The sequence below is a fragment of the Arthrobacter sp. efr-133-TYG-118 genome (assembly GCF_030209755.1).
In the GTDB taxonomy this organism is placed as follows: Bacteria; Actinomycetota; Actinomycetes; order Actinomycetales; family Micrococcaceae; genus Arthrobacter.
Genome location: NZ_JARVRH010000005.1, coordinates 1 through 56,771, shown reverse-complemented (window position 1 = coordinate 56,771; position 56,771 = coordinate 1). Strand labels below are relative to the sequence as shown.

The following is a 56,771-nucleotide window of genomic DNA, read 5'->3' as shown; positions in this document are numbered from 1 at the left end:
GCGTGAGCCGCGAAGGCGAGCGCCCCGGCGTCACAGGGAAGCCGTCGCGGTCGCTCCTCCGCCTGGTGGGCTTGATGAAGCCCGCCCGCGGAATCATGACCGCGGCGATCCTGTGCATCTGCGGCTTTGTCACGCTCAATGTCGCCGCCCCCAAAGTACTCGGCGACGCCACCGACGTCATCGCGGCCGCCGTGTTCGGAGCGCAGTTCGACGCTGGGCGCTTCGTCTTCCTGTTGCTCGTGGCTGCAGGCATGTATTGCGTCACCTCGCTGCTCAGCTGGGCGCAGGGCCGTCTCAACGCCCTCGCCGTGCAGCGGCTCGCATACGACCTCCGGAAAGCCGTGGAAGCCAAACTGCACCGGCTTCCCCTGGCGTACTACGACGGCCGCTCCCGGGGCGACGTCCTGAGCCGGGCCACGAACGACCTCGACAACGTGTCGCAGACGCTCAACCAGCTCCTTTCCCAGCTCCTGACCTCAACGCTGATGGTCATCGGGTCCCTCGCGATGATGTTGCTGCTCTCGCCGCTCCTCGCCGTCGTGTCCCTACTGGCGGTTCCCGTATCGGCCCTGGCGTCGATAGTCGTGACCCGACGCTCGCAGAAGTACTTCGTCAGGCAGTGGGAAGCCACGGGGGACGTGAACTCCCTCGTGGAAGAGACGGCTACCGGTCATGAGACGATCAAGCTTTTCAACGCCCAGTCGTCGATGGCGGTCCGCTTCGCTGACCACAACGACGGCCTGTACGCCGCCAGTTCCAAGGCACAGTTCGCTTCAGGGTTGCTGGTACCCCTCATGGCTTTCGTGTCGAACGCCAGCTACGTGGGGGTTGCGATTGTTGGTGCACTCCAGTTCCTCGCCGGGGCGATGAGCATCGGCGGCATTCAAGCGTTCATTCAATTCAACCGGCTCTTCAGCCAGCCGCTGGGCCAGATCGGCGGAATGGCCCAGGTTCTGCAGTCCTGCGCAGTTTCCGCCAGCCGGGTCTTCGAGCTGTTGGACGCAGCCGAATTGACAGGCGAACCGTCGGAACAGGGCTCCGGTGCCCGCGCCGACGGTTCAAGCTTTGATGCACGGTTTGATCTCCCTTCGGGGAGGGTTGCCTTCGAACGCATCTCCTTCAGCTACCGGCCGGATGCCCCCCTCATCCAGGACCTGTCCTTCCATGTGGAACCGGGACAGACAGTAGCCATTGTCGGGCACACCGGAGCGGGGAAGACCACCTTGATCAGCCTCCTTATGCGTTTTCACGAACTCGGCTCAGGAAGGATCACGATCGACGGCGTGGACATCGCCGGAATGGGACGTGATGCACTCCGCCGGAATTTCGGCGTCGTTCTCCAGGATCCGTGGATTTTCACGGGCACCATCCGGGAGAACATCGAGTATGGACTTCCGGGCGCCAGCGAGGCAGACGTCGTAGCCGCAGCCGAGGCGAGCCATGTTGACCACTTTGTCCGCTCGCTGCCCAACGGGTACTCAACCATGCTCAGCAACGGAGGGGAACCCCTCAGCCAGGGCCAGAGGCAATTGCTGAGCATCGCGCGCGCACGGCTCTCGGGCCGCCCCATTCTGATCCTGGACGAGGCGACAAGTTCAGTGGACACCCGCACGGAAGTCCTTATCCGCCAAGCAATGCACAGGCTGCGGAGCAACAAGACGTCATTCGTCATTGCGCACCGCTTGTCCACTATCCGCGACGCTGATCTAATTCTCGTCATGGACCACGGACGGATCGTTGAACACGGCACCCATCATTCGCTGTTGGAGCTTGGCGGGCACTACGCCCACTTGCACGAAGCGCAGTTCGCCGCCGGAGGTGGCGAGCTCGCCGCGATGCCGGTGAGGTCCGCGAAGCATCGCGCCGAGCAGGGGGAGAGGGAAGCATCATGAGCCCGCTTGAGTTTCCCGGTTCGTGGCGTCCCAATCAGTCCAGCACCGTCGCCCTGTACGAACAGCTTCGGCTCCGCGTCATCGAGTTGGCCGACGGCGGCACACTGGCTGTCGGGACCAAGCTTCCCGCGGTGCGCAGCTTGGCCGACCAGTTGGATGTCGCCCCCCACACGGTGGCCCGGGCCTACAAGGAACTTGAAGCTGCCGGGGTGGTCGCCACTCGTGGCCGCAACGGAACAGTTGTGTGCGCCCGGGATGACCGCTGGAGCGCATTGGCAGCCGTGGCTGCGAGCTACTCGGCCGCGGCCAAAGCGCAGGGTGCCAGTTTCGCGGAGGCTGTGCAGCTTCTGGCAGCGGCTTACGACGCCGATTGATACCCGTCGGTAGGCTGCGGGAAGCCACATGGAAATTCGAAGAAGTTTTCGATTAGCATTAGTGGGTGCCTAAAGCCGTAGCTGAAGTCCCCGCCGTCGAATCCTTCGCAAGCGTTTCCGCGCAGCAACCTGCCATGCCGGTAAGACATGACCTGTCCCGGCTCGTGGTCAAGGGAGCGCGTGAACACAACCTGCGCAACGTCGATCTCGACCTTCCCCGTGACGCCATGATCGTTTTCACGGGCTTGTCAGGATCAGGTAAGTCGTCCTTGGCCTTCGACACCATCTTCGCCGAGGGCCAGCGCCGGTACGTGGAGTCATTGTCGGCCTATGCCCGCCAGTTCCTGGGCCAAGTAGACAAACCGGATGTGGATTTCATCGAGGGCCTTTCACCGGCGGTGTCCATCGACCAGAAGTCGACGAGCAAGAACCCGCGTTCCACCGTGGGCACCATCACCGAGATCTACGACTACATGCGCCTTCTCTGGGCACGAGTCGGCCGGCCGCATTGCCCGGTATGCCACGAGCCGATCACGCGCCAGACTCCGCAGCAGATCGTCGACCAGTTGCTGGAACTCGAATCCGGCACCCGATTCCAGATCCTTGCCCCGGTGGTCCGCGGGCGCAAGGGCGAATTCGTCGAGCTCTTCAAAGAGCTCACCGCCAAGGGATACTCACGCGCCCGGGTGGACGGAGAGCTCGTCCAGCTAAGCGATCCCCCCAAGCTCGGCAAGCAATTCAAGCACTCCATTGAAGTCGTGGTGGACCGGCTGGTGGTCAAGGAAGGGATCAGCCAACGGCTGACGGACTCGATCGAAACCGCGCTCGGACTTGCGGAAGGCCGTGTACTGGTCGAGTTCGTGGATCTCGACGCCGAAGACCCTGCTCGGATCCGGGCGTTTTCCGAAAACCTTGCGTGCCCCAATGAGCACCCGCTGGCCATCGACGAAATCGAGCCGCGCTCCTTCTCGTTCAACAACCCCTTCGGCGCATGTTCGGCCTGCAGCGGTATCGGCACCAAGCTCGAAGTCGATGAAGAATTGGTCGTCCCCAACCCGGAACTTTCCTTGAACCAGGGGGCCATCGCGCCTTGGTCGTTGGGCACTGCCACCACGGAGTATTGGAACCGGCTCCTGGAAGGCCTTGCCTTGGAGCTCGATTTCTCCATGGACACCGCATGGGAGAAGCTGCCGCAGGAAGTGCGGCAAACCGTGCTGTACGGCAAGGACCACAAGGTCGTAGTGCAGTACCGCAACAGGTTCGGCCGGGAGCGCAAGTACAGCACGGGCTTCGAAGGCGCCATCCAGTACGTCCACCGCAAGCACGGTGAAACGGACTCCGATTGGGCCCGCGACCGCTACGAAGAGTACATGCGGCAGATTCCTTGCCCTGAATGCAACGGTGCCCGGCTTAACCCGGCCTCGCTTTCGGTGCTGATCAACGGCAAGTCCATCGCTGAGGTAGCAGCCCTTCCGATGCGGGACTGCGCCGACTTCCTCGGGAGCCTCACACTCACTGACCGCGAGGCCCAGATCGCCCACCAGGTTCTCAAGGAGATCCAGGCGCGCCTGACATTCCTCCTGGACGTCGGGCTCGAATACCTGAATCTCGAACGGCCGTCCGGGACCTTGTCCGGAGGTGAAGCCCAGCGCATCCGGCTTGCCACGCAGATCGGCTCCGGCTTGGTGGGCGTCCTGTATGTCCTGGACGAGCCGTCCATCGGGCTGCACCAAAAAGACAACCGGCGCCTCATCGAAACGCTGACCAGGCTTCGGGACCTGGGCAATACGCTGATCGTGGTCGAGCACGATGAAGACACCATCCATGAGGCCGACTGGGTGGTGGATATTGGACCCGGCGCCGGTGAGCACGGTGGTCAGGTGGTGCACTCCGGTTCCTACAAGGAACTCTTGGAAAACACGAACTCGCTGACCGGCGACTACTTGTCCGGGCGACGCAAGATCGATATCCCGGCCAAGCGGCGCAAGTATGACAGGAAGCGCGAGCTCAAGGTCATCGGCGCGCGCGAAAACAACCTGAACAACGTTGACGCCACCTTCCCGCTGGGCCTCTTCACGGCCGTCACGGGCGTCAGCGGTTCAGGGAAGTCCACCCTGGTGAACGAGATCCTTTACAAGGTTCTTGCCAACAAGCTCAACGGTGCGAAGCAGGTTGCCGGCCGCCATCGTTCCGTGGCTGGCCTTGAGCATCTCGACAAGGTGGTCCACGTGGACCAGAGCCCTATCGGGCGGACCCCGCGTTCCAACCCCGCCACATACACCGGCGTCTTCGACAACATCCGGAAGCTTTTCGCGGAAACTACCGAAGCCAAGGTCCGCGGATACCAGCCTGGACGCTTCTCCTTCAACGTCAAGGGCGGCCGCTGCGAGGCATGCTCCGGCGACGGCACCCTGAAGATCGAGATGAACTTCCTGCCGGACGTCTATGTACCGTGCGAGGTGTGCCATGGCGCCCGGTACAACCGGGAGACCCTGGAGGTCCATTACAAGGGCAAGACCATCGCTGACGTCCTCAACATGCCCATCGAGGAGGGTGCCGAGTTCTTTGCCGCTTTCACCCCCATCGCCCGGCATTTGAACACCCTCGTCGACGTCGGTCTCGGCTATGTCCGTCTCGGGCAGCCCGCCACCACGCTTTCCGGTGGCGAGGCTCAGCGCGTGAAGCTGGCCTCGGAACTGCAAAAGCGTTCGAATGGCCGGAGCGTATATGTCTTGGACGAGCCCACCACGGGCCTCCACTTCGAGGACATCCGCAAGTTGCTCATGGTGCTGCAGGGTTTGGTGGACAAGGGCAACACTGTCATCACCATTGAACACAACCTTGACGTCATCAAGTCGGCCGACTGGATTGTGGACCTTGGCCCCAATGGCGGTTCAGGCGGTGGGCGCATTGTGGCAACGGGCACGCCCGAACAGGTTGCCAAGTCCACGGAAAGCCATACCGCGACCTTCCTGGCGGAGATTCTCAGCTAGTCCTGTGTGAACAGCCGGGGAATATTTCGGTGGCGATTGAAGTATTCCCTGGCCGGCATGTGAGTTTCAGGCATGCCTCAACTCGTGAGAAACTAACCCGGTGACTCAAACAATGGTGCCCGTAATCTTTGATCTGGACGGCACCCTTGTCGATCCTGCAGGTGGCATAACCGGCGGCATTGCCGCGGCCCTGGGCGAAATGGGCCTCCGTGTCCCGGAACAAGCCGTGCTGGACTCCATGGTTGGACCTAAGCTCAGCGATTCCTTGGAACACATTGCCGGGGTTCCCACGGGAAAAGTCGACGAGGTCATTGGGCTTTACCGCAGCTACTACCGTTCCGTCGGAATCGGTCAAAGCCGCCTCTATCCCGGTATCCGTGAACTCCTGCAGTTCTTCGCGGAGTCGCGGCGGCCGGTTGCCGTGGCCACCCAGAAACCTCAAGGCTTGGCGCACATCGTGTTGGAGCACCACGCCATCGCCGGTTTCTTTACCTCCATCTGCGGTGCCCCCGACGACGAGTCAATGGCCGCCAATACAGCTCCGGGCAAGGTGGCAATCGTTGGTGCTGCGCTGGCCACGTTGCGTTCCCAGCCCGCGGTGATGGTCGGGGACCGCCACCAAGATGTTGCCGGTGCCATGGCTAACGGACTCGACTGCATCGGGGTCAGTTGGGGATTTGCGCCCGACGGCGAACTTCAAGAGGCAGGCGCCGTCGCCGTCGTGGACAACGCGACGCAGCTGCTGAAGAAGATCGAAGAACTTGACGCTGTCCGCGCGGCGGCCCTGAGCGAGGTGCAGAACGATGGAAGCCTTTGATGTCATCCGCTGGACCACGCGCGGACTGATTTCCAGCACCTGCCGGCCCACGGTCATCGGGCTGGAAAACGTGCCGAAGGAAGGGCCATTCATTGTGGCCCCGAACCATTTGTCTTTTCTGGACAGCGTCATTGTCCAGGCCTTGATGCCGCGACCGGTGGGCTTCTTTGCCAAGGCCGAGTACTTCACGACCAAAGGCTTCAAAGGCCGGGCGATGAAGGCGTTCTTCCAGGCAGTCGGATCCATTCCGGTGGAACGTGGAGAGCAAGCAGCCAGTGTGCAGGCCCTCAAGACCCTCCTGGACATCCTGGAGAACGGCAGGGGCATCGGTATCTATCCGGAGGGAACCCGCTCCCGCGACGGCTTGCTCTACCGCGGGCGTACCGGGGTCGGCTGGCTTGCCCTGACCACGGGGGCGCCCGTGGTGCCGGTTGGCCTTATCGGCACCGACCAGCTGCAGCCTGTGGACCGCAACACCGTCCGTCCGCAGCATTTCACCATGAAGGTCGGCGAGCCGCTGTACTTCGAGAAGACCGGTCCGGACCATTCCCTGCCGGCCAGGCGCGAAGTCACTGACAAGATCATGGATGCCATTGCGGTATTGAGCGGCCAGGAACGTTCCACCAGCTACAACCAGAGCAAGTCCGCGGAGTAGCTTCGGTGGGCTGGCCGGCCCGTACGGGGGAGTGCGATTCCCTTACTAGACTGGATCTGTGGCAGATCCAGCGAGTTATCGACCCCAGACGGGAGAAATCCCCACCACCCCCGGCGTCTATCGGTTCCGGGATCCGCACGGCCGCGTCATCTACGTGGGCAAGGCGAAGAACCTCCGCTCCCGGCTGAACTCGTACTTCGCCAACCCCGCGGGCTTGCTGCCGAAGACGCATGCGATGGTGCACGCGGCCAGCAGCGTCGAATGGACCATGGTGGGCAGCGAGCTTGAGTCGCTTCAGCTCGAATACACCTGGATCAAGGAATTCAAGCCCCGCTTCAACGTCGTCTTCCGAGATGACAAGACCTATCCGTACCTTGCGGTGAGCATGGGGGAGAAGCTCCCGCGGGTCCAGGTCATGCGCGGGGAGCGCCGCAAGGGCACCCGCTACTTCGGGCCGTACACCGCCGGGGCCATCCGCGAAACCATGGACACCTTGCTGCGGGTCTTTCCGGTCCGCAGCTGCAGTCCCGGCGTGCTGAAGCGTGCCCAGGCCAGCGGTCGGCCGTGCTTGCTCGGCTATATCGACAAATGCTCGGCCCCGTGTGTCGGCCGTGTCACCGCCGAGGAGCACCGGGCCATTGCTGAAGACTTCTGCTCGTTCATGGGTGGCGAAGCGAAACGCTTCATCACCCGCCTCGAAAAGGACATGGGCGCCGCCGTCGCCGAGCTGGATTACGAACGGGCAGCGCGGCTGCGGGACGACATCATCGCCCTCCGCAAAGTGTTCGAGCGCAACGCCGTCGTGCTTTCAGAAGACACCGATGCGGATGTCTTCGCCCTGCACGATGACGACCTCGAGGCTTCCGTGCAGGTATTCCACGTCAGGGGCGGCCGGGTGCGCGGCCAGCGGGGCTGGGTCGTGGAAAAAGTCGAAGACGCCACCACTCCGGAACTCATCGAGCACCTGCTGCAGCAGGTCTACGGCGAGGACAGCGACAACCAGGGCCGTATTCCGCGCGAAGTCCTCGTGCCGGAGATTCCGAGCAACCATGACGAACTGCTCGAATGGCTCGGTGGCCTCCGGGGCGCCAAGGTGGATATCCGGGTGCCGCAGCGCGGTGACAAGGCCGCGCTTATGTCCACCGTCCGCGAAAACGCCGAGCAGGCGCTGAAGCTTCACAAAGTCCGGCGGGCCGGCGATATCACCGTCCGCTCCCAGGCGCTCCAGGAACTCCAGGAAGCACTCGAGCTTCCCGTGCCGCTGCTCCGGATCGAGTGCTACGACATTTCCCATGTGCAGGGAACCAACGTGGTTGCGTCCATGGTGGTGGTCGAGGACGGCCTCCCCAAGAAAGCCGACTACAGGAAGTTCTCCATCACGGGCGCGGCGGCAAGCGACGACACCGCTGCGATGCACGACGTCCTTACCAGGCGCTTCAGGCACTACCTGCAGGATAAATCCGCCCAGCTTCCCAAGAGCGGAGAGGTTCCGAACTCCGGCGCCGGGGAGCCGTCGTCGGATGACGCCGCCCTCACGGGAGCCAAGGCGAGATTCGCCTATCCGCCGAACCTCGTCGTCGTCGACGGCGGGCAGCCTCAGGTGAATGCCGCGGCGAGGGCACTCGCGGAACTGGGGATCGATGACGTCTACGTCGTGGGCCTGGCCAAGCGGCTCGAAGAAGTCTGGCTGCCGGACAGCGACTTCCCGGTGATTCTGCCCCGCACTTCGCAGGGGCTCTACTTGCTCCAGCGCATCCGCGACGAAGCCCACCGCTTCGCCATCACCTTCCATCGGCAGAAGCGTGGAAAGGCCATGACGGTGTCCGCCCTCGACGGCGTTCCGGGCCTCGGCGAAGCTAAACGGAAGGCGCTCGTGGCGCATTTCGGTTCCCTCAAGAAGATCAAAGCCGCAACGGCCCTTGAGCTCACGGCCGCGAAGGGGATCGGCCCGGCATTGGCGGAAGCCGTCGTCAGCCATCTGGCGGCAGCCGGTGCCTCCGGAGAGGCCGCTCCCGCCGTGAACATGACCACCGGCGAAATCCTTGAAATTTAGCTAGGGTAATAAGCGGACCCCTCCAGGAGGTGGTCCGCCTTGGACCATCCCAGAAACTTTGGACCATCTCAGAAACGGGGACATTTGATGTCAGAGTCAACAGCAGGATCCGGCGCGGAGCAGGACGGTCTCATCCCCGTCAAGCCTGTCGAAGCGGAACTGCTGGTGGTAACTGGCATGTCCGGAGCAGGCCGCAGCACCGCCTCGGACGCCCTGGAAGACCACGGCTGGTACGTCGTCGAAAACCTCCCGCCGCAGATGCTGGGGACGCTTGCCGAAATCGTCTCGCACGCGCCCCAGTCCATCCCTAAGCTCGCCGTCGTCGTCGACGTGCGCAGCAAAGGACTCTTCACCGATATCAGGACGGCGCTCGGCGCCCTCAGCGCCAGCGGAATCACCTTCCGCGTCCTCTTCCTCGATGCCAGCGACAACGTCCTGGTGCGGCGCTTTGAGCAGGGCCGCCGCCCGCATCCGCTCCAAGGTGGTGGACGGATCCTGGACGGCATCGCGGCGGAACGCGACGTCCTGAAGGAACTCCGGGAATCGGCGGACGTGGTCCTGGACACGAGTACGTACAACGTCCACGGCCTGGCAACGGCCATCACCGAACTTTTCACCGACACGGGCCCTGTCGCGTTGCGCTTGAACGTCATGAGCTTCGGCTTCAAATACGGACTGCCCGTGGACGCCAACTTCGTTGCGGATGCACGTTTCATCCCCAACCCGCATTGGGTTCCGAAATTGCGTCCGCACACGGGGCTCGACGCCGATGTCAGCGATTACGTGCTGGGTGCCGCGGGCGTGAAGGACTTCGTTGACCGCTACGTCCTTGCCTTGGAACCCGTCCTGGACGGCTATCGGACCGAAAACAAGCACTACGCCACCATTGCTGTCGGTTGCACGGGCGGGAAGCACCGTTCGGTCGCGGTCGCCGTCGAACTTTCCAAGCGGCTTGCGCAATATCCTCGCGTCACCGTCACCACAAGCCACCGCGATCTGGGTCGCGAGTAATGGGGGTCCTGACCGGACCCCTGCCGCTGGTTCCACCGAAGGGCACCCCGGGTAGCCAGCCCGCCAAGGGCCCCTCGGTTGTGGCGCTCGGCGGCGGACACGGGCTTTCCGCGTCGTTGTCGGCGTTGCGGCTCCTGACGTCCGAGCTCACTGCGATTGTCACGGTGGCCGACGACGGCGGATCCTCCGGGCGGCTGCGCGAAGAGTACGGCGTCCTTCCCCCGGGCGATCTTCGAATGGCTCTGAGCGCCCTTTGTGACGACACCGATTGGGGACGCACCTGGCGGGACGTCATGCAGCATCGCTTCAGGACTCCGAACGGTAGCCGGGGCTCCTTGGACGATCACGCCATGGGAAACCTGCTCATTGTCACCCTCTGGGAGCTTCTGGGCGACGCCGTGGCTGGACTGAAATGGGCAGGCGCCCTATTGGGTGCCCGTGGCCAGGTCCTCCCGATGTCCACGCAACCGCTGAACATCGAGGGCGACGTCAGGGTGCCCCTGCCAGGGGGCGGTTACGAGTTTCAGGCCGTCAAAGGCCAGGCCAAGTGCGCCGTCGCCGGATCCCTCGAAAACGTCAGGCTCCTTCCGGAAGACGCGCGCGCCTGCATCGAAGCGCTGACTGCCATCGAACTTGCGGACTGGATCATTCTGGGTCCCGGTTCCTGGTACACGTCCGTGCTGCCGCATTTGCTGCTGCCCGAAATGCGCCAGGCCCTGTGCGACACTCCGGCCAAACGCTGCCTCACCATGAACCTCGCCATGGACACCAAGGAAACCTCCGGGATGTCCGCTGCGGACCACCTGGATGCCCTGCGCCACTACGCGCCGGAGTTCGGTGTGGACGTTGTCCTGGCCGATCCCTCCTCGATATCGGACCTCAAGGAATTCGAACGCGCTGCCGGGATGATCGGTGCAGAGGTGGTCTTGGGTAAAGTGGGGGCGTCGAGCCGCCGTCCAGTCCACGACCCGCTGCGTCTGGCATCGGCGTATCACGATATCTTCGGGAATAGTTAGGAACATGCGATGGCACTGACCGCATCGGTCAAGGAAGAACTTTCCCGGCTGGACATCAAGAAGTCGTCCGTCCGCAAGGCCGAAGTCTCGGCCATGCTGCGTTTTGCCGGCGGACTGCACATCATTTCGGGCCGGATCGTGATCGAGGCAGAGGTTGACCTCGCCTCGACGGCGCGGAGGCTGCGCGCCGCGATCGCCGAAGTCTACGGGCACCAGAGCGAGATCATTGTCGTCTCGGGCGGGGGACTCCGTCGCGGTAGCCGCTATGTTGTCCGTGTAGTTCGCGACGGCGAAGCCCTGGCCCGCCAGACCGGCCTCCTGGACGGCCGCGGACGGCCTGTGCGTGGCTTGCCGTCCGCCGTCGTCAACGGTTCGGCGTCGGACGCAGAAGCTGTGTGGCGCGGCGCGTTCCTGGCTCACGGATCCCTCACCGAACCCGGCCGGTCCTCTTCGCTCGAGGTCACGTGTCCCGGGCCGGAATCGGCGCTTGCCCTGGTGGGGGCCGCCCGTCGCCTCGGCATCCAGGCCAAGGCCCGGGAAGTGCGCGGCGTGGATCGCGTGGTCATCCGTGACGGTGACACGATCGCCGCGCTGCTCACCCGGATGGGCGCCCATGACGCCCTCATGGTGTGGGAGGAGCGCCGCATGCGCAAGGAAGTCCGGGCCACGGCCAACCGCCTCGCGAACTTCGACGACGCCAACCTGCGCCGCTCGGCCCAGGCCGCCGTCGCGGCCGGCGCCCGCGTGGACAGGGCCCTGGAAATCCTGGGCGACGACGTTCCCGACCACCTCAAATACGCCGGTGAACTCCGCGTGGCCCACAAGCAGGCCAGCCTGGATGAATTGGGCCGGCTTGCCGATCCGCCCATGACCAAGGACGCCATCGCGGGGAGGATCCGCCGGCTCCTGGCCATGGCGGACAAGCGGGCCGGCGACCTGGGGATCCCGGGTACCGAGGCAAATGTGACCCCCGAAATGATGGACGAATAAAGCTCCCGCCCTAGAATCGTCAGGGTGTGGATTTCCGGCCGGTTCGCCGGTCGGATGAATAGAACGAGAGTTACCAACCGGACCCCGGTCCACTACATTGGAGGATTTCGTGACAGAGTACGTACTGCCCGAGCTGGGCTACGACTACGCAGCACTTGAGCCGCACATTTCGGCGAAGATCATGGAGCTGCACCACAGCAAGCACCACGCTGCCTATGTAGCAGGCGCCAACAACGCTTTGGCCCAGTTGGCCGAGGCTCGCGACAAGGGCGACTTCGCCAACATCAACCGCCTCTCCAAGGACCTCGCGTTCCACACCGGCGGCCACATCAACCACTCCGTGTTCTGGAACAACATCTCCCCGGACGGCGGCGACAAGCCCGAGGGCGAGCTGGCTGCAGCCATCGACGACGCCTTCGGCTCGTTCGATGCGTTCCGTGCCCAGTTCTCGGCAGCCGCGCTCGGCCTGCAGGGATCCGGCTGGGGCTTCCTCGCCTACGAGCCCATCGGCGGCAACCTCCTCATCGAGCAGCTCTACGACCAGCAGGGCAACGTCGCAGTCGGCACCACGCCTCTGCTCATGCTGGACATGTGGGAGCACGCCTTCTACCTGGACTATGTCAACGTCAAGGCTGACTACGTCAAGGCGTTCTGGAACATCGTCAACTGGGCCGACGTCGCGAAGCGCTTCGAAGCGGCCCGCGCGAACGCCACCGGGCTGATCGTTCTCTAGGGAACTCCGTCCCGAATCGGTGAGTGACGCGGAATACACAGGGATGTAACAAACTTCACATTCAGGTGAATTTCGCCCAAATACCGGATTGTCTGCCCCCGCAGTTGCGGGGGCAGACGTAGTTAAACGTAAGATGGGTCACGGAAGGCGGTTAGCCTTCAGCAATGTGGCTGGTCGCCCTCCGATCTGATAATCACTTCTGCCCAATGATGTGCGGGAATTGTTAGTTGGAATCAAGATCCGACTCACTAGGTGTGCTTGCAAGAGCACCAAGGAGACTGAAATAGTGACCACCCGTATTGGTATCAACGGCTTTGGCCGCATCGGCCGCAACTACTTCCGCGCAGCACTCGCCCAGGGTGCAGACCTCGAAATTGTTGCGGTCAACGACCTCACGAGTCCCGAGGCACTTGCCCACCTTTTGAAGTACGACTCCGTCGGCGGTCGCCTGACTCAGTCCGTTGAAGTCAAAGAGGGCAACCTCATTGTTGACGGCAACATCATCAAGGTCCTTGCAGAGCGCGATCCTGCGAACCTCCCCTGGGGCGAGCTGGGCGTCGACATCGTCATCGAGTCCACAGGCTTCTTCACCAAGGCTGCCGCCGCGCAGAAGCACATCGATGCAGGAGCCAAGAAGGTCCTGATCTCCGCTCCTGCCTCGGACGAAGACATCACCATCGTCATGGGCGTCAACCACGAGCTCTACGACCCCGCAGCGCACCACATCATTTCCAACGCTTCCTGCACCACCAACTGCCTCGGCCCGCTGGCCAAGGTCGTCAACGACGCCTTCGGCATCGAGCGCGGCCTCATGACCACGGTGCACGCCTACACGGCAGACCAGAACCTGCAGGACGGCCCCCACAGCGACCTTCGCCGTGCCCGTGCCGCAGCGATCAACATGGTTCCCACCTCCACGGGTGCTGCCAAGGCGATCGGCCTCGTCCTTCCGGAGCTGAAGGGCAAGCTCGACGGCTACGCCATCCGCGTCCCGGTCCCGACTGGTTCCGCCACGGACCTGACCGTCACGGTTTCCCGCGAAGTGACCGTCGAGGAAGTCAACGCAGCACTCAAGGCTGCCTCCGAGACCGAGCAGTTCAAGGGCATCCTCAGCTACACGGCAGATCCCATCGTCTCCTCGGACATCGTCGGCGATCCCTCTTCTTCGATCTTCGACTCCGGCCTCACCAAGGTCATCGGCAACCAGGTCAAGGTTGTTTCCTGGTATGACAACGAATGGGGCTACTCCAACCGCCTCGTTGACCTCACGGAGCTCGTCGCATCCAAGCTGGGCTAGGGTAGACACATGACTTCTCACACCCTCAACGAACTGATCGCTGAAGGTGTCCGCGGGCGGTACATTCTTGTCAGAAGTGACCTGAATGTGCCGCTCGACGGCTCTACAGTGACCGACGACGGCCGCATCAAGGCCTCCCTCCCGGTCATCGAAAAGCTCTCGGACGCCGGTGCCCGCGTGCTCGTCACGGCCCACCTGGGACGCCCCAAGGGCTCTCCCGAGGCCAAGTATTCGCTCAAGCCCGCGGTAGCGCGGCTGGCGGAGCTCGCGCCATTCAAGGTCCAGCTTGCGGACGACACCGTTGGCGGGTCCGCCAAGGAGTTGGCCGCGTCGCTGGGCGATGGAGACGTCCTCGTCCTGGAGAACGTCCGCTTCGATGCCCGCGAAACCAGCAAGGACGACGCCGAGCGCGGCGCCTTCGCCGATGAACTCGTGGCGCTGACCGGCGACAACGGAGCCTTCGTGGATGACGCCTTCGGTGCCGTCCACCGCAAGCACGCCAGCGTTTACGACATCGCCACGAAGCTTCCTTCCTACCAGGGGGACCTCGTCCACACCGAGGTGGAGGTCCTGCGCAAACTCACCACGGATACCCAGCGCCCATACGTCGTGGTTCTGGGCGGCTCCAAGGTCTCGGACAAGCTCGCCGTGATCGACAACCTCCTGGGCAAGGCTGACACCATCCTCGTCGGTGGCGGAATGCTGTTTACGTTCCTCGCAGCGGTTGGTCACAAGGTCGCGGGCAGCTTGCTCGAAGCTGACCAGATCCCCGTGGTCCAGGACTACCTCAAGCGCGCCTCCGACGCCGGCACCGCCTTCGTCATCCCCACCGACGTCGTGGTCGCCAGCCGCTTCGCCGCTGACGCCGAACACGAAGTGGTCGCCGCGGACGCGATCGAGGACAGCTCGTTCGGGGCCTCAGGCATTGGCCTGGACATCGGACCGGTATCAGCAGCGGCTTTCGCCGAGCAGATCAAGGCCGCCAAGACCGTGTTCTGGAACGGGCCCATGGGCGTCTTTGAATTCGAAGCCTTCTCGGGCGGCACCCGTGCCATCGCCCAGGCTTTGACCGAGACGCCGGCATTCACCGTGGTGGGCGGCGGCGACTCCGCCGCAGCCGTCCGGACCCTCGGCTTCGCGGACTCCCAGTTCGGACACATTTCCACCGGCGGCGGCGCCAGCCTGGAATACCTTGAAGGCAAGGATCTTCCCGGCCTGAGCGTTCTGGACCGCTAAGGCTACACAGCCGGCGGGGCGCCCTTCCTGGAAGGCAAGCGCCCCGCCGGCTTCCCTATCTCAACGCATCTTTGGAGCACACGTGACAACTTCTGCCAACGGAAACTTCATCCGCAAGCCCTTCATTGCCGGCAACTGGAAGATGAACATGGACCACGTCCAGGGCATCACCCTGCTGCAGAAGCTGGCATGGACTCTCTCCGACGCCAAGCACGACTACGGCCGGGTGGAGGTTTCGGTCTTCCCGCCCTTTACCGACCTCCGCGGTGTGCAGACCCTCGTCCAGGGCGACGAACTGGACGTCGTCTACGGCGGACAAGACCTTTCACAGTTCGACTCCGGAGCCTACACCGGCGATATCTCCGGCCAGTTCCTCAACAAGCTCGGTTGCGCCTACGTCCTGGTGGGCCACAGCGAACGCCGCACCATCCACAACGAGGACGACCAGGTACTCAACGCGAAGGTCAAAGCAGCCTTCCGCCACGACGTCACGCCGGTCCTGTGTGTCGGCGAGGGCCTTGAGGTCCGCCAGGCCGGCACCCACGTTGAGCACACGCTGGCCCAGTTGCGCGCCGGCGTCGACGGCCTCTCCGCAGATCAGGCAAGCGATCTGGTTGTCGCGTACGAGCCTGTCTGGGCCATCGGGACGGGCGAAGTCGCGGGTCCCGAAGACGCACAGGAGATGTGCGCCGCGATCCGTTCAGAGCTCGCATCCTTGTTCGACGATGCCGTGGCTGCCAAGACCCGGCTCCTCTACGGCGGTTCGGTCAAGGCCAACAATGCGGCAGCGATCATGGCTGAGAGCGACGTCGACGGGCTGCTGGTGGGTGGCGCGAGCCTCGACCCCGCCGAGTTTGCTAACATTGTCAGGTTCGAGAGCCACCTCAGCGCGGCTTAGTCCGTTTTAGGTTCCGCTCCCGTTTTCCGTTCTTCTGAAAGGCCGTCGTGGACGTTCTTCAAGTCATTCTGCAGATCCTGCTGGGCATCACCAGCCTCCTGCTGACGCTGCTCATCCTCCTCCACAAGGGGCGTGGCGGCGGGTTGTCCGATATGTTTGGCGGTGGCATGAGCTCGGGATTGAGTTCTTCAGGTGTCGCAGAGCGAAACCTCAACCGCTTCACCATCGTCTTGGGCTGCACTTGGGGCGTCGTGATCATTGGACTTGGCCTCATCATGCGTTTCACCACGGGCGGAGACTCCTAGCACTGCCGCCGTCGGATCCTCGCACTAGAGGTGTCCTCTCATTAGACTAGGCTGCATGGCCTTCAGCGCCATGCAGCCGAACTCTCAAGGGGATCGACGATGGTTCATGGTACTTCAGGATTCCGGGGCACACGTGCCGGCGTAACAGCTGGATCGGCCCCGAGGAACCAACCCGACTCTGTTGGTGGCGAGAGCTTGCCGCGTATTCGTGTTCCCTATTGGTGCGCCAAGGGACATGAGACGCGGCTTGTTTTCGTTAAGCTCCCGGAGGATCAAATCCCGATCCGGTGGGACTGCCCGAAATGCGGCCTGGTTGCCGTCCGCGAACAGGCCGAAGCCACCATGGAACGCGCCGACGAAGAAGTCTTCAAGAGCCATCTGGACTACGTTAAAGAAAGACGCTCCAGCCAGGACGCGGAAATTGTCCTGGCCGGAGCGCTCAAGCGGTTACGCGCCCGCGGGGTCCTTACGGACGAGCTGCTGGGGGACACGTGAGGCTGCATTCTCATCGATGAGCCATAGGGTCCTCGAGCGGCCACTAGGACCGGAGGCGGGAACCTGGACCGGGTTGGCCCCGGCGAGGGCCAGTCCCACGGCTCCGGCTTTGTCCTCGCCTGCCACAACCATCCAGATTTCCTGGGCTGAGTTGATGGCGGGCAGCGTCAGCGAAATCCTCGACGGCGGTGGCTTGGGGGAGTTCTCGACCCCCACGACCGTACGGTCCTTCACGCGGATACCCGCCTGCTCCGGGAAGAGCGAGGCAATGTGCGCATCCGGACCCACACCGAGCAGCAGGATGTCGAAACGAGGCAACTCGCCGGCCTCCTCGGAACGATTGTCCGAAGTGTCCGCGGCGTGCTCGGCTTCGGCAGCAGCTTTGAGCCGGGCCGCGTAGTCCGCTGCGGCCTCGTCCGCGGTGGCGAACTCATCCGATGAACCCGGTTCGTGCACGCGGTCCGGGTCCACCGGCAGGCTTGAGAGCAGTGCCTCACGCGCCTGCACGGTGTTGCGGTCGGTGCTGTCCTTGCCAACGAAGCGCTCGTCACCCCACCAGAAGTTCACCCGGGACCAGTCAACGGCGGGCGCCGCGGGCGAGTCGGCAACCGCTTTCAGGGTGCCGATGCCCACGGTTCCGCCGGTGAGGACCACAGTCGCTTCGCCGTGCTTGTCCTGGACGTCCACCAGCTTGGTGATGAGCCGTGCTGCGATTGCGGCCATAAGGACGGCGGAGTCGGGATGGATGCTTACTCTGGGGTCAGCGCTCACTGGGACAGTCACTCCTTGCTATTGGTTCGGGGCAGTCCCATAGTAATCACTTCTCCGAAGACATCGTCCGGATCAAGGCGGCGCAGTTCTTCGGCGAGGCAGTCCCGCAGGCTGCGGCGTGGCAGGGATATCCGCTGGGCGGGCTGGCCCGGCTGGGTCAGTTCCGCGATGGTGAGGCCGGGACGGACCAGCTGGACGTCGCCGGTGGCGCGGCTCAGCCGTACCCTGCGGATGCCTGTTCCTGCCGGGTCGGCGACGATCTGGACCGGTGCGTCGAGGAACAGGGTGAGCCAGGCGGCCAGCAGCAGGGTGCTGGGTGAGTCCGAAGCGCCCTCGACGGCGATGGCCGTGACGGGGGATTCGTCGACCTGGTCCAGGGCCGCGGCGAGTTGCAGGCGCCAGTTGGTCAGGCGTGTCCAGGCGAGGTCGGTGTCGCCGGCCCGGTACGTTTTCCGGATCCGGGCCAGTGCCGCCGCGGGGTCGGCCTCGTTCGCGGAGTCCGTGATGCGGCGGTGCGCGATGCGTCCGATAGAGGTCTCGCAGGCGTTCTCGGGGGCGCCGTGCGGCCACCAGGCCACGATCGGCGCGTCCGGCAGCAGCAGTGCCGCGACGAGGGATTCGCTTTCCTTGGCGAGCTCGCCGTAACCGCGCAGGACGATGACCTCCGATGCGCCGGCGTCCCCGCCCACGCGGATCTGGGCGTCGAGGCGGTTGGGCGCTTCGCTGCCGGCGTCCGCGAGGACGATGATGCGGCAGGGGTGTTCGCGGCTGGCCTCGTTGGCTGCCTCGATGGCTTCTTCCTCGAGACCGGACTTCGTGACGACGACAAGGGTCAGGACGCGTCCAAGGGCGATCACACCTCCCTGCTCGCGCAGGGAGGTGATCTTCTTGGAGATCTTGGAGGTGGTGGTATCGGGAAGATCTACGATCATGGCCTTCTCCAGGTTCGTCCGTCGCGGGCAAGCAGCTCGTCGGCCGAGGCCGGCCCCCAGCTGCCGGGGGCATAGGGTTCGGGCTGTTCGTCGAGCCCGGCCCAGTAGTCCTCGAAGGGGTCCAGGATCTTCCAGGACTCCTCGACTTCCTGGTGCCGCGGGAAGAGCGGCGGCTCGCCCAGCAAGACGTCCAGGATGAGGCGTTCGTACGCTTCGGGGCTGGACTCGGTGAACGAGTGTCCGTAGCCGAAGTCCATGGTCACGTCGCGGACTTCCATCTGCGTGCCCGGGACCTTGGAGCCGAAGCGGATCGTGGCGCCCTCGTCGGGCTGGACCCGGATGACCACGGCGTTCTGGCCGAAGTCGTCCTCGCCGTGGCCGCGGAAGAGCAGGTTGGGCGCGCGCTTGAAGACCACGGCGATCTCCGTGACGCGCCGGCCCAGGCGTTTGCCGGCCCTCAGGTAGAACGGCGCCCCGGCCCAGCGCCGGGTGTTGATGTCCAGGCGGATGGCCGCATAGGTTTCGGTCTTGGAATCGGCCGGGATGCCGTCTTCCTCGAGGTAGCCCTGGACCAGTTCCCCGCCCTGCCAGCCGCCGGTGAACTGCCCGCGGGCCGAGTGGGTGGACAGGTCGTCGGGGAGCCTGACCGCTGCCAGGACCTTTTCCTTTTCCGCACGCAGGTCATCGGCGTTGAAGGAGATGGGCTCTTCCATGGCCGTCAGGGCGAGCAGCTGCAGGAGGTGGTTCTGGATGACGTCGCGGGCCGCGCCGACGCCGTCGTAATAACCGGCACGCCCGCCGGTGCCGATGTCCTCGGCCATGGTGATCTGGACGTGGTCAACGTAGTTGGCGTTCCACAAAGGTTCGAACAGCTGGTTGGCGAAGCGCAGCGCCAGGATGTTCTGGACCGTTTCCTTGCCCAGGTAGTGATCGATCCGGAAGACCGCGTCGGGCGGGAAGACGGACTCGACGATGTCGTTGAGCTTGCGCGCGGATTCCAGGTCGTGGCCGAAGGGCTTCTCGATGACCACGCGGCGCCACTGGCCGTCGCCGGCCTGCGCCAGTCCGTGCTTGGAGAGCTGCTGGCAGACCTGCTCGAAGGCCTTGGGCGGAATGGACAGGTAGAAACCATGATTGCCGCGCGTGCCGCGGGTCTCATCGAGCTCGTCAAGTGTGGCGCTGAGGCGCTTGAACGCCTGATCGTCGTCGAACTCCCCCTGGACGAAGCGGATGCCCTCGGAGAGCTGGTTCCAGACGGCGTCGTCGAACGGGGTGCGGGAGTGCGCCCTGACGTTCTCCTTGACCTCGTCCGCGAAGTCCTCGTTGCTCCAGTCCCGCCGGCCGAAACCGACGAGCGCGAAGCTCGGCGGCAACAGCCCGCGGTTGGCGAGGTCGTAGACCGCCGGCATGAGTTTCTTGCGGGCGAGGTCACCGGTGACTCCGAAGAACACCAATGACGAAGGCCCTGCGATGCGGTTCAGGCGCCGGTCGCGCGGATCCCGGAGGGGATTGCGGTGGCTTGCCTTTCCGGTGGACCGGTAACCGATTTCAGTTTCTGGCATGTTTGGGTTTGTGCCTTAGCTTTCGAGCGCGCTGGCCTGGCCGGCCAACGCGGCGACAATGTCCTGGAGCTGGGCAACGCCGGCCCCACGATCCGTGAGGTGCAGCCGCAGGACCGGACGGCCGTGGTTCTCAAGAACCTGGGCATCGCCGGCCGCCTGGGCCGCAATCAGCTGACCGAAAGTAAACGGCCGCTCCGGAATGGCGATATCGCCGGTCGCAGAAGCCGTCACCTGCAGGAACGAACCGATGGCCGGCCCGCCCTTGTGGAACTGTCCGGTGGAGTGCAGGAAGCGCGGACCCCAGCCGAAAGTGACCGGACGGCCGCTGACGCCGGCGAGTTCGTCGCGGATGCCTTCCAGCTGCGCGAACGCGATCCGGTCGAAATATGCCTGCACGCTGAGGTAGCCGTCCGTGCCGAGTTCGCCGAGGAGCGCCTTGACGGCGTCGGCCGCCGTTGCCGCGTCGCCGAGCCACGCACCACCGCGGACCTCGATCGCGCCGTCGACGAAGTTCGCCGGCGTCGGCTCGGGACGCGCGTCCAAAAGTCCGCGCGCGGCGATCTTGGCTGCCTCGACGTCGGGCTGGTCAAAGGGGTTGATGCCGAGCAGGCGCCCTGCGACCGCGGTAGCGAATTCCCAGACGAACATCTGGGTGGCCAGGCCACCGGCGATCGCGGCCTCGTTTTCACCGAGTTCGACGTCGGATTCCGCACCGACAAGGCGGACCACCAGGACGTCTTCCGCGCCGCTGCTGACCTCGGGCGCCGCAGGACCTGCAACAACCGGCAGAACCCCCGTGCCGAGCTTGCCGGTGGACTCGGCAATGAGCTGCTCGGCCCAGTCCGCAAATCCGACGATTCCGGAACCGTCTTCGACGATGACGATCTTGTTGCGCAACGGGGTGGTTCCGCCGAGCGCAGCACCGAGCCGGAGCCCGATGTTTTCGGGGGAGTCCTCGTTGAGGATTTCCGCAGCTTCCTCGGCCTCATCCAGGAATGCCTGGATGTCGACTCCGGCGAGGCCACTCGGGACCAATCCGAAAGCCGTCAGCGCCGAAAAGCGGCCTCCGACGTTCGGGTCGGCATTGAAGACGGCACGGTAGCCGGCTTCACGGGAGGCCTTGTCCAGAGGGGAACCGGGATCGGTCACGATGACGATCCGGCTCTTGGCATCGATGCCGGCCTCGGTGAAGGCCTGCTCGAATACCCGTCGCTGTGAGTCGGTTTCCACGGTGGAGCCTGACTTGGAAGAGACCACGATGGCGGTCTCGGCCAAGCGGTCCGCGAGGGCAGCACCGACCTGTTCGGGGTCTGTGCTGTCCAGCACGGTCAGCTCGACGCCAGCGGTGCCGGCAATGACCTCGGGGGCAAGTGAAGAGCCGCCCATGCCACACAGGACAATGCGGGAGACGCCTTCGGCCCGGAGGGCATCCCGGAGTTCCAGGATTCCTTCGACCAAGGGCTGGGAAACGGTTGCCGCTTCCACCCATCCGAGACGGATGGCGGATTCGGACTCCGCGTCGGGACCCCACAGAGTGTGGTCCTTCGCGAAAATCCTCGTGGCAATCCGGTCTTCGACAAGTGCCGGGATGTGCTGCTCAATGGCCTGCTGCGCAGCACCGCTGGCGTCGTAGCTGAGAGTGCTCATGTGGGTTAGGAAGCCTTCCGTGCAGAGGCGAGGGCGCCTTCGACGTCGGCCAGAAGTTCCTTCCAGCTGGCGACGAACTTGTCCAGGCCCTCGGATTCGAGGATTGCGACGACGTCGTTGTAGGAGATGCCCAGGCCTTCCAGTGCGTTGAGGACGCTGTTTGCTTCCTCGTAGGTTCCGGAGACGGTGTCACCGGTGACAACGCCGTGGTCGAACGTGGCGTCGAGGGTCTTTTCCGGCATGGTGTTGACGACGCCGGCGGCGACCAGCTCGGTGACGTACAGGGTGTCCGGGTAGGCCGGGTCCTTCACACCGGTCGAAGCCCACAGCGGGCGCTGCGGGAGCGCGCCGGCTGTGGCCAGGACTGCCCAGCGCTCGGTGGAGAACAGCTCTTCGTAAACCTGGTACGCCAGGCGGGCGTTGGCAACGCCTGCCTTGCCCTTGAGGGCCTTCGCTTCATCGGTGCCGATGGCATTGAGGCGCTTGTCGATCTCGGAGTCCACGCGGGAAACGAAGAACGACGCCACGGAGTGGATCTTGGAGAGGTCGTGGCCGTTTTCCTTGGCCAGCTCGAGGCCGGACTGGAAGGCGTTGATGACGGCGCGGTAGCGCTCCAGGGAGAAGATCAGGGTCACGTTGACGCTGATGCCTTCGGCCAGGGTTGCCGTGATGGCGGCGAGGCCTTCGAGGGTTGCCGGGATCTTGATGTGGACGTTGTCCTTGTTGACCTTCTTGTACAGGTGCTTGGCCTCGGCGATGGTGCCTTCGGTGTCCCATGCCAGGCGGGGGTCCACCTCGATGGAGACACGGCCGTCGACGCCCTTGCTCGCTGCCGCGACCGGGGCGAAGAGGTCGCACGCGTCGGCAACGTCGCGGGTGGTGATCTCGAAGACAGTTTCTTCGACGGTGGCGCCCTTGGCGGCCTCTTCGGCAATCACGGCGTCGTAGTCGCTGCCTGCGGTAATGGCGGCGTGGAAGATGGACGGGTTGGTGGTGACGCCAACCACGTTCTTCTCTTCGATCAGCTTCTGCAGGCTGCCGCTGGACAGGCGTTCCCGGGAAAGGTCGTCAAGCCAGATGGACACACCGGCGTCGGAAAGCTGCTGGGTGGGAGTCGTAGTCATTTCTTTAATCTCCTTGGAAATCTGTTCGTTGCTGTCGGATTCGTCTCAGACGCGTTTTCAGCTACTGAGACCCGCGAGGGAGTCCTTGGCGGCGGAGGCGACTGCTTCTGCCGTGATGCCGAACTCCTTGAAGAGGCGCTTGTAGTCTGCCGAGGCGCCGAAGTGCTCGAGGCTGATGGAGCGTCCGGCGTCGCCGACGAATTCCTTCCAGCCCAGTGCCAGGCCGGCTTCGACCGAGACGCGGGCCTTGACGGCGGCCGGGAGGACGGACTCGCGGTAGGCGGAGTCCTGCTTGTTGAACCACTCGACGCACGGCATCGAGACGACGCGGGTGGCGATGCCTTCGGCCTGGAGCGCTTCGCGGGCGTTCACCGCGAGCTGGACCTCGGAACCGGTGCCGATCAGGATGACGTCGGCCGGGACCGTGGCGCCGTCCTTCGAAGCCTCTGCCAGGACGTAGCCGCCCTTTGCGACGCCTGCGGTGGAGCCGAAGGTGTCACCCTCGGCAATGCCCTCGCCGCGTGCGTAGGTCGGGATGTTCTGGCGGGTCAGCACGATGCCTGCCGGGTTCTCGTGGTTCTCCAGCATGGTCTTCCACGCTGCGGCAACCTCGTTGGCGTCGCCGGGACGGACAACGTCCAGGCCCGGGATGGCGCGCAGGGTGGACAGCTGTTCCACCGGCTGGTGGGTGGGGCCGTCTTCGCCCAGGCCGATGGAATCGTGGGTCCAGACGTATAGCGACGGGACACCCATGAGGGCGCCAAGGCGGATCGCGGGACGCTGGTAGTCACTGAAGATCAGGAACGTGCCGGAGAACGCCCGGGTCCGGCCGTGCAGCGAGATGCCGTTCACGATCGACGCCGCGGCGTGCTCGCGGATACCGAAGTGCAGCACCCGGCCGTAGGGGTTGCCCTTCCAGGCGCCGGTGGAGCGCGAGGCCGGAATGAACGACGGCGAACCCTCGATGGTGGTGTTGTTGGACTCGGCGAGGTCGGCCGAGCCGCCCCACAGTTCCGGAAGGACCGGGCCGATCGCGTTCAGGACCTTGCCGGACGCGGCGCGGGTGGAAACTTCCTTGCCTGCTTCGAACACCGGCAGCGCGGCGTCGAGCTCGACAGGAAGCTTCTTGGCCTCGATCCGCTCAAGCAGTGCAGCGCCCTCCGGGTTGGCGGTCTGCCATGCCTCGAAGGATGCCTGCCATTCGCTGCGCTCGGCTGCGCCGCGTTCGACGACGGCACGGGCGTGTGCCAGGACGTCCTCGTCAACCTGGAAGGAACGCTGGGGGTCGAAGCCCAGGACTTCCTTCAGTGCTGCGACTTCCTCGGCGCCGAGGGCGGAACCGTGGATCTTGCCGGTGTTCTGCTTCTTGGGGGCGGGGTAGCCGATGATGGTGCGCAGCGAGATGATGGACGGCTTGGACGTCTCGGCCTTCGCGGCGAGCAGGGCGCTGTAGAGCTCCTGGACGTCTTCGACGTATTCGCCGGTCTTGGTCCAGTCCACGCGCTGGGTGTGCCAGCCGTAGGCTTCGTAGCGCTTGAGCACGTCTTCGGTGAACGCGATGTCGGTGTCGTCTTCGATGGAGATGTGGTTCTCGTCGTAGATCACCACGAGGTTGCCCAGTTCCTGGTGCCCGGCCAGGGAGGAAGCTTCCGAGGTGACGCCTTCCTGGAGGTCGCCGTCGGAGGCGATGACCCAGATGGTGTGGTCGAACGGGCTCTCGCCGGCGGGAGCATCGGCGTCGAACAAGCCGCGTTGGCGGCGCTGCGAGTAGGCGAAGCCCACCGAGGAGGCCAGGCCCTGGCCCAACGGGCCGGTGGTGATCTCGACGCCGGCGGTGTGCTTGTACTCCGGGTGGCCGGGGGTCAGCGAACCCCAGGTGCGCAGGGCCTCAAGGTCCTTCAGCTCCAGGCCGTAGCCGGAAAGGAACAGCTGGATGTACAGGGTCAGCGACGTGTGTCCGGGGGAGAGGACGAACCGGTCACGGCCGATCCAGTCCGGGTGCTTCGGGTCGTGGCGCATCAGCTTCTGGAACAGCAGGTAGGCGGCCGGGGCAAGGCTCATGGCCGTACCCGGGTGACCGTTGCCGACCTTCTCGACGGCGTCAGCGGCCAAAACGCGGACGGTGTCCACGGCGCGCTGGTCCAGGCTTGTCCAAGTCAGTTCTTGCTCTTCCAAATGTGGCACGTAAACCGAGCCCCTCTCTGTGCTGACGGCTGGTGACGGCACATGGCAAGCCTCGGGCACAGGATGGCGCCCGCTGCGAAGTTCCTACCAGCCGTTCACCATTGAAACGTTGATCTATCATCCAGACATGCAAATCTGAGAATACGCTTTCTCGGAAACCTGCGTGAGCTGATCTGCAGACAGCTTAGCCCGGTTCGCCGCCCCGAATGGTGGGAATCTCAAAAAATGGACGCATATTCCGTTTTATGAATCACGTCGACGGCCAAGCGCCGGTGAACTTTCGGAAACAAAGGAAAATTCCGGGTGCCGTGGCGCCGGACAGGCCACGGTATGATATCTGGAGGCCGAAGCGGGGTGCCGCCGCCGCGGGAAACCCGCCTTGACAACACCAGCAAAGAACAGAGTGACTGCCAACGTGAGCACAACAGATACGCCCCTCAATGCTTCCCCGGTTGCGGGGAAGCGCGGAATGTCCCGTAAGTTCAAGGCGTATCTGGCACTGACCAAACCCCGCGTGATCGAGTTGCTGTTGGTCAGCACCTTGCCAACTATGATCTTTGCGCAGCGGGGCTTCCCCTCGATCGGCTTGATTCTGGCCACGTTGGTGGGCGGCGCCTTCGCAGCCGGCAGCGCAGGGGTCTTCAACTGCTACATCGACCGCGATATCGACAAGTTGATGCACCGCACCGAGAAGCGGCCCCTCGTGACGGGCGAAGTCACCCCCCGCGAAGCACTCGTCTTCGCGTGGATCCTTGGAGCCGCCTCCATCTTCATCCTGTGGTTCGGGGCCAACCCGCTGTCGGCGTGGCTCGGCCTCGGTGCGATTGTTTTCTACGTTGTCATCTACACGATGATCCTCAAGCGCCGCACGGCCCAGAACATCGTCTGGGGCGGTGCGGCCGGCTGCTTCCCGGTGCTGATCGCCTGGGCGGCCGTGACAAACACTGTCGAGTGGCCCGCCGTCGTGCTCTTCATGGTGATTTTCCTGTGGACTCCTCCGCACTACTGGCCGCTGTCCATGCGGTACGGCGAGGACTACCGCAACGCCAACGTCCCCATGCTCGGTGCCATCGCCGGCGCCAAGGTGGTTTCCGTCCAGGTGGTCCTCTACGCCTGGGCCATGGTGGTGTGCTCGCTGCTTTTGGTGCCGGTTGGCCGCGCGGGCTGGGTGTACACCATCGCCGCCGTCTTTGCGGGCGCCTGGTTCCTATATGAATCCCACGCCCTCTACAACCGGGCACAGGGCGGGGACGTCTCGAACAAGGGAGCCATGAAGGTCTTCCACGGCTCCATCAGCTACCTGACCCTTCTCTTCATTGCCCTCGCGGTGGACCCGTTCATCGGTTCCCCGATCATCGGCGGCTGACGGCCCCGCTACCGGAGGACGCCCGGGACGCGTGCCCACATCGGGGGCCGCGCCTTCCTGACCCTGTTTGAATTTGGAAGGGCCGCGACACGCCTTGAATAGGGTGTGTCGCGGCTTTTTTCCTGCCAAAGGGGGTCAGGACGGCGCGCTGTTAGGGGCGCTAGAGCTTGGGGCTGAACCGTGCCACATCCGCCGCGTTCGTGGCGGCACTCATGAGCAGCGCGGCACCCAACATATGGGCGCCTACCAGGAGGGCGGGGATGCCGTTGTAGTACTGGGCAAAGCCGATGACCGCCTGCAGGACCGTCACGGCAAGCAGCAGCAGCGCCGCAGTGCGGAACGGGCCGGTGATTCCCTTGCGCAGGACGAAGTAGACGGCGAAGACGGTTCCCGCCGTGATGAGGTACGCCGGCACTGCGTGGATGTGCGAGAAGAGGTCCCAGTCGAGGTCGTTGCGCGGTGCGTTGGCGTCCCCGGCGTGCGGTCCGGCTCCGGTCACCACGACGCCGAGGCACACGGCGACAGCCGAGAAAAATGCGACGGCGGTCATGACGGGGCTCATTGCGCCCGGGATCGGTGCCAACGGCCGTTTCATGAAGCGGCCGGTCCGGTCATATGCGCGGTTGACCAGGAGCGTGGAGAAGACGACCAAGGCCATGGAAACCAGGAAGTGCAGTCCGACAACCCAGGGGTTCAGATTGGACAGCACGGTGATGCCGCCGATGATGGCCTGTGCCGGAATGCTGGCGAGCAGGCCCACCGCCAAGAGGAAAAGGTCGCGACGTTCCTTGCGGAGGTTCCACAGATACACCAGCATCAGGACGGCGATGGCCGCCAAGGCGAACGTCAGCATGCGGTTGCCGAATTCGATGAAGCCGTGGATCCCCATCTCGGGCGTGTTCACGAGGGAACTGCTGGTGCAGCGCGGCCATGTAGGGCAGCCGAGCCCTGAGGATGTCAGCCGGACCGCGCCGCCGGTGACCACCAGGACCACTTGGCCGATCAGGGACAACATCGCCAGCCTGCGAATGATGCTGTTGACTTCCGTGGGGAGCTTGGCGGTCAACTGCTGGATGGACTTCGGGAGGCGGGCAGCCGTGCTCACAGTTTTCTCAATTCTCGGTACTCAATTCACGCTGACGGTTCGGTTCCACAACGGGACGCTCAGTTCCATTTGAACCAGCGGACGGCGGCCGCGCCAGGGACGATTGTCCACAGCAACAGCACAAGAACGTAGGGCAGGGAGACGCTGCCATGGAGGAAAGCGTCCCTGAGTGACTGTCCCAGGGCTCCGGAGGGCAGGAAATGCACGATGTTCTGTGCGAGGTCCGGCAAGCGCTCGGCAGGAACCACGATTCCGCCGAGGGCGCCCAGCAGAATCCAGAGCAGGTTGGTGATGGCGAGGGTTGCCTCCGGCCGCACGGTGCCGGCAACCAGGAGCCCGAGCGCAGTGAACGCTGCAGCACCGAGAACCAGCAGGCCCAGGCCGGGAAGCCAGCCTTCGGGACGCGGATGCCAGCCCAGCAAAGCGGCCACGGCGCCGATCACCAGGACCTGAAGGACCAGGACGGCCAAGACGGCGATGATCTTGCCAGCGATGAGGCCGGTCCGGCCAAGGGGAGTGGTCGAGAGGAAGCGGAGCACGCCGTAGCGGCGGTCGAAGCCCGTGGCAATGCCCTGGCCGGTGAATGCCGTGGACATGGCACACAGTGCGAGAACGCCCGGGGTTGCGATGTCCACGCGATTGGCGCCCAGGCCATCGAGCAGCGGTGTGACGGTGAGTCCCACCAAGGCCAGCAAGGGCATGATCACCGCAAGGATCAGCTGCTCGCCGTTCCGGATCATGGTCAAAGTTTCGTAGCGGCCCTGCAGCAGGATCCTGCGCATCAAGGGCGCGGGTCCGGCGTGGGGTGTGCTGAGGGCGGGGGCTGCGTTGGTCATCGGATGTCCCTTCCGGAAATGTCCAGGAAAACGTCTTCCAAGCTGCGCGCCTCCAAGCGGAGGGACGCCGGCATGATGCCCTTCTCGGCCCACCAGGCCGTGAGCTTCGCCAGATGTTGCGGCGTCAGGGTGCCGGCGATCGCGTAGCTGCCCGCCCGGCTTTCAGTGATGGTCAGTTCGTCGCCGATGGCCGCCGCGATATCCAGGCCGGCCGGGGCGTCAAAGAACAGGGTGCGTTCGGTCACTCCGTCCATGGCCTCGTGGCCGTGGCTCAACAAGTCGGCGACGGTGCCCTCAGCGACATTGCGGCCGGCGTCGATGATGTAGACATAGTCCGCAAGTCTCTGGGCGTCATCCATGAGGTGCGTGGTGAGGATGATGCCCATGCCGGCGTCCCGCAGTTCGGCGATGAGCTCAAAGACGATTTGGCGGGATTGGGGATCGAGTCCCGCGCTGGGCTCGTCCAGGAACAGGACTTCGGGGTTGCCGATCAAGGCAGCCGCAAGCGAGAGCCGTTGCTTTTGGCCGCCGGACAAGCGGCGGACTCCGGTGCGGCTGAAGGTGTCGATGCCCAAACGTTCGACGAGTCCGTCCAAGGGAAGGGGATTCCGGTACATGCCCGCAATGTGCCGAAGCAAGGGAATGGGACGGGCCGACGGCGGGAGGCCGCCGTCCTGCAGCATCACGCCGACGCGAGAACGAAGGTTCGCGCCGGCAGTGTCAGGGTCTTCGCCGAGGAGTTCGATGCGGCCGCCGGTACGCTTTTGAAGGCCTTGCGCGCATTCGAGCGTTGTTGTCTTACCTGCACCGTTGGCACCAAGCAAGGCAGTGATCTGGCCGCGTTCTGCGAACATTGCCAGTCCGCTGACTACCCGGAGCATCTTGCCGTCAAGGGAAGCCAGCGGGCCAACGTCCTTGATGAGTCCATCGATGGTGAGGACAGGGGATTCGGGGGATCGCACCAGTGTATTCTACGTGAAGTAGTAGGGGTGCAGGCGGCAAGGTGCCGCAGGCCAGCCTTGCCTTACTGGATGCACGGACTAAATTACGACATGATTGTGTTGTGTATTCCATGAGGAGTTCTGTTTCCGTGCCCGCAAGGCATAGCGCCGTTGTGCCTGTGCCCGGTGGCGCAGCCGTCGGCGTGGCCGACGCGGAAGACCGCACCCGGGACCGTGTTCTCAACGCGGTGTTGGAGCACGGTCCCGTCAGCGCGGCTGAACTTGGAGACATGCTGGGCTTCACCCCTGCAGCTGTCCGCCGGCATCTGGATCACCTTCAGCGTGCCGGGGTCATCGAGGTAAAACGCGTCGCGAAGGCGGGTGCCGGCGCAGGCCGCCCGGCCCGTCGCTATGTCCTCAGCTCCCAAGGGCAGTCGAAGCTCGGGGATGACTACCTGAATATTGCCAGTTCCGCGTTGCGGCGGCTGCGGGACCTCGCAGGCGAAGAAGCTGTCAGGGACTATGCGGTAGAGCGCTTCGCCGAGATGGAACAGCGCTACGCACCCGAAGTCGACCGGGCGGGTTCCGACATCGCAGCCCGCGCTGTGGCCCTGTCCAAGGCGCTGAGCAGGGACGGATACGTCGCATCGGCTGCGTCGATTGAGACCAAGTCGCCCTTGCCCGCTTCCCTCTCGAGCGTCCAGCTGTGCCAGGGCCATTGCCCCATCCAGCAGCTCGCCGCGGAATTTCCCGTTTTTTGTGACACTGAAACCGAACTGTTTTCCCGTTTGGTCGGCGTCGATGTCCGCAGGCTCTCCACCCTCGCGCAGGGCGGGCATGTCTGCACCACCCACATTCCTACAGGCAGGCCGGCCGCCAAGGAGGCCCTCGGGTTTCCCAAGTTGCGGGCCACGCCCCATGTCGAATCCAACAATCAGTAAGAAAGGCCGTGATGACGGGTCAATTAGCTGAAGGAACAGCAGAGAAAGCGCTAGCTGACGGTGCTGTGATCTCGGAGATTCTGGAGAAGAATCCCGAGCTGCACGGTATCGGCAACTACGAGTACGGATGGGCTGACAAGAACGACGTCGGCGCCAACGCACGCCGTGGTCTCAACGAAGAGGTAGTCCGCGACATTTCGGCCAAGAAGAACGAGCCGCAATGGATGCTGGACCTCCGCCTGAAAGGCTTAAAGTACTTCGACCGCAAGCCCATGCCCACCTGGGGTGCAGACCTCTCCGGCATCGACTTCGACAACATCAAGTACTTCGTGCGCTCCACCGAGAAGCAGGCTGCCACGTGGGAAGACCTCCCCGAGGACATCCGCAACACCTACGAGAAGCTGGGCATCCCGGAAGCCGAGCGCAGCCGCCTCGTGTCCGGCGTGGCCGCGCAGTACGAGTCCGAGGTTGTGTACCACCAGATCCGCGAGGACCTGGAAAAGCAGGGCGTTATCTTCCTGGACACCGACACCGCGCTCCGCGAGCACCCGGAGATCTTCCAGGAGTACTTCGGCACGATCATTCCGGTGGGCGACAACAAGTTCGCGTCGCTGAACACGGCCGTGTGGTCCGGCGGTTCCTTCGTGTACGTCCCCAAGGGCGTCCACGTGGACATCCCGCTGCAGGCCTACTTCCGCATCAACACCGAGAACATGGGTCAATTCGAGCGCACCCTGATCATCGCGGACGAGGACTCCTACGTCCACTACATCGAAGGCTGCACCGCTCCGATCTACACCTCGGACTCGCTGCACTCCGCCGTGGTGGAAATCATCGTGAAGAAGGGCGCCCGCGTCCGTTACACGACCATCCAGAACTGGTCCACCAACGTGTACAACCTGGTCACCAAGCGCGCCATCTGCGAAGAAGGCGCCACCATGGAATGGATCGATGGCAACATCGGCTCCAAGGTGACCATGAAGTACCCGGCTGTCTACCTGGTCGGCGAGCACGCCAAGGGTGAGACCCTGTCCATCGCGTTCGCCGGCGAAGGCCAGCACCAGGACACCGGCTCGAAGATGGTCCACATCGCGCCGAACACCAAGAGCTCCATCATTTCCAAGTCCGTGGCCCGCGGTGGCGGTCGTGCAGCCTACCGGGGCCTGGTCCAGGTCCGCGAAGGCGCCAAGCACTCCGCCAACACGGTGCGTTGCGACGCTTTGTTGGTAGACACCATTTCCCGTTCCGATACCTATCCGTACATCGACATCCGCGAGGATGACGTGGTGATGGGTCACGAGGCCACCGTTTCCCGAGTCAGTGAGGAGCAGCTCTTCTATCTGATGTCCCGCGGTATGCCCGAGGACGAGGCCATGGCCATGATCGTGCGCGGCTTCATTGAGCCGATTGCCCGTGAGTTGCCTATGGAATATGCCCTTGAACTCAACCGCCTGATTGAACTGCAGATGGAAGGATCCGTCGGTTAGCAATGACTGAAATCACTACTGAAAAGGCCCGCATCGGCGCGCCATCGGCACACCCCTTTATTGACGGCTTCACCGAAGAGGGCGAGAACCTCTCACCGGTCAACACCGGCACCAACACATCTTCCACCTCGGAAAAGACGTCGGCACAGGCGCCTTCGGCCGGACCGCTTGCGGGCGCCTCGGCCAAGAGCCACTCCCACGGCGGCGGCGTTGGAATTCCGGACAGTTCGCGCGCAGGTCGACTGACCTCGTACAAGCTGGCTGACTTCAAGCCCCTCACCGGGCTGGAAGAAGACTGGCGCTTCACCCCGCTCAAGCGGCTTCGCGGCCTTCACAACGAGGTCCTCTCCGGTTCGGCACCGTCCGTCGCCGTTACCGCCCCGGAGGGCGTCGTCGTCGAGACTGTGGGGCGGGACGACGTCCGCATCGGCTCGGCAGCCATCCCGGAGGACCGCGTGTCCGCCAACGCTTGGGAGAACTTTACCGAGGCCACCGTGATCACGGTGCCCGCCGAGCTCCAGCTCGACGGCGAAGTGTCCGTCCTGCTGACCGGCACCTCCACTGAAGCTTCCGCCCAGCACATCGTGATCGTGGCAGGCCGCTTCTCGAAGTCCCGGATCGTCCTGGACCACCAGGGCAGTGCGATCGTTTCGGAGAACGTCGAAATCCTCGTCGAAGACGGTGCCGACCTGACGGTCATCTCGCTCCAGGAATGGAACGACGACGCCGTTCACGCATCGTCGCAGCAGGCCAAGCTGGGCCGTGACGCCAAGTTCAAGCACATCGTGGTCAGCCTCGGCGGCGATGTCGTGCGCATGACTCCGTCCACGCGCTTCACGGCTCCCGGCGCGGAAGCCGAGATGTTCGGCCTGTACTTCGCCGACGCCGGCCAGCACCTCGAGCAGCGCCTGTTTGTCGACCACGCCGTTGCCAACTGCAAGTCCCGTGTGCTGTACAAGGGTGCCCTGCAGGGCCGCAACGCACACACCGTGTGGGTGGGCGACGTCCTGATCCGCAAGGAAGCAGAAGGCACCGACTCTTACGAGGCCAACCGCAACCTGGTCCTCACGGACGGTGCACGCGCGGACTCCGTGCCGAACCTGGAAATCGAAACCGGCCTGATCGAGGGTGCCGGCCACGCCAGCGCCACCGGCCGCTTCGATGACGAACACTTGTTCTACCTCATGGCACGCGGCATCCCTGAAGACGTAGCCCGCCGTTTGGTGGTCCGTGGCTTCCTCAACGAGATCATCCAGCAGATCAAGGTACCGGAACTCGAAGAGCGCCTGACCGAAGCTGTTGAGCGCGAGCTCGCCGCGAGCGACAACTAATACAAGCCAAGCAGGGAAAACAGACTATGAGCGAACAGCCACAAGGCGAACTGGTATGCAACGCCAACGAGATCCAGGTCAAGCAGGCGCTGCGCATCCTGATCGATGACTACCCGGTGGCCATCGTCAAGGACTCGATGGGACAGATCCACGCCATCGGCGACACCTGCTCGCATGCCGACATTTCGCTCGCCGAGGGTGAAATCGAAGGCTGCGCGATCGAATGCTGGGGCCACGGCTCCCAGTTCGATCTCCGCACTGGACAGCCCTTGCAGCTCCCTGCCTATGACCCCGTCCCCGTTTTCGCCGTCACCCTCGACGGTGACGACGTCTACGTGGACGTGACCAACGTTGTGAACGGCGCTTCAGTACAGAACTACTGAGCGCCAAGTGCCTAAAGACTTACGAAAGAAAGAAGAGCATGTCTACTCTTGAGATCAAGGACCTGCACGTCAGCATCGAGACGGAGCAGGGCACCAAGGAGATCCTGAAGGGCGTCAGCCTGACGATCAAGACCGGCGAGACCCACGCAATCATGGGCCCCAACGGTTCGGGCAAATCCACCCTGGCGTCCACCATTGCCGGCCACCCGCGCTACAACGTCACGAGGGGCACCATCACGCTCGACGGCGAAGACGTCTTGGCCATGAGCGTTGACCAGCGCGCCCGTGCAGGCGTCTTCCTGGCCATGCAGTACCCCGTAGAGGTTCCGGGCGTCACCATGACCAACTTCCTGCGCACCGCCAAGACGGCAATCGACGGCGAAGCTCCCGCCCTCCGCACCTGGACCAAGGACGTCAAGGCGGCCATGCAGCAGCTGCGTATCGACGCCGACTTCGCACAGCGCAACGTCAACGAGGGCTTCTCCGGCGGCGAGAAGAAGCGCGTGGAGATCCTCCAGCTCGAACTCTTCAAGCCGAAGTTCGCCGTGCTTGACGAGACCGACTCCGGCCTGGACGTCGACGCGCTCAAGGTCGTCTCCGAGGGCGTCAACCGCGCCCACGCCACGGGCAACATGGGTACCTTGCTCATCACCCACTACACCCGTATCCTGCGCTACATCAAGCCGGACTTCGTCCACGTGTTTGTTGATGGCCAGGTTGTCGAAGAGGGCGGCCCTGAACTGGCCGACCGCCTCGAAGAAGAAGGCTACGACCGTTACGCCACGGGCGCCGGCGCAGCCACCATCGCTGCTGCCACAGCAGCACAGGCCTAGTTAGGACTCCCGCCATGACCGAAATCAACGCGGCTCGCACCAGCCTCGAGGACGTCGAGGAGGCGCTCAAGGATGTCATTGACCCGGAACTCGGTGTCAACGTGGTGGACCTTGGGCTGCTCTACGGTCTGAAGTACTCGGAAGAGGACGGCGCCCTGCTCATCGACATGACGTTGACGACGGCTGCCTGCCCGCTGACGGATGTCCTTGAAGAGCAAGTCGGCCAGTCGCTCGACGGCATCGTGGACGATTGGCGCCTCAACTGGGTATGGATGCCGCCGTGGGGCCCCGAGCGGATCACGGACGACGGCAAAGACCAGATGCGGGCCCTCGGCTTCAACATCTAGGATCCCCACCGCTTGCTCAGAATACGACGACGGCCGGTCACCTTCCAGCGAAGGTGGCCGGCCGTCGTCGTGCCCAAAAGGGCGCTGGGCCCACGCCGGCAGGGTTCCCTGGCCGAACTTGTGAGGCGAGGGGGGCCGGTGGGGAGCGATAGGCGTCACAGAAGGTTCTGGGCGTGCGGTACAGGCTAAAATTCGATGATGCCTTTCCTGGACAAACTTCAGCTCTGGGCCGACGAACGCCCCGACGACACTGCGGTCGTCGTTGGCGGTAAACGGCTCAACTGGGCTGGCCTTCGGGACGCCGCAACCTTGCGTCTCGGGGAAACGGGCGCGACGACGGTACTCGCCGAGCCCAATTCCCTGGACTTCGTGGCGGCCTACACGGCCGCTGTGGCCGGCGAGCGGCGCTGCGCCGTGCTCGACCCGTTGTGGCCGCAGCCCATGATCGATGAGGTCGCGCAGAGGATCGGACAAGCCGGGCCCGCCGCCGCCCAGACCTCCGCCGCAGGCCGCCAGCTAGGTGATGGCGACGAGCTGTCCGACGGCCATCCCGACACGACCTTCCTGATCGGCCTGACCTCCGGAACCACGTCCGTACCCAAGGCCTTCACCCGTACACGGCGTTCGTGGCAGGTTTCGTTTGACGCTTCCATCGAATTCTTCGGGCTGGCACCGGAGGACAGGACCCTCGCGCCCGGACCGCTGGCCGCGAGCTTGAACCTGTACGCCCTGTCCGAATGCCTGTACGCCGGAGCGGCCTTCCACACCATGGAGACCTTCGACGTCGGCGATGTCCACGCAGCCATCGCTTACGACGGCATCACCCGCCTGGTCCTGGTGCCCACCATGCTTCGCCTGTTGAGCGAGCGCGGACTGGCCGGAGGCGTGGACGCATCCGGCGTGCGGAGCATCATCTGCGCAGGCTCGAAGCTGGACGCCCGCACCCTCGAAGCCGCCAGGCGTTGGGCGCCCAATGCCGCAATTTTCGAGTACTACGGCGCGTCCGAGCTTAGTTTCGTTTCCGGAACGCGCCTCGCTGCCGGGGAACCGCTCGACGCCGGCGGCACGGGAATCGGCGGACCGTTTCCCGGCGTCGAACTCAAGATCATCGACGACGACGGCGCGGAGGTGCTCGACGGGACCGACGGGAACATCTGCGTCCGCTCCGGCATGGTCAGCAATGGGTATTTGTGGGGCGACGACGGCCAGGCGCTCCGGTGCTTTGACGGTTGGTACACGGTGGGGGACCAAGGCTATGTGGACTCCGGTGTCCTGCATATCCTCGGCCGTCGATCCGACATGATCATCACCTCCGGGAGGAACGTCTATCCCCATGAGGTAGAGCTCGCCCTGGCATCGGTCCCCGGGGTCTCGGCGGCGGTCGCCGCCGGAATGCTGGACGAAGTCCGCGGCCAGAAAGTTGTCGCAGGAATCGTTCTGGCCTACGGTTCGGTGACGGCAACCCAAGTCAAGACGGGCCTGGACGGTTTGCTCGCACGGGACAAGCGACCCCAGCGGTATTTCACGCTGTCCGAATTGCCCGTGACGGATCGTGGGAAGGTCAGCCGCCAGATGTTGCTCGACTGGATTGAGAACAACGATCCCCGGGCGAAACCCCTTGCCTAGCCGCGAGCCAGGCACCGGGCTGGACCCTTCGCGCCAGCCGGTGATCATTGCCGCCCTGCGTACACCTATTTGCCGCGCCAACGGTCAACTGAAGTCGCTTCGCGCCGAGGAGCTCCTCTCTCCGGTCCTGCGTTCAGTCCTGACGGCCGCGGGTGTTGCCGGTTCGGACGTCAGCGACGTCGTGATCGGCAATGCGGTGGGCGGAGGCGGAAACCTGGCCCGGTATGCCGCATTGCGAGCGGGACTGCCTGCGGGGGTTCCCGGGCTGACCGTGGACCGGCAGTGCGGTTCCGGACTCGACGCCATCGCCTTGGCGTCCCGGCTCGTAGCCGCGGGCGGTAACGGCGTCTTCCTGGCCGGGGGAGTGGAGAGTATCAGTACTGCCCCGCTGCGTGCCAGGCGAAGTCCAGACCCCGACGGCGAGCCGGACTTCTACGCCCGCGCCACCTTTGTGCCGCCTGAGTTCGGGGACCCGGACATGGGGGTGGCCGCTGAAAATGTGGCGCGGGAATTCTTCATCAGCCGCGAACGACAGGACGATTTCGCCCTCCGGAGCCACCAGCGGGCGGTCGCTGCCACGACGGCGGGCACCTTCGCCCCGGAAATTGTTCCCTTGGAAGCGGGGGGCGCCGTCGTGCAGGCGGATGACGGACCCCGGGCGTCCCTCAGGGCCGGACTCATGGCCCGCTTCCCGCCGGCCTTCGTACCCGGCGGCACCGTGACGGCCGGAAACTCGTGCTTCGACGCTGACGCGGCCTCCGCCGTCGTTATCACTTCACTGGAGCGGGCACGGCAACTTGGTGCCGCCGACGGATTGCTCGTACTGGGTTGCGACACAGCTGGCGTGGACCCGGAACTGCTGGGTATCGGGGCGTCAGTGGCGGCCAAGCGGTTGCTGGCGGAGCTGGAACTTGAACCCGAAAATCTGGACCTCGTGGAATTCAACGAGGCATTCGCTTCGCAGACGCTCGCCTGCCTTGACGCACTGGGAGTGGAACCGGAACGGGCGGACCTCGATGGCGGCGCGCTGGCCTTGGGACACGCCTACGGTGCGTCGGGGGCCGTCCTGGTGACACGGCTACTCGCCCAGGCCCGCAGGATTGCCGAAGTGCAGCCGGGCCGGGAGAGCTTGGCGCTGGCGATGATCAGCATCGCAGGCGGAATGGGCACGGCGGCGATGTTCCAGTACTCACAGTTGACGGGCGATTAGTCTTCGGCGTCGCCCAAGCCGCGCGCGGCCAGGGCGTCGCCGGTCTGCCGCGCATAGGCAACCGTGGTGATGAATACCGGCAAGACCAAGGCGCGGGGATTGCGTTCAAGCCCCCGGGCCCGGGCCGAGTCACGGACATCGGAAAATGCGCCGGCAATGAACGGAAGGCTGCGCAGCATGATGGCGATGGTCAGCGCAAAGCGCTCAGGGTCCGCACCGAAACGCTTGAACGGCTTGGACAGGGCAACCACCCCGTCGAGCAACGCCTGCACCGGAGTGGTGACCGTAAGTACCGACGCTGCGACGACGCAGACAAGCACATTCAGCACAATCCGCGCCGCAACGGGGCCGCCCAGCTGCCACCATTGGACCGCGCCGATCGCAACGAGGATGGGCGTCACGAGCCACGCGGAACTCGCGAGGCGTTTGAGTCCCGCGCCGCTCAGCAGGAAAAGCCCGCACATCACGGCAAGGACCACGGCCGAGACAAGCCAGTCGACAATCAGGAACGATGCCAGCCCGCAGCCGGCAACCAGCAGGAACTTGAGCCACAGGGGCGTGCGGTGCACGATCGAGTTGCCGCGCACATAGTTGGGGATCAGGACCCCGTGGCCCCTCATGTCGCCTGCACCTTGCCCTGCGGGGATTCAGCGGCGACTCGGCGGATTTCGCCGGGCGACGCGGCCCCTGCGCACAGCGCGCGGTAGTGTTCGACGGCGTCGGCTGCTCCGCCGTCGAACACTATCCGCCCGCAATCCACGACCAACGCACGGTCCGCCTCCAGGGCAAGATCGAGATCGTGGGTGGACATGATGATCTGCTGCTCCAGGCCCGCAAGCGTGCGCCTGAGCAGCTCCCGGTTGCGCAGGTCCAGCAGCGTTGAAGGCTCGTCGAGGACCAGCACGGCGGGATTCACCGCGAGGACGGCCGCGAGGGCGAGCAGCTGCCGTTCCCCGCCGGAGAGCTCGTAAATACTCTGATCGGCGAGGTCCAGGATCCCGAAGCGTTGCAATACGGCTTCGGCACGGGCCGCGCGCTCTTTGGAGTTCTTGATGGAACGGCGCAAGGAGAGTTCAACATCTTCCCGCCCGGTCGGCATGACCAACTGCGAGAGGGGATCGGTGAAGACGAAGCCCACCTGGCTGCGGACCTGACGAACGTCCCGCATGCTGTCCGCGCCGTTGACGCTGACGGTACCTTCGCTTGGAGCCACCAGGCCGTTGAGCAAGCGCAGCAGGGTGGACTTTCCCGAGCCGTTGGCCCCGATGACCGCGATGCGTTGCTCTGTGAGTTCCAAGGAGACGTCCTGCAGCAAAGTCTTGGGCGCCGGGCTGCCATCGATGGCGACGCGGACTGAGACGTCGCTGAGAATGATGGTGTTCATGTACTGATTGTTCCTGCTTTATTTGACGCGGCGGACCAGGATGTCCGGGAAGGCCTTGTGGAGCGCGACGGCGATGATCGCCGCAAGGACGTTCTTGATGGTGTCGCCGGGGTAGTAGGGCAGGTCGGCCAGGAATGCCTTGGCGAAGTCGAACTTGCCATTGACCATGAAGCCAAGCACTCCGAGGCCGTGGATGAGGACGATCGTGCTGATCATGGCGGCGGCAAACAGGAACACGGCACGGTGCTTGACGGTCTTGCGGATCACGATCGCTGCCAGCCAGCCGGTGGCGGCCGCCGCCAAGGGAAACGCGATGATGTAGCCGGCCGGCGGTGTGGCCAGGATACCGAGCCCGCTGCGGCCTCCGCTGAAGATCGGCAGTCCCGCGAAACCGAGCAGCGTGTAAAGCCCGACGGCCGCAAAGGCCCGCCCGCCGCCGAGCACGAGGCCAGTCAGGATGACAGTGAGGGTCTGCAGGGTGATCGGCACGCCGAGGGCGCCGACGGGAATGCCCGGAACCAGCGTCGAGGCGGCCACGAGGCCCGCGAATACCGCGATGAGGCCGATGTCCGTAGACGTCCAGCGGGCGCGGGGAGGGGTTCGTGGCGTGGAAGCGGTTTCTGTGCTGCTCATGGTGTGTCCTGTCTGTGCCTGGGGGCGGAATGGATCCCCTCAAACCGACACTACAGAGCGGCCTGGCACAGCATTTTGTAGGGTGTCCACGAGCTGCGCGGCAAGGCGTTGGGGTCAAGGTACAAAGAGTGCCGCGGTTGGCGGACCGGGGTGGCCTTGGCTAAGCTTCGACGTCCTCCGCTGTTGGGGTGAAGCCCGCCCGGTCCACCTTGCGGTGGTAGTGCATGCCGGCCAGTCCGCCCAGTACCGCGGCGACAAGGGTCACTACTGCCACCACGACGGCGGCGATGATGCCGGTTGTGCTCAGCTGTCCCTCATTCACGGGGATCCTCGGGAAGCTGTTCACGTTGGCGAGGATGTTGAACCGCGGTCCGGCGAGCAAGCCCAGCAACGCCACCAGCACGGCGACGATAATTGCCCAAAACCAGACCATCAGCCCTTGCCTGACGCCGTTGAACCGGGCCATGCGTCCGGCAACGTAGCCGCCGCAATAATAGGAAAGGAACAGGATCACCAGGAGCGCGATGATCCCCGCCATGCCGACGGTCTGCGATGACGCCAGGTTCACTGCGTCACTGACGTTCGCGTTGTTGGCGAGTCCAACGGCAATCCCCGCCGCTGCCAGGATGGCGACCAATAGCACGGCCATCCCCGTGGCGGTCAGCCAGCCGAAGAAGGCCGAGCCAATCTTGATTCCGCCGAACTGCTCCTTTTCGCGGGCGATGACCGTCTCACGGGTTGCGGCGCTTGGGTCGGAAGCTGCGGGAACCACGGGATAGCTGCTCGTTGTGTCAACATAGCTCTCGTCAACATCACCAGGGCCAGTTCCACGTACATCGGCTACCCGGTCCCGCCGTTGTTCGGCGGCGTCCGGGACTTCATCCTGGCTGCGGTCGGCCCTGACGTGTTTGCCATCGGATCCTGTTGCACTGCTCATCGAGAGCCTCCCTCGTAATCGTCCAATCGGATTCATCTCTGAGCCGCAATGCCGGCGCTCCCTCCTGGGTCCTACCTTTACCTAACCACGCGCCGAATATAGTAGCAAGGGTACTTACTATTTCGGGATCATCCGCATGCATCCCGGGCGCTGGCGAGCGGGCGAGCTGGTGGGCGGTAGAATCATAAAGGCCGTTTGTTCGGCCCCTCCACTTCAGCCGCGCCTTGACCTCCGGCGCTGCGGGTGTTCCCCATTGAAAGGCATCCCCCGAATTGATTACCGTCCAGGAACTCGAACTGCGCGCCGGCGCCCGCCTGCTCATGGACCAGGTGAGCTTCCGCGTGGACAAGGGGGACAAAATCGGTCTGGTGGGCCGGAACGGTGCAGGCAAGACGACCCTCACCCGCGTCCTTGCCGGCGAGGGACTGCCGGCGGCTGGCAAGGTTGCCCGCAGTGGTGAGATTGGCTACTTGCCCCAGGACCCGCGGACCCCGGACATGGAACAGCTGGCACGCGACCGCATCCTTTCCGCCCGCGGCCTTGACGTGGTGGTGGGCAAGCTCAAACAGGCCCAAACGGACATGTCCAGCGAAGACGCCACGGTCCAGCGCAAAGCCATGAACCGCTACGACCGCTTGGAAGCCGAGTTCCTCGCAGGAGGCGGTTATGCGGCCGAGGCCGAAGCCGCAGCCATTTCCTCCAACCTGGCACTTCCCGAGCGGCTCCTGAACCAGCCGCTCAAGACACTCTCCGGCGGCCAGCGCCGCCGCGTGGAACTGGCCAGGATCCTTTACTCGGACGCCGAAACGCTCCTCTTGGACGAACCCACCAACCACCTCGATGCGGACTCCATCACCTGGCTCCGCGACTTCCTCAAGAGCCACCAGGGCGGGCTGATTGTGATCAGCCACGATGTGGAGCTCCTCGAAGCCACGGTGAACAAGGTTTACCACCTGGACGCCAACCGGGCGCAGATCGACTTCTACAACATGGGTTGGAAGCGCTACCTGCAACAGCGTGAAACCGACGAGCGCGCCCGCAAGCGCGAACGCGCCAATGCCGAGAAGAAGGCCCAGGTCCTCATGGACCAGGCCAACAAGATGCGTGCCAAGGCCACCAAAGCCGTGGCGGCGCAGAACATGGCGAAGCGTGCCGAACGGCTGCTCGGCGGCTTGGAAGCAGTCCGCGAGAATGACCGCGTGGCAGCTTTGCGTTTCCCGGATCCTGCTCCGTGCGGCAAGACTCCGCTCACGGCTGAGGGTTTGAGCAAGTCCTACGGCTCGCTGGAAATCTTCACCGACGTGGACCTGGCAATCGACCGTGGCTCCAAGGTGGTCATCCTTGGCCTCAACGGTGCCGGCAAGACCACCCTCCTGCGGATGCTTGCGGGGGTGGACAAACCGGACACCGGCGACATCGTCCCGGGCCACGGGCTCAAAGTGGGCTACTACGCGCAGGAACACGAAACCCTGGACCACGACCGCACCGTCCTGGAGAACATGCGTTCATCGGCTCCGGACATGAAGGATGCAGAGGTCCGCGGGATCCTCGGTTCCTTCCTGTTTTCGGGTGACGACGTCGACAAGCCGGCAGGCGTGCTTTCCGGTGGTGAGAAGACGCGACTAGCCCTCGCCACGATCGTGGCCTCGAGTGCCAACGTGCTGCTCCTTGACGAGCCCACCAACAACCTCGACCCCGCCAGCCGCGCTGAGATCCTCGGCGCACTGCGAAACTATTCCGGCGCCGTCGTGCTCGTCAGCCACGATGAAGGCGCCGTGCAGGCGCTGAACCCGGAACGCGTGGTCCTGCTTCCGGACGGCGTCGAGGACCACTGGAACGAAGACTACCTGGACCTCATCACCCTCGCTTAAGGTGCGAGTCAGGGAATTTCCCGTCCAGTCAGGGCATTTCCCACGGCACGGAGGCTAGTGGGCGGCCGAGTTCAATGTAGCTTTTCAGATTGGAAATGACCGCCGACCAGCCGCGGCCCGCAATCGCCAACTGTTCGTCGTCGGCGATGTTCCTGTGATGGACGGTAAGCCGGGCAATACCGTCGTGTGATTCGATGGTGAAAGTGACCACGTCGGGCTTGACCACCGCTGGAACCGCGGGATCCTCCCACGTATTCACGAGTCGCCCAGGCGGTGTTGCTTCCAGGATGGTTCCCACGACGTCGGCGGTTCCGGAACCATCCGTGCGCCGGTGTTCCCAGCGTGAACCTGCCTTCCAGTCCGAGACATTGGAGTGGCCCCAGTACTCAGCGCTTTGGGCTGCATCCGTCAGTGCCGTCCAAATCTGGTCCGGGGTTCCTTCGATGTACGTGACGTAGGTGTATTCAGCCATGCTCACAGCCTAGCCCCAGGCCGCAGCGGATCAATGGACCGCCGGATCAATGACCCGGCGGACAAACGGCTCAGCGGACCTTGAGGGGCTGGGCGGCCGTAATCCGCTGGAGCTCACTGTAACTGATAGAGAACATCGAGTTATGGTCGCCTGCGCCTGCCCAGAGCAGTGGATGCTCCTGGAGCGAAATGTCGAGGATGGTTCGTATAGGCCGCGGGTGTCCAAGGGGAGCCACGCCGCCCACGGCCTGGCCGGTGTGCTCCAGGACGAAGTCCGGGCTGGCCCGGCGGATCCTGGCTGTCCCCAAGGAGGCGGCGACCATGGCGGTGTCCACCTTCGCAGCCCCGCTCGCGAGAATCAGCAGGGGAGCACCGTCAAGGTCGAAGACCAGGCTGTTTGCGATGGCCGCAATATCGCAACCCAGCAAGGAGGCTGCCGCAGCGGCGGTGGGGACATCGTCGTCGAAGGTGCGAACCGTGTCTTGGGCGCCGGCCGCGGTCAGGGCCGACTTCACATTCAGCACCGGGGCCGGGACCATCTCAGTAGCCTTGTGCATCCAGGATTGCGTCTTCCTCTTCTTCGGCCGTTGGCCGCTTTGATTTCCGTGGCGCGGGTGCCTTGCGACGAGGGATCGCGCTGATTTCTTCTTCCTCGTCCTCGGCATCAATCCGGGCATTGCGGGCCTGTTGCCTGGCCGCATAGCCGAAACCGACGAACATCAGCACACCGAAAGCGAACCACTGCAAGGAGTAGGAAAGGTGGGTACCCTCATCCGTGGCCGGCTTGGCGAACGGCGCGGGCATCACCTGGACGGCAGGCGACTCAGTGGCGAGCTGCCCGTAAGCGCCGGTCATGATGGGATAGCCAAGCTCCGTGGCGTAGGAAGGAAGATCGATCGATGCCAGTTGGCCGTCCACGGCGCCGCGCCCCAGATCCGGTTCCGAGGCCTTCAAGCGGGCGACGACGGTGACCTCGCCGGCCGGCGGGGCCGGGATGCTGTCGGGGTGGCCGGGAGTCTTGTTTCCGATGGGCAGCCACCCGCGATCGATCACTACGGCTTCGCCGCTCGACAATCGGAACGGGACCACTACTTCGTATCCGGGCTGGCCGTTGAGGGGACGGTTACGGACGACGCGTTGGCCGGAAACGTCATATCTTCCGTGCAGCTCCACTTGCGCCCATTCCCTTTCGGGGTCCAAAGACTGGAACTCCGCCTTGGCGGCGGAGAAGGGAACGGGAGTGGCCGAGTAGTTGGTGACAACGCGGTTGATCTCGGCCAACGTCTCGGCCCTGCGGTCCATTTGCCAGCGGCCCAGCAACACGCAGCCGGTGGCGAAGATCACGGCCAGGACGAAATAGCCCAGCCACTTGCTGGAAAAAAGAAAGCGATACATTCAGCGGGCCTCGCCTGGGTCGGTGGTCTTCGCGAACGGTATGGTCTCTTTCCAGAGGCCGCGGGTCTGCAGGTAGTCCTCCAACCATTCCCGGTGCTCCCCGCAGGACAGCCACACCTTGCGGCGCTCGGGAGTGTGGATGCGTGGATTGTTCCACAGGAGCTGCCACGTAGCCTCTGCGCGGCACGCCTTTCGTGAGCAGACCGCCGGAGGCGTCCCGCCCGGGCCGGCATGCTCCTCATTCTCCAGCCCAAGGCCGCCCATAGTGAAGATATTCATGAAGCCGCCTGTTCTTCCTCGCCGAGCGGATATCGTTGCTTGCCGGCGCCGGTGTTGTCATCCGGTGCAGGGCCCGAAGCGTCCGGGGAGGCGGCGTCGTCGTCGATGAGTTCGCCCTCCAACACGGTGACTTGCGCCTCGGCGGGCGCCCCTTCTTCAAGTGGTGACGCTTCCAGCTCGACGGCCGGGACGTAGTCAAGCAAGGCATCACTGTGGACTTCGGCTTTGTCGCTGCCGTTGGCGATAACTACGGCAATCCAGGGCAGGAACACGGCCCCTGCTACCGCGATGATCTTGAACCAGCCATCGACCACGAAAATGAGCAACAGGCACACCAGGCGGATACCCATCGCCAAGGCGTACTTGATCATTCGTTCGCGCATGTCGTCCGAGTGGGCGGCAGCGGCGTCGGTAATGCTGTGCACCACGGGGTCACCTGAAACGGCGTCCGGGTCCCCGGGCGCCTGCAGGGGACTGCTATCTCTTGTCACGGCTGATTCATCACGCTCCAACGGCTTCCCTCAATTCTCTCACCCCGGAACGGGCCGCCCAAACCGCGCCGAGCGCAGCTACCCGCGGCCAGGGACTCCCGGCGGCTAAGATCGATGCAGGAAATCACCCACTTTCAAGCGGCACAGTGGTGCCGCGGAACTCTGGAGAGCAGTATGTCTGAAGCAGTATCAACCGCCCGCAGTGTCCTCATCACGGGCGGAAACCGCGGCATCGGCCTGGCTATCGCAGAGTCATTCCTCGCCAACGGCGACAAAGTCGCAGTGACGTACCGCAGCGAAACCCCGCTCCCCGAGGGCATCCTTGGCGTCAAGGCCGATGTGACCGACGAGGCCTCGCTTGACGCCGCGTTCAAGGAGGTCGAGGCTGCCCACGGGCCGGTGGAGGTTTTGGTAGCCAACGCCGGCATCACCAAGGACACGCTCCTTTTGCGCATGAGCGAGGACGACTTCACGTCTGTCATCGACACCAACCTCACCGGTGCCTTCCGGGTCATCAAGCGGGCCTCGAAGGGCATGATCCGCATGCGCAAGGGGCGGGTTGTGCTGATCTCTTCCGTGTCGGGCCTCTACGGTGCCCCGGGACAGATCAACTACTCGGCCTCGAAGGCCGGCATGGTGGGCATCGCCCGTTCCCTGACGCGGGAACTTGGCAGCAGGGGCATCACTGCGAACGTCGTGGCACCGGGTTTCATCAACACGGACATGACCGCCGAGCTTCCCGAAGACACCCAGAAGGCCTACTTGGCGAGTGTTCCGGCGGGCCGCTTTGCCGAGGCTTCCGAGGTCGCCAACGTGGTCCGCTGGATTGCCAGTGACGAAGCCGCGTACATTTCCGGTGCCGTCATCCCCGTGGATGGCGGCCTGGGCATGGGCCACTAGGGCAGGGTTTCCGCTGGCATGATTGACTCGGGACTAATGGAACTTGGATGTTTTGAACAAGTTGGACGTTTTGAATAAAGGAGCACGAATGGGACTGCTGGACAACAAGACGGCAATCGTCACCGGTTCTTCACGCGGCATCGGCGCTGAAGTAGCCAAGATCCTGGCTGGCGAGGGCGCCGCCGTCGTCGTCAACTACCGCCAGAAGGCCCCGCGGGCCAACAAGGTAGTGGGCGAGATCCAGGCAGCCGGCGGTCGCGCTGTAGCCGTCGGCGCCGACTTGACCACCCAGGAAGGCGTCCAGTCGCTGGCGAGCGCGGCCATGGAGGAATTCGGTTCGCTGAACGTCCTCGTGCTGAACGCTTCCGGCGGCATGGAGTCCGGCATGGAGGAGGACTACGCCCTCAAGCTGAACCGTGATGCCCAGATCAACATGCTCAACGCGGCTGTCCCGCTGATGCCGGAAGGTTCCCGTGTGGTCTTCGTCACGAGCCACCAGGCGCACTTCGTCGAGACTGTTCCCACGATGCCCGAGTACGAGCCCGTGGCCCGCAGTAAGCGCGCCGGCGAAGTCGCATTGCGGGAACTGCTCCCGAACCTGGCCGACAAGGGCATCTCGCTCGTGGTGGTTTCCGGCGACATGATCGAGGGCACCGTGACTGCGACCCTGCTGGACCGGTCCAACCCGGGCGCCATCGAGGCCCGCCGGGCCGAGGCCGGCAAGCTGTACTCGGTGGAGGAATTCGCCGCCGAGGTGGCAAAGATGGTCACGGCCGACGTCGAGAGCGGCCACACCGAGTACGTCGGCGGCGCCGACTACTTCGGCAAGAGCGCCTGATCATTTTTTAGCGCATAAAAGAGCGGCCCGGGACTGTTTGAACTACCCAGTCCCGGGCCGCTTTTTTATGGCGCATGACGTCGGGCTAAACGCCGGCGATATGCCGGACTGCGTCCAGATATGGCATGTTGATGGCGGCATCAGCTACCGCCCGGACGGCAGGCTTGGCGTTGAACGCGACACCAATGCCCGCCGCGCCCAGCATGTCGAGGTCATTCGCGCCGTCGCCCACGGCGATGGTGTGCTCCAGGTCGATTCCCTCGGCGGCTGCCCACTCGCGAAGGTACTTCTCCTTGGCGGCGCGGTCGATCACGTCGCCAAGGACCTTGCCGGTGAGGAAGCCGTCGACGATTTCAAGTTCATTTGCGATCCAGTAGTCCAGCCCGAGTTCCTCCGCGATGGGCCGCAGGATCTGGTTGAAGCCGCCGGACACCACCGCCACCGCATGGCCGGCGGCCTTGAAAGCAGCCACGAGTTCCGCGGCGCCCTCGCTCAGGCGCACCTCGGCACGGACGGCGTCGACGACGGCGGCCGGCAGGCCTGCGAGGACCGCCACCCGGGCGTGAAGGCTTTGCGCGAAGTCCAATTCACCGCGCATCGCGGCCTCCGTCACGGCTGCTACTTCCTCGCGTTTGCCGGCGTACTCGGCAAGCAGCTCGATCACTTCCTGCTGGATCAGGGTGGAGTCCACATCCATGATCAGCAGCTTGCGTGAGGCGTCGCGCAGCGCGTCGGCGACGATGGCGGTGTCCATACCCGGTGCTGCGGCGTCGGCGACCCTGCGCCGGAGGCCCGATAAGTCGGCGACAGTAGCCCCGTCAACGGCCAGGCCGATGGTGTAGACCCCAAAACGATCGTCCCCCGAGCGCGACTCCGACGTGAAGGAAGCGCCCGAGCCGGACAGCACCTCGCGCAGGTGTTCAAGCTCCGAAAGGGACAAATTCACGCCATAGCTGACCGCGGTCAAGTTCGAACTCATGGCTGCAATCTTAGCGAGCGCGGAACCGCCGCCCGAACTTGTGTTTCATCCAAGGCGTCGCGCAATCTGTGTGACCGAAGTTCCGGTTATCTATCACCCCTATTTTTGTCCTAGTGTCTACTCCTATGAGTGATGTTCTTGAATTGGCTTCCGTCAGTGTTGTCCGAGGTACCAAGACCCTGCTGGACAAGGTCGACTGGCAGGTCAATGAAGGCGAACGCTGGGTCATCCTCGGTCCCAACGGTGCCGGCAAGACCACTCTGCTCCAGATTGCCGCAGCCCGGATGCATCCCACGAGCGGGAAAGCCGGAATCCTTGACGAGACGCTGGGCCGGGTGGACGTCTTTGAGCTCCGTCCGCGCATCGGCCTTTCCTCCGCGGCCCTGGCCGCCCAGATCCCGGAGCAGGAAAACGTGCTGAACGTTGTGGTCACCGCTGCCTACGGTGTGACCGGCCGTTGGCGCGAGGGATACGAGCGCGACGACGAGCGCCGGGCCTTCGGCCTTCTCAACGAATGGGGGATGGGCCCGCTGTTGAACCGCTCCTTCTCCTCGCTGTCAGAAGGCGAGCGCAAGCGCGTGCAGATCGCCCGGGCCCTCATGACCGATCCTGAGCTGCTCCTGCTCGACGAGCCGGCCGCCGGCCTGGACCTTGGCGGACGCGAAGAGCTCGTCCACAAGCTCGGCGAACTCGCCCGTGACGAGGACGCACCCGCCATGGTCCTTGTGACGCACCACCTCGAAGAAGTTCCTCCGGGATTCACCCACGCCATGCTGCTTCGCGACGGCGGGGTGGTTGCCGCGGGACCCATCGAGGAAGTCCTGACAGCAGAACACCTCAGCAACACCTTCGGCCTGCCCCTTGACGTAACCGAAAACTCCGGCCGCTACACGGCCACCGCCCGCCGCTAGGGCGGGGCAGCGACAAGCAGTGGAGATCCTTAGCGGCATCCTGATCTTTTTCGCGGGCTTGTGGGCCGGAACCATCAACAGCGTGGTCGGCTCGGGCACGCTGGTGACGTTCCCGGTCCTCATCGCCCTCGGCTACACACCTGTCACGGCGACGATCAGCAACGCCATGGGGCTCGTGGCAGGCAACGTGACAGGGGCCTGGGGCTATCGCCACGAGCTCAGGGGCCGGGGCCGCCAGTTGCTCAGGCTCTTGCCGGCGTCGTTGCTTGGCGGCATCACGGGTGCGTGGCTGCTGCTGCACCTCCCGGAGAAGGTCTTCTACTACGCCGCCCCCATCCTGATCGTGGTCGCACTGCTCATGGTGCTGTTCCAGCCCAAACTCCAACGGTGGGTCCAGGACCGGGCAGGCAACCCGGAGCACGCCATCCACGACAAGCGGCACACCGTGGTCCTCGTGGTGTTGGTGTACCTCGCCGGGGTCTATGGCGGCTATTTCGTCGCTGCCCAGGGCATCCTGCTTGTCGGCATTCTGGGTGTCTTCATGACCGGTACCATCCAGAACGCCAACGCCATGAAGAACATCCTGGTGTTGGCCGTCAACGTGGTGGCCGCGTGCTCCTACCTCCTGTTTGCCTTTGGCCGGATCGAATGGCCGGTCGTGGCAGTCATCGCGGTCAGTTCATTGATCGGCGGACTGGTGGGCTCCAAAGTGGGACGGCGCCTGAAGCCCCTTGCGCTGCGCATCGTGATCTTCGCTCTCGGCATCGTGGCACTCGGCTTCATGATCGCCAACCTGCTGAAATAGGAACCCGTGACTTTCCACTACCTTGAGTCCGCCGACGACCCGCGCGTTGCCGACTACACACAACTGACGGATGTCCACCTCCGCAAGCTCCGCGAGCCCATGGAGGGCATGTACATCGCCGAATCGTCCCGGGTGCTGCGGCGCGCCCTCGCCGCCGGCCACCAGCCCCGATCCTTCTTCCTGGCGGAGAAGTGGCTGGAAGACCTCGACGACGTTTTCCAACAGTTCCCCGAGGTACCGGTCTACATCGGCAAGGCTTCCCTGCTTGAGGAAATCACGGGATTCCATTTGCACCGCGGTGCCATGGCAGCCATGCATCGGCCGGCGCCGGTGCCCCTTGAAGAACTTCTTGCCGGCGCGCACCGAGTGGCTGTGTTGGAGGACGTCGTCGACCACACGAACGTCGGCGCAATCTTCCGTTCCGCGGCCGCGCTCGGAGTGGACGCCGTGCTCGTGTCCCCGCGCTGCGGGGACCCCCTGTACCGCCGCAGCGTCCGGGTGAGCATGGGCACGGTATTCCAGGTTCCTTGGGCACGGCTGGAGTCCTGGCCCGGCGACCTTGATCGGCTCAAGGAGCAGGGCTTCACCGTCGCCGCCATGGAGCTGACTGACGACGCAGTGGACCTTGACGCGCTTGCCGCAAGCAACCCCGGAAAGCTCGCCCTCGTGCTCGGCACGGAAGGCGCGGGCATGAGCCCGGAGACGCTTGCCGCCGTCGACCTCGCGGTAAAGATTCCCATGCGCGCCGGCGTCGACTCGCTCAACGTCGCTGCCGCCTCTGCCGTGGCTTTCTGGGAGCTGCGCCCGCGCCACTGACGCAGCTGGTTCAAGCAAGGGTGCGGTTTCCGCTATGATTGATTGTTGGCCCGGCACTGGGTATCTGTTTTCAGTGCGCGGACCGAATCCATTCATACCTGGCAGCTGGCAAAATCCAGCTGCGTGAACAAAAGGTCCCATTATGAAGTCTGATATTCACCCGAAGTACGAAGCTGTTGTATTCAACGACCTGGCTTCCGGCGTCAAGTTCCTGACCAAGTCCACCGTGTCTTCTTCCAAGACCATCGAGTGGGAAGACGGAAACACCTACCCGGTCATCGACGTCGAAATCTCCTCGGAGTCCCACCCGTTCTACACGGGCAAGCAGCGCATCATGGACTCTGCAGGCCGCGTCGAGCGCTTCAACGCTCGCTTCAAGGGCTTCGGCGGCAAGAAGTAATCAACTTCACCTCCAAGCTTCTGTGAAAGCCCGCACCGCCGGATCTTCGGCGGCTGCGGGCTTTTGCGTTTTCCGGCAGGATGGAAACCATGACTTCCAGCATGGCATTCCAACATGGCGACCCCTGGCTCCATGGCGAATACAAGGTCCCCGGCGGAAAACTCGTCGTAGTTGACCTGGACGTCGTGGACGGTCGGTTCGCGAACGTCTCACTCAGTGGCGACTTCTTCCTGGAACCGGACGAGGCCCTGATGGACATCAACCGGGCGCTCACGGGCCTTCCGGAAAGTTCGACGCCGGCCGAGATTTCCGCTGCCGTCTCCGCCGCGCTGCCTGCAGACTCGGTCCTGTTCGGTTTTTCCGCCGACGCCGTCGCTGTTGCTGTCCGAAGGGCGCTGTCCAAGGCCAGCGGGTGGGCGGACCACCAGTGGGAGGTCATCCCGCCGTCGGTACTTCCCACGCACCTCAACGTAGCGCTGGACGAGGTCCTCACGGAGCAGGTCGGGGCCGGACTACGCAACCCCACCCTGCGCTTCTGGGACTGGGAAGAGCCGTCGGTGGTGATCGGCAGCTTCCAGTCTTTCCGCAACGAGGTGGATCCCGACGGCGTCGCGCGCCACGGCATCACGGTGGTTCGCCGCATCAGCGGCGGGGGAGCCATGTTCATGGAGGCCGGAAACTGCATCACCTATTCGCTCTATGTGCCACAGAGCCTGGTGGATGGCATCAGCTTTGCCGACTCCTACGCGTTCCTGGACGCGTGGGTCATGGCTGCCCTGGAAAAACTTGGCATTACCGCGTTCTACGTCCCGCTCAATGACATCGCAACCGAGCAAGGCAAGATCGGCGGTGCGGCGCAAAAGCGCCTCGCCAACGGCGGCATGCTGCACCACGTCACGATGAGCTACGACATCGACGCCGACAAGATGGTCGAGGTCCTGCGCATCGGCAAGGAAAAGCTTTCCGACAAAGGCACCCGCAGTGCAAAGAAACGCGTGGATCCACTCCGCCGGCAAACCGGCTTGGCGCGGACCGAAATCATCAAAGCCATGCAGGAGGTCTTCACGGAGCGCTACGGCGCCGCGGAGTCCCGCATCACCGACGCCGAATTGGCAACAGCCCGGGAGCGGGTGCAGTCAAAGTTCGGAACTGAAGAATGGCTGCACCGTGTTCCCTAGGACCTACCCTGCGCGATACGCATTCACTGCCTGTTCCAGGACCGGACCGTAGAGCGGCCATGAATCGGCGGGAGCTGCCACGATGAGGACGCTGCTGCCCTTGGTCCCCGCTACGAGGCAAGCTATCTCACGGTAGCGGTTGTTGGCGACGTGAGTCATATAGTTGTCCTCCACGCAGGAACCCGTGCCTCCGCGGAAAGCCATTCCGGTTCGCTCAGCGATTTTGGTGGGTGGCGAGGAGTTCTCGTCCGCCAGGTGATCGAGCCTGAAGGTGTTCCAATTCTCCAGCGACTCGCTGCCCTGCCGGGGTGTGGCGTTGAGGTATATCCGCAGTTCACCCGTTGACGATGAGACGGTCGCGGACACGCTGCCGGGATCGCTTTCCGCAGGAGCGGCATCGGGTGGGACCGCAAGGACCCCGGTGCCGTCTGGAAGTTCCATGGTTCTCCATCCTGCCGGGGCCGGTGCTGCTTTGAACCACGCGAACGGACCTTCCGCGGATTGATCTGTGCGGGAAACCGGGCCTTGAACGGCGGAACTGCAAGCGGCGACGGCCATCATCGCAATAGCCGTACCCAGGGAGAGCCTGGCGAGCAACGTTATTTTGTGGCGATCCGGGGCGCTACCGGTTTCCATCGCCGTCGTCCGGTCCGCCGTTATCGTCGCCGTCGCGGTCGCCACCATTGGGGTGCCGCGGGGGCGGCGGAACCATGTGGGGCGGCGCTGGTGCCTGAGGCGGGACTACGGCGGGCGGAACTGTGGCTGGCGGGGCCGGGGACGAAACCGCCGGGGGCGTTGTTGGTGTCGCCGTCGGGCTCGTCGACGGCGTTGAGGGAGTCGGGGTGATGCTGTTCAGTGAGGGTGACGGCGTGCTTGGGGCGGGCGTTGTGCTCACTGTAGGGCTTGCAGGCGCCGGAGCGGCCGGCTGTCCGCCGAAGCAGGCTCCGAGCAAAAGGGTGGTGCCCAGCGCGGCGACGGCAAGCACGGGGCGAGGGAACTTCATGGTGACCGTCCTCAAGAAAGGCCCATGCGGAGCGCCGGGCTTGCATCTAAAGACGATGCGGGCGAGCCCCAGGTTCAACTCAACGCCGTATCGCCGGCTCCTGCGTCAGCCTTGCTGCAGCGCTCCGGCATTTTGTTGCGACCCACCGGCGGCTTGGGCAGTCAGGGCGCGGAACAAATGGCTGCGCTGCTCAATGACGATGCGCCGGAGCCCGCGCGGAGCCGCCGTGTGGGTGCTCAGCCACTCGTCCGTGCGCCGGAGCACCGGATGATCTGCCGGAGCCATGCCGTACCGCAGATCCTGGGCTGCGGGGAACAAGCCCCGCACAATCCGGCTTGCGATCTCGATGCTCCGGGACTGCCAGACATCCTCCAAGCAGGTGAAGTACGGTTCCGTGAAGCCATCCAGGAGCCCGGACGGGGCAAGGGAGAAACCTGCGATGGTCGCGCTCAGGATTTCGTTGGAGAGCCCGGTGTCGTTGACGGCGGCATTCCATGCGGCCGTCTTGACGTCGGCATTCGGACGGGCAGCCGCGGCCAGGGCATGGCCTTCGCGTCCCGACGCGGTGCGGTCCACGGCGAGCTCGGCATCCAGTTCCGAGAGCGTGGCCGCTCCGTTGGCTGCCAATGCTTGCCACAGGCTCCACCGGAGATCCGCATCCACCGTGAGGCCGTCCACTGTCACGCTTCCGGAGAGAATGCCGCGGAAGTACTCAACATACGCGCCGTCATGGCGCGACAACTCCGCCAGGGTCCTGGCCCACGCGAGTTGCTGGTCGGAGCCCGGCTGGGAGGTCCGCAGCTGCATCGCGCTAGCCGCCGTCAGGCCCTTCCGGACCTCATCGCGCTGCGGAGCAGGGACGTAACGCTCGACGGCGGTCACCGCGTTGCCCAGGACGTTGAGGAGGACGCCGATTCCCGACTCGGCCGGGGCGAAGCGTTCGACGGCGGTGACGTACAGCGCCGCCGGGGTAACGGCGTCGCGCGCTGAATCCCACAAGGCAGTCCAGCACAAGGCCCGGGCCATGGGGTCGCTGAGGCGGTCCAGGGAGGAACGTACCGTTGCTTCGGACTCCGCATCCAGGCGGACCTTGGCATAGCTGAGGTCCTCGTCGTTGACGAGAAGGAGGGCCGGGCGCGGTTTGCCCGCGAGTGCCCGTACCCTGGTGTCGGCGCCTTCGAGGTCCAGCTCGACGCCGTCTGTGCGGAGCAACCGGCCGTCGTCGTCAAAGTTGTAGAGACCGATCCTGAGCCTGTGCGGGCGGTGTTCCTGCTTGCCCGTGATGGGGTCCACGGAGTCTTGGCGCAGGGTGACTGCCGCCATGGAATCGCCGCTCCCGGAGATTTCGGCCCCGATGGTGGAGATCCCCGAGGTCTGCAGCCATTGCCGGGCCCAGGTTCCAAGGTCCCGGCCAGATGCCGCGCCCAGGGCTTCGAGGAGGTCGGCCAGTGAAGTGTTGCCGTACTCATGATCCTTGAAGTAGCGCCGCGAGCCGGCAATGAACGCCTCGAATCCGACGTAGGCCACCAATTGCTTGAGGACGGACGCGCCCTTGGCATAGGTAATGCCGTCGAAGTTCTGTTTGGCGGCTTCCAGGTCTGGAATGTCCGCCACGATGGGGTGGGTCGTCGGCAACTGGTCCTGCACGTAGGCCCAGGACTTGCGCTTGTTCGCGAAATTCACCCAGGCGCTGTCCCAGTCCGTGGCTTTGTCCACGCCGAGGGTGCCCATGTAGTCGGCGAAGGATTCCTTGAGCCAGAGATCATCCCACCAGGTCATGGTCACGAGGTCTCCGAACCACATGTGGGCCATCTCGTGCATGAGGGTGTTGGCGCGGGCCTGGTACTGGGCATCGGTGGCCCGCGAGGTGAAGACGTATTTCTCCGTGAAGGTGACGAGGCCGGGATTCTCCATGGCGCCAAGGTTGTACTCGGGCACGAACGCCTGATCGTACTTCCCCCACGGGTACGGATAGTCGAAGAGATCGTCGAAGAAATCCAGGCCGTTCTTCGTCAGCCGGAAGAGCTCCGCGGCGTCGAAGGACTCCTGCATGGATGCGCGGCAATAGAGCGCCAGCGGAACCTCAAGGCTGGTCCCGTCGTCGAGCGTCTTGCTCCAGTGGTCCGTGGCGCGGAAATAGGGACCGGCGAGGACGGTGGTGATGTAGGTGGACATCCGCTTGGTGGTGGCGAAGTCCCAGCGGCTCGTGGCCGGATCGCTCGTCAGTTGCGTCCGGGAGAGCTCGGCGCCGTTGGAAGCCACGTGCCAGGCGGAAGGCGCCATGACGTGGAAGGTGAATTCAGCCTTCAGGTCCGGCTGTTCGAAATCCGCGAAGACGCGGCGGGCGTCCGCCGGTTCGTATTGCGTGTAGAGGTAGCACTGTCCGTCGGCAGGATCGACGAAGCGGTGCATGCCCTCTCCGGATCGGCTGTAAAGGGCGGTTCCGGTGACCGTGACCTGGTTTTCGGCCTGGAGGTTGTGGAGGTGGATCCTGTCGCCGTCCACAACCTCGGCGACGTCGAGCCCCTTTCCGTTGAGAAAGACGCTGTGGACCCCACCATGGATGAAATCCAGGAACGTGGAGGAACCAGGCTCGGCCGAGAAGTTGATGACGCTGCGGCTGGTGTACCCCGGCACGCCCGCATCGGCCGCTTCGCGGACGTCAAGGGAGACATCGTAGCTGTGGGTGCTGACCAGGGCTGAACGGGTGGCGGCCTCAGCGCGCGCCAAGTTGTGATTCGACACCCAGCTATCTAATCATGAGGAAGACAGCGCCCAAGCCCAGCAGGGCGATCAGGAACCAGGAGCCAAGCGCAGCCAGCGCGGCACGGCCACCTGTGTGCAAGAGCGTGCGGACGCGGACCGCCGAACCCAGCCCGAACAAGGCCGAGGCGAGCAGGATGTCCTGGAGTCCTCCCGCGGCGTCGAGGACCCCCGGGGTCAACCAGCCCAAGGAACGGACGGCCACCGTCGCGATGAACCCCAGGACGAAGAGAGGGACGACCGGCGGGAACTTGCCGCCGTCGTCGTTCGCCCCGATGCAGTTGCGCGACTTCCGCCGCATCGACCATCGTTGCGTGAGGCCGGCCCCGGCAACGATGGGGGCCAGGAGGATCACGCGCGTCAGTTTCACGACGACGGCGAGGGCCAGCGCCACCGGGCCGGCCGTCTGTGCCGTCGCGACTACTTGGCCGACGTCGTGCACGGAGGCGCCGGTCCATGCGCCGAATTGTTCGGGACTCAGGCCCAAAGGGTGCATGAGCAGGGGCAGGACGCCGATGGCGAGCGTACCGCAAAGGGTCACCAAGGCAACGGGCAGGACGGTGTCCTGGTGTTTGATGCGGCGCACTGCGGCCATGGCTCCGATCGCCGATGCGCCGCAGATGGAGAAGCCGGTGGCTATCAGGAGGGCACCTTCCCGCGGAAGCTTCACCAGCCGGGCCAGCCCATAGGTGCCCGCGAAACTGAGCAGCACGACGGCGGCAATCAGGACGAGCGCAAACCAGCCAAGACCGAGGACATCGACAACACTGACCTTCAAGCCCAGCAGCACGATGCCCGCCCGCATGTGGTGCTTGCCGGCGAAGTCCAGGCCCGGACGGGCGCGTCCGGCAGCCCATGCCGCCGTGCCCGGTATATTTGCAGCTAACAAACCCAGCGCTACAGCGGCTGTCATGGCAGGGATGGGGGGAAACAGGGCATGGACAATGAAGGCAAGTCCAGTGGCTGCCACTGCCATGACAATCCCGGCTCCCAATCGGGAGACGCGGGCCGGAAAACGCTTGGGGTGCATTCGTCAACCTTGATGGATGCAAGCGCTGAAATGCGAACCGGTGCACACTTGGTGTCGCAACATGCAGAACGCGAAATGCGTTCGTAATCGAAAAGGTGATTGTCTGAGTCCCATGTCAGAGCTATTCCGGGATTACTCCGAGGCCGCCGCCCGTTCCGGCGCCTACGACGAAATGTTCGCCCCGGGCACCGTTGCCCGAAAATCCTACGGCCAAGTGGACGGCGCACTCCGCGAGCTTTCGCTTGCCGATGTGAGTGCGCGTGCGGAGTCGATGGCGCGGACTTTCCTGGACCGGG

56 protein-coding genes and 1 pseudogene (1 of these 57 running past the window's edge) are annotated in these 56,771 nt (G+C 64.2%); 34 read left to right on the top strand and 23 right to left on the bottom strand.

Going from position 1 to position 56,771, the window contains the following annotated elements; all coding sequences use genetic code 11:
- The 16 genes from QRN59_RS04775 to QRN59_RS04700 form a co-directional block, all read left to right on the top strand.
- Window positions 1–6, top strand: partial view of an ABC transporter ATP-binding protein gene (locus QRN59_RS04775; RefSeq protein WP_284981365.1) — the end only. Its footprint begins 1,737 nt before the window's first position; only the last 6 of its 1,743 coding nucleotides appear in the window; its start codon lies beyond the left edge, outside the window; its stop codon occupies window positions 4–6.
- Between the two features lie 89 nt (window positions 7–95).
- A complete protein-coding gene (locus QRN59_RS04770) occupies window positions 96–1,892 on the top strand; it encodes an ABC transporter ATP-binding protein (protein ID WP_502871025.1) in 1,797 nt (598 codons plus the stop codon).
- Entirely contained in the window at window positions 1,889–2,266 is a 378-nt protein-coding gene (locus tag QRN59_RS04765) for a GntR family transcriptional regulator (protein WP_284981363.1), read from the top strand. Before QRN59_RS04770 ends, QRN59_RS04765 begins: the two co-directional genes overlap by 4 nt.
- A 65-nt stretch (window positions 2,267–2,331) precedes the next feature.
- The gene (gene uvrA / locus QRN59_RS04760; RefSeq protein WP_284981362.1) at window positions 2,332–5,259 is read left to right on the top strand and encodes an excinuclease ABC subunit UvrA; all 2,928 of its coding nucleotides are present in this window, start codon (window positions 2,332–2,334) and stop codon (window positions 5,257–5,259) included.
- Window positions 5,260–5,359: 100 nt separating this feature from the next.
- Window positions 5,360–6,076, top strand: coding sequence for an HAD hydrolase-like protein (locus QRN59_RS04755; RefSeq protein ID WP_284981360.1), 717 nt, complete (start codon window positions 5,360–5,362; stop codon window positions 6,074–6,076).
- Entirely contained in the window at window positions 6,063–6,731 is a 669-nt protein-coding gene (locus QRN59_RS04750) for a lysophospholipid acyltransferase family protein (RefSeq protein ID WP_284981359.1), read from the top strand. Before QRN59_RS04755 ends, QRN59_RS04750 begins: the two co-directional genes overlap by 14 nt.
- 58 nt (window positions 6,732–6,789) lie before the next feature.
- On the top strand, window positions 6,790–8,784 hold the full coding sequence (gene uvrC, locus QRN59_RS04745) for an excinuclease ABC subunit UvrC (RefSeq protein WP_284981358.1): 1,995 nt from the start codon (window positions 6,790–6,792) through the stop codon (window positions 8,782–8,784).
- 87 nt (window positions 8,785–8,871) lie between these two features.
- Window positions 8,872–9,795, top strand: a complete 924-nt coding sequence (gene rapZ / locus QRN59_RS04740; RefSeq protein ID WP_234749478.1) for an RNase adapter RapZ — start codon at window positions 8,872–8,874, stop codon at window positions 9,793–9,795.
- The gene (locus QRN59_RS04735) at window positions 9,795–10,811 is read left to right on the top strand and encodes a gluconeogenesis factor YvcK family protein (protein WP_284981357.1); all 1,017 of its coding nucleotides are present in this window, start codon (window positions 9,795–9,797) and stop codon (window positions 10,809–10,811) included. Before rapZ ends, QRN59_RS04735 begins: the two co-directional genes overlap by 1 nt.
- Window positions 10,812–10,820: 9 nt before the next feature.
- Window positions 10,821–11,801: a DNA-binding protein WhiA gene (whiA, locus tag QRN59_RS04730; protein ID WP_133202987.1), complete on the top strand. Its 981-nt coding sequence runs from the start codon at window positions 10,821–10,823 to the stop codon at window positions 11,799–11,801.
- Window positions 11,802–11,910: 109 nt separating this feature from the next.
- A complete protein-coding gene (locus QRN59_RS04725; RefSeq protein WP_059389282.1) occupies window positions 11,911–12,534 on the top strand; it encodes a superoxide dismutase in 624 nt (207 codons plus the stop codon).
- A 286-nt stretch (window positions 12,535–12,820) separates the two neighbouring features.
- Window positions 12,821–13,831: a type I glyceraldehyde-3-phosphate dehydrogenase gene (gene gap / locus QRN59_RS04720; protein ID WP_269996183.1), complete on the top strand. Its 1,011-nt coding sequence runs from the start codon at window positions 12,821–12,823 to the stop codon at window positions 13,829–13,831.
- Window positions 13,832–13,840: 9 nt separating this feature from the next.
- Window positions 13,841–15,067 carry a phosphoglycerate kinase gene (locus tag QRN59_RS04715; RefSeq protein WP_284981356.1) on the top strand — a complete coding sequence of 409 codons (1,227 nt, stop codon included), beginning with the start codon at window positions 13,841–13,843 and terminating at the stop codon, window positions 15,065–15,067.
- Window positions 15,068–15,149: 82 nt separating this feature from the next.
- Window positions 15,150–15,965: a triose-phosphate isomerase gene (gene tpiA / locus QRN59_RS04710; protein WP_284981355.1), complete on the top strand. Its 816-nt coding sequence runs from the start codon at window positions 15,150–15,152 to the stop codon at window positions 15,963–15,965.
- A gap of 47 nt (window positions 15,966–16,012) precedes the next feature.
- Entirely contained in the window at window positions 16,013–16,270 is a 258-nt protein-coding gene (gene secG, locus QRN59_RS04705; RefSeq protein WP_234749463.1) for a preprotein translocase subunit SecG, read from the top strand.
- Window positions 16,271–16,369: 99 nt separating this feature from the next.
- Window positions 16,370–16,765, top strand: a complete 396-nt coding sequence (locus tag QRN59_RS04700; protein ID WP_284981354.1) for an RNA polymerase-binding protein RbpA — start codon at window positions 16,370–16,372, stop codon at window positions 16,763–16,765.
- Here the strand turns inward: QRN59_RS04700 and pgl are convergent.
- Genes pgl through tkt form a run of 6 tightly spaced genes read right to left on the bottom strand, consistent with a single transcriptional unit; the run spans window position 16,718 to window position 24,976 of the window.
- Window positions 16,718–17,536, bottom strand: a complete 819-nt coding sequence (gene pgl, locus QRN59_RS04695) for a 6-phosphogluconolactonase (RefSeq protein WP_284981353.1) — start codon at window positions 17,534–17,536, stop codon at window positions 16,718–16,720. The two genes, QRN59_RS04700 and pgl, sit on opposite strands and share 48 nt — an antisense overlap.
- A gap of 8 nt (window positions 17,537–17,544) precedes the next feature.
- Window positions 17,545–18,468, bottom strand: a complete 924-nt coding sequence (locus QRN59_RS04690) for a glucose-6-phosphate dehydrogenase assembly protein OpcA (RefSeq protein ID WP_234749456.1) — start codon at window positions 18,466–18,468, stop codon at window positions 17,545–17,547.
- Window positions 18,465–20,030, bottom strand: a complete 1,566-nt coding sequence (gene zwf / locus QRN59_RS04685) for a glucose-6-phosphate dehydrogenase (RefSeq protein WP_284981352.1) — start codon at window positions 20,028–20,030, stop codon at window positions 18,465–18,467. Before zwf ends, QRN59_RS04690 begins: the two co-directional genes overlap by 4 nt.
- Before the next feature lie 15 nt (window positions 20,031–20,045).
- On the bottom strand, window positions 20,046–21,677 hold the full coding sequence (locus QRN59_RS04680; protein ID WP_284981351.1) for a glucose-6-phosphate isomerase: 1,632 nt from the start codon (window positions 21,675–21,677) through the stop codon (window positions 20,046–20,048).
- A gap of 5 nt (window positions 21,678–21,682) precedes the next feature.
- A complete protein-coding gene (tal, locus tag QRN59_RS04675; protein WP_284981350.1) occupies window positions 21,683–22,801 on the bottom strand; it encodes a transaldolase in 1,119 nt (372 codons plus the stop codon).
- A 57-nt stretch (window positions 22,802–22,858) separates the two neighbouring features.
- A complete protein-coding gene (gene tkt, locus QRN59_RS04670) occupies window positions 22,859–24,976 on the bottom strand; it encodes a transketolase (RefSeq protein WP_284981422.1) in 2,118 nt (705 codons plus the stop codon).
- A gap of 412 nt (window positions 24,977–25,388) precedes the next feature.
- On the opposite strand from tkt, the gene QRN59_RS04665 reads away from it, so the two are divergent.
- Complete coding sequence (locus tag QRN59_RS04665) at window positions 25,389–26,351, top strand: heme o synthase (protein ID WP_284981349.1); 963 nt, start codon at window positions 25,389–25,391, stop codon at window positions 26,349–26,351.
- 160 nt (window positions 26,352–26,511) lie between these two features.
- Here QRN59_RS04665 and QRN59_RS04660 read toward each other — a convergent pair whose 3' ends face one another.
- The 3 genes from QRN59_RS04660 to QRN59_RS04650 are packed head-to-tail and all read right to left on the bottom strand — an operon-like array spanning window position 26,512 to window position 29,254.
- Entirely contained in the window at window positions 26,512–27,456 is a 945-nt protein-coding gene (locus tag QRN59_RS04660) for a COX15/CtaA family protein (protein WP_284981348.1), read from the bottom strand.
- Window positions 27,457–27,515: 59 nt separating this feature from the next.
- Window positions 27,516–28,292 (bottom strand): ABC transporter permease, encoded by a 777-nt coding sequence (locus QRN59_RS04655; RefSeq protein ID WP_284981347.1) that lies wholly within the window; start codon window positions 28,290–28,292, stop codon window positions 27,516–27,518.
- Window positions 28,289–29,254, bottom strand: coding sequence for an ABC transporter ATP-binding protein (locus QRN59_RS04650; protein WP_284981346.1), 966 nt, complete (start codon window positions 29,252–29,254; stop codon window positions 28,289–28,291). Before QRN59_RS04650 ends, QRN59_RS04655 begins: the two co-directional genes overlap by 4 nt.
- A gap of 101 nt (window positions 29,255–29,355) precedes the next feature.
- Between QRN59_RS04650 and QRN59_RS04645 the strand changes: the two genes are divergently transcribed.
- From QRN59_RS04645 to QRN59_RS04610, 8 genes are all read left to right on the top strand, one after another.
- Window positions 29,356–30,174, top strand: coding sequence for a helix-turn-helix transcriptional regulator (locus tag QRN59_RS04645; RefSeq protein WP_502871023.1), 819 nt, complete (start codon window positions 29,356–29,358; stop codon window positions 30,172–30,174).
- An 11-nt stretch (window positions 30,175–30,185) separates the two neighbouring features.
- Window positions 30,186–31,661, top strand: coding sequence for a Fe-S cluster assembly protein SufB (gene sufB, locus QRN59_RS04640; RefSeq protein WP_284981344.1), 1,476 nt, complete (start codon window positions 30,186–30,188; stop codon window positions 31,659–31,661).
- A 2-nt stretch (window positions 31,662–31,663) separates the two neighbouring features.
- Entirely contained in the window at window positions 31,664–32,992 is a 1,329-nt protein-coding gene (gene sufD / locus QRN59_RS04635; protein WP_284981343.1) for a Fe-S cluster assembly protein SufD, read from the top strand.
- A 26-nt stretch (window positions 32,993–33,018) separates the two neighbouring features.
- On the top strand, window positions 33,019–33,375 hold the full coding sequence (locus tag QRN59_RS04630) for a non-heme iron oxygenase ferredoxin subunit (RefSeq protein ID WP_184735328.1): 357 nt from the start codon (window positions 33,019–33,021) through the stop codon (window positions 33,373–33,375).
- 38 nt (window positions 33,376–33,413) lie between these two features.
- Window positions 33,414–34,208 carry a Fe-S cluster assembly ATPase SufC gene (gene sufC, locus QRN59_RS04625; protein ID WP_284981342.1) on the top strand — a complete coding sequence of 265 codons (795 nt, stop codon included), beginning with the start codon at window positions 33,414–33,416 and terminating at the stop codon, window positions 34,206–34,208.
- Window positions 34,209–34,222: 14 nt separating this feature from the next.
- Window positions 34,223–34,555 (top strand): metal-sulfur cluster assembly factor, encoded by a 333-nt coding sequence (locus QRN59_RS04620; protein ID WP_059389266.1) that lies wholly within the window; start codon window positions 34,223–34,225, stop codon window positions 34,553–34,555.
- Between the two features lie 198 nt (window positions 34,556–34,753).
- The gene (locus QRN59_RS04615; RefSeq protein WP_284981341.1) at window positions 34,754–36,181 is read left to right on the top strand and encodes a class I adenylate-forming enzyme family protein; all 1,428 of its coding nucleotides are present in this window, start codon (window positions 34,754–34,756) and stop codon (window positions 36,179–36,181) included.
- On the top strand, window positions 36,174–37,391 hold the full coding sequence (locus QRN59_RS04610) for a thiolase family protein (protein WP_284981340.1): 1,218 nt from the start codon (window positions 36,174–36,176) through the stop codon (window positions 37,389–37,391). Before QRN59_RS04615 ends, QRN59_RS04610 begins: the two co-directional genes overlap by 8 nt.
- On the opposite strand, the gene QRN59_RS04605 is transcribed toward QRN59_RS04610, so the two are convergent.
- From QRN59_RS04605 to QRN59_RS04590, 4 genes are all read right to left on the bottom strand, one after another.
- The gene (locus QRN59_RS04605) at window positions 37,388–38,011 is read right to left on the bottom strand and encodes an energy-coupling factor transporter transmembrane component T family protein (RefSeq protein WP_284981339.1); all 624 of its coding nucleotides are present in this window, start codon (window positions 38,009–38,011) and stop codon (window positions 37,388–37,390) included. The genes QRN59_RS04610 and QRN59_RS04605 overlap by 4 nt on opposite strands.
- Window positions 38,008–38,775, bottom strand: coding sequence for an energy-coupling factor ABC transporter ATP-binding protein (locus QRN59_RS04600; protein ID WP_284981338.1), 768 nt, complete (start codon window positions 38,773–38,775; stop codon window positions 38,008–38,010). The genes QRN59_RS04605 and QRN59_RS04600 overlap by 4 nt, the downstream gene beginning before the upstream one ends.
- 18 nt (window positions 38,776–38,793) lie before the next feature.
- Window positions 38,794–39,408, bottom strand: a complete 615-nt coding sequence (locus QRN59_RS04595; protein WP_284981337.1) for a biotin transporter BioY — start codon at window positions 39,406–39,408, stop codon at window positions 38,794–38,796.
- Between the two features lie 160 nt (window positions 39,409–39,568).
- Window positions 39,569–40,345: a hypothetical protein gene (locus QRN59_RS04590; RefSeq protein ID WP_284981336.1), complete on the bottom strand. Its 777-nt coding sequence runs from the start codon at window positions 40,343–40,345 to the stop codon at window positions 39,569–39,571.
- 272 nt (window positions 40,346–40,617) lie between these two features.
- Here QRN59_RS04590 and QRN59_RS04585 point away from each other — a divergent pair, with 272 nt between their 5' ends.
- Window positions 40,618–42,216 (top strand): ABC-F family ATP-binding cassette domain-containing protein, encoded by a 1,599-nt coding sequence (locus QRN59_RS04585; protein ID WP_236811100.1) that lies wholly within the window; start codon window positions 40,618–40,620, stop codon window positions 42,214–42,216.
- 28 nt (window positions 42,217–42,244) lie between these two features.
- On the opposite strand, the gene QRN59_RS04580 is transcribed toward QRN59_RS04585, so the two are convergent.
- The 5 genes from QRN59_RS04580 to QRN59_RS04560 form a co-directional block, all read right to left on the bottom strand.
- The gene (locus QRN59_RS04580) at window positions 42,245–42,688 is read right to left on the bottom strand and encodes an SRPBCC domain-containing protein (RefSeq protein ID WP_284981335.1); all 444 of its coding nucleotides are present in this window, start codon (window positions 42,686–42,688) and stop codon (window positions 42,245–42,247) included.
- 70 nt (window positions 42,689–42,758) lie between these two features.
- Window positions 42,759–43,244 (bottom strand): YbaK/EbsC family protein, encoded by a 486-nt coding sequence (locus QRN59_RS04575; protein ID WP_284981334.1) that lies wholly within the window; start codon window positions 43,242–43,244, stop codon window positions 42,759–42,761.
- Window positions 43,228–44,082, bottom strand: coding sequence for an SURF1 family cytochrome oxidase biogenesis protein (locus QRN59_RS04570; RefSeq protein WP_284981333.1), 855 nt, complete (start codon window positions 44,080–44,082; stop codon window positions 43,228–43,230). Before QRN59_RS04570 ends, QRN59_RS04575 begins: the two co-directional genes overlap by 17 nt.
- A complete protein-coding gene (locus QRN59_RS04565) occupies window positions 44,083–44,361 on the bottom strand; it encodes a hypothetical protein (protein WP_284981332.1) in 279 nt (92 codons plus the stop codon).
- A complete protein-coding gene (locus tag QRN59_RS04560) occupies window positions 44,358–44,873 on the bottom strand; it encodes a DUF3099 domain-containing protein (RefSeq protein WP_284981331.1) in 516 nt (171 codons plus the stop codon). Before QRN59_RS04560 ends, QRN59_RS04565 begins: the two co-directional genes overlap by 4 nt.
- A 153-nt stretch (window positions 44,874–45,026) precedes the next feature.
- Here QRN59_RS04560 and QRN59_RS04555 point away from each other — a divergent pair, with 153 nt between their 5' ends.
- Window positions 45,027–45,752, top strand: coding sequence for a beta-ketoacyl-ACP reductase (locus tag QRN59_RS04555; RefSeq protein ID WP_234749389.1), 726 nt, complete (start codon window positions 45,027–45,029; stop codon window positions 45,750–45,752).
- Between the two features lie 88 nt (window positions 45,753–45,840).
- The gene (locus QRN59_RS04550) at window positions 45,841–46,590 is read left to right on the top strand and encodes an SDR family oxidoreductase (RefSeq protein WP_284981330.1); all 750 of its coding nucleotides are present in this window, start codon (window positions 45,841–45,843) and stop codon (window positions 46,588–46,590) included.
- An 85-nt stretch (window positions 46,591–46,675) separates the two neighbouring features.
- On the opposite strand, the gene serB is transcribed toward QRN59_RS04550, so the two are convergent.
- Window positions 46,676–47,569 carry a phosphoserine phosphatase SerB gene (gene serB, locus QRN59_RS04545; RefSeq protein WP_284981329.1) on the bottom strand — a complete coding sequence of 298 codons (894 nt, stop codon included), beginning with the start codon at window positions 47,567–47,569 and terminating at the stop codon, window positions 46,676–46,678.
- Window positions 47,570–47,694: 125 nt separating this feature from the next.
- Between serB and QRN59_RS04540 the strand changes: the two genes are divergently transcribed.
- From QRN59_RS04540 to lplAB, 5 genes are all read left to right on the top strand, one after another.
- Window positions 47,695–48,480 (top strand): ABC transporter ATP-binding protein, encoded by a 786-nt coding sequence (locus QRN59_RS04540; RefSeq protein ID WP_284981328.1) that lies wholly within the window; start codon window positions 47,695–47,697, stop codon window positions 48,478–48,480.
- A 19-nt stretch (window positions 48,481–48,499) separates the two neighbouring features.
- Window positions 48,500–49,285 carry a sulfite exporter TauE/SafE family protein gene (locus QRN59_RS04535; RefSeq protein WP_284981327.1) on the top strand — a complete coding sequence of 262 codons (786 nt, stop codon included), beginning with the start codon at window positions 48,500–48,502 and terminating at the stop codon, window positions 49,283–49,285.
- Window positions 49,286–49,291: 6 nt separating this feature from the next.
- The gene (locus QRN59_RS04530) at window positions 49,292–50,101 is read left to right on the top strand and encodes a TrmH family RNA methyltransferase (protein WP_284981326.1); all 810 of its coding nucleotides are present in this window, start codon (window positions 49,292–49,294) and stop codon (window positions 50,099–50,101) included.
- Window positions 50,102–50,243: 142 nt separating this feature from the next.
- On the top strand, window positions 50,244–50,501 hold the full coding sequence (locus tag QRN59_RS04525; protein ID WP_009358283.1) for a type B 50S ribosomal protein L31: 258 nt from the start codon (window positions 50,244–50,246) through the stop codon (window positions 50,499–50,501).
- Between the two features lie 80 nt (window positions 50,502–50,581).
- Window positions 50,582–51,679, top strand: a complete 1,098-nt coding sequence (lplAB, locus tag QRN59_RS04520; RefSeq protein WP_502871022.1) for a lipoate-protein ligase LplAB — start codon at window positions 50,582–50,584, stop codon at window positions 51,677–51,679.
- 3 nt (window positions 51,680–51,682) lie between these two features.
- Here the strand turns inward: lplAB and QRN59_RS04515 are convergent, their stop codons facing one another.
- The 4 genes from QRN59_RS04515 to QRN59_RS04500 form a co-directional block, all read right to left on the bottom strand.
- Window positions 51,683–52,120, bottom strand: coding sequence for a hypothetical protein (locus tag QRN59_RS04515; RefSeq protein ID WP_284981324.1), 438 nt, complete (start codon window positions 52,118–52,120; stop codon window positions 51,683–51,685).
- A 181-nt stretch (window positions 52,121–52,301) separates the two neighbouring features.
- The gene (locus QRN59_RS04510; protein WP_284981323.1) at window positions 52,302–52,682 is read right to left on the bottom strand and encodes a hypothetical protein; all 381 of its coding nucleotides are present in this window, start codon (window positions 52,680–52,682) and stop codon (window positions 52,302–52,304) included.
- A gap of 105 nt (window positions 52,683–52,787) precedes the next feature.
- The gene (pepN, locus tag QRN59_RS04505; RefSeq protein WP_284981322.1) at window positions 52,788–55,427 is read right to left on the bottom strand and encodes an aminopeptidase N; all 2,640 of its coding nucleotides are present in this window, start codon (window positions 55,425–55,427) and stop codon (window positions 52,788–52,790) included.
- 4 nt (window positions 55,428–55,431) lie between these two features.
- Window positions 55,432–56,475: a YeiH family protein gene (locus tag QRN59_RS04500; protein WP_284981321.1), complete on the bottom strand. Its 1,044-nt coding sequence runs from the start codon at window positions 56,473–56,475 to the stop codon at window positions 55,432–55,434.
- A 112-nt stretch (window positions 56,476–56,587) separates the two neighbouring features.
- On the opposite strand from QRN59_RS04500, the pseudogene QRN59_RS04495 reads away from it, so the two are divergent.
- Window positions 56,588–56,771: pseudogene (locus tag QRN59_RS04495) on the top strand (circularly permuted type 2 ATP-grasp protein); the annotation flags it as partial.

What these genes read in the sequence shown, in the direction of transcription:
- QRN59_RS04605 (WP_284981339.1), bottom strand. Translation starts at nt 38,011, where the DNA reads ATGAGGGGCCACGGGGTCCTGATCCCCAACTATGTGCGCGGCAACTCG.
- sufB (WP_284981344.1), top strand. Translation starts at nt 30,186, where the DNA reads ATGACGGGTCAATTAGCTGAAGGAACAGCAGAGAAAGCGCTAGCTGAC.
- QRN59_RS04620 (WP_059389266.1), top strand. Translation starts at nt 34,223, where the DNA reads ATGACCGAAATCAACGCGGCTCGCACCAGCCTCGAGGACGTCGAGGAG.
- QRN59_RS04615 (WP_284981341.1), top strand. Translation starts at nt 34,754, where the DNA reads ATGCCTTTCCTGGACAAACTTCAGCTCTGGGCCGACGAACGCCCCGAC.
- QRN59_RS04555 (WP_234749389.1), top strand. Translation starts at nt 45,027, where the DNA reads ATGTCTGAAGCAGTATCAACCGCCCGCAGTGTCCTCATCACGGGCGGA.
- QRN59_RS04550 (WP_284981330.1), top strand. Translation starts at nt 45,841, where the DNA reads ATGGGACTGCTGGACAACAAGACGGCAATCGTCACCGGTTCTTCACGC.
- QRN59_RS04600 (WP_284981338.1), bottom strand. Translation starts at nt 38,775, where the DNA reads ATGAACACCATCATTCTCAGCGACGTCTCAGTCCGCGTCGCCATCGAT.
- QRN59_RS04515 (WP_284981324.1), bottom strand. Translation starts at nt 52,120, where the DNA reads ATGGAACTTCCAGACGGCACCGGGGTCCTTGCGGTCCCACCCGATGCC.
- QRN59_RS04750 (WP_284981359.1), top strand. Translation starts at nt 6,063, where the DNA reads ATGGAAGCCTTTGATGTCATCCGCTGGACCACGCGCGGACTGATTTCC.
- lplAB (WP_502871022.1), top strand. Translation starts at nt 50,582, where the DNA reads ATGGAAACCATGACTTCCAGCATGGCATTCCAACATGGCGACCCCTGG.
- QRN59_RS04680 (WP_284981351.1), bottom strand. Translation starts at nt 21,677, where the DNA reads ATGAGCACTCTCAGCTACGACGCCAGCGGTGCTGCGCAGCAGGCCATT.
- QRN59_RS04700 (WP_284981354.1), top strand. Translation starts at nt 16,370, where the DNA reads ATGGTTCATGGTACTTCAGGATTCCGGGGCACACGTGCCGGCGTAACA.
- QRN59_RS04595 (WP_284981337.1), bottom strand. Translation starts at nt 39,408, where the DNA reads ATGAGCAGCACAGAAACCGCTTCCACGCCACGAACCCCTCCCCGCGCC.
- QRN59_RS04630 (WP_184735328.1), top strand. Translation starts at nt 33,019, where the DNA reads ATGAGCGAACAGCCACAAGGCGAACTGGTATGCAACGCCAACGAGATC.
- QRN59_RS04540 (WP_284981328.1), top strand. Translation starts at nt 47,695, where the DNA reads ATGAGTGATGTTCTTGAATTGGCTTCCGTCAGTGTTGTCCGAGGTACC.
- QRN59_RS04590 (WP_284981336.1), bottom strand. Translation starts at nt 40,345, where the DNA reads ATGAGCAGTGCAACAGGATCCGATGGCAAACACGTCAGGGCCGACCGC.
- QRN59_RS04655 (WP_284981347.1), bottom strand. Translation starts at nt 28,292, where the DNA reads ATGACCAACGCAGCCCCCGCCCTCAGCACACCCCACGCCGGACCCGCG.
- QRN59_RS04525 (WP_009358283.1), top strand. Translation starts at nt 50,244, where the DNA reads ATGAAGTCTGATATTCACCCGAAGTACGAAGCTGTTGTATTCAACGAC.
- tal (WP_284981350.1), bottom strand. Translation starts at nt 22,801, where the DNA reads ATGACTACGACTCCCACCCAGCAGCTTTCCGACGCCGGTGTGTCCATC.
- QRN59_RS04575 (WP_284981334.1), bottom strand. Translation starts at nt 43,244, where the DNA reads ATGCACAAGGCTACTGAGATGGTCCCGGCCCCGGTGCTGAATGTGAAG.
- QRN59_RS04770 (WP_502871025.1), top strand. Translation starts at nt 96, where the DNA reads ATGACCGCGGCGATCCTGTGCATCTGCGGCTTTGTCACGCTCAATGTC.
- rapZ (WP_234749478.1), top strand. Translation starts at nt 8,872, where the DNA reads ATGTCAGAGTCAACAGCAGGATCCGGCGCGGAGCAGGACGGTCTCATC.
- QRN59_RS04765 (WP_284981363.1), top strand. Translation starts at nt 1,889, where the DNA reads ATGAGCCCGCTTGAGTTTCCCGGTTCGTGGCGTCCCAATCAGTCCAGC.
- sufC (WP_284981342.1), top strand. Translation starts at nt 33,414, where the DNA reads ATGTCTACTCTTGAGATCAAGGACCTGCACGTCAGCATCGAGACGGAG.
- QRN59_RS04500 (WP_284981321.1), bottom strand. Translation starts at nt 56,475, where the DNA reads ATGCACCCCAAGCGTTTTCCGGCCCGCGTCTCCCGATTGGGAGCCGGG.
- QRN59_RS04565 (WP_284981332.1), bottom strand. Translation starts at nt 44,361, where the DNA reads ATGAATATCTTCACTATGGGCGGCCTTGGGCTGGAGAATGAGGAGCAT.
- zwf (WP_284981352.1), bottom strand. Translation starts at nt 20,030, where the DNA reads ATGCCAGAAACTGAAATCGGTTACCGGTCCACCGGAAAGGCAAGCCAC.
- QRN59_RS04580 (WP_284981335.1), bottom strand. Translation starts at nt 42,688, where the DNA reads ATGGCTGAATACACCTACGTCACGTACATCGAAGGAACCCCGGACCAG.
- QRN59_RS04735 (WP_284981357.1), top strand. Translation starts at nt 9,795, where the DNA reads ATGGGGGTCCTGACCGGACCCCTGCCGCTGGTTCCACCGAAGGGCACC.
- QRN59_RS04690 (WP_234749456.1), bottom strand. Translation starts at nt 18,468, where the DNA reads ATGATCGTAGATCTTCCCGATACCACCACCTCCAAGATCTCCAAGAAG.
- serB (WP_284981329.1), bottom strand. Translation starts at nt 47,569, where the DNA reads ATGAGTTCGAACTTGACCGCGGTCAGCTATGGCGTGAATTTGTCCCTT.
- QRN59_RS04715 (WP_284981356.1), top strand. Translation starts at nt 13,841, where the DNA reads ATGACTTCTCACACCCTCAACGAACTGATCGCTGAAGGTGTCCGCGGG.
- QRN59_RS04510 (WP_284981323.1), bottom strand. Translation starts at nt 52,682, where the DNA reads ATGAAGTTCCCTCGCCCCGTGCTTGCCGTCGCCGCGCTGGGCACCACC.
- whiA (WP_133202987.1), top strand. Translation starts at nt 10,821, where the DNA reads ATGGCACTGACCGCATCGGTCAAGGAAGAACTTTCCCGGCTGGACATC.
- sufD (WP_284981343.1), top strand. Translation starts at nt 31,664, where the DNA reads ATGACTGAAATCACTACTGAAAAGGCCCGCATCGGCGCGCCATCGGCA.
- QRN59_RS04570 (WP_284981333.1), bottom strand. Translation starts at nt 44,082, where the DNA reads ATGTATCGCTTTCTTTTTTCCAGCAAGTGGCTGGGCTATTTCGTCCTG.